Source organism: Leucobacter sp. OH1287 (genome assembly GCF_003859945.1).
In the GTDB taxonomy this organism is placed as follows: Bacteria; Actinomycetota; Actinomycetes; order Actinomycetales; family Microbacteriaceae; genus Canibacter.
In genome coordinates this window covers 1-48073 of sequence record NZ_RQYM01000013.1, presented here as the reverse complement: position 1 = coordinate 48073, position 48073 = coordinate 1, and the positions used below count along the sequence as shown (strand labels likewise).

At 57.8% G+C, this 48073-nt stretch carries 44 protein-coding genes; 11 read left to right on the top strand and 33 right to left on the bottom strand.

Features of this window, described 5'->3' with window-relative positions:
- The first annotated feature begins 450 nt into the window (after positions 1 to 450).
- Entirely contained in the window at positions 451 to 1767 is a 1317-nt protein-coding gene (gene tgt / locus EII30_RS07625; RefSeq protein ID WP_233569445.1) for a tRNA guanosine(34) transglycosylase Tgt, read from the top strand.
- Between the two features lie 84 nt (positions 1768 to 1851).
- On the opposite strand, the gene EII30_RS07620 is transcribed toward tgt, so the two are convergent.
- The 6 genes from EII30_RS07620 to EII30_RS07595 all read right to left on the bottom strand — a co-directional run bounded on the left by EII30_RS07620 (position 1852) and on the right by EII30_RS07595 (position 11169).
- Positions 1852 to 4425 (bottom strand): fibronectin type III domain-containing protein, encoded by a 2574-nt coding sequence (locus EII30_RS07620; RefSeq protein WP_124886740.1) that lies wholly within the window; start codon positions 4423 to 4425, stop codon positions 1852 to 1854.
- A gap of 102 nt (positions 4426 to 4527) precedes the next feature.
- Positions 4528 to 5493, bottom strand: coding sequence for an NAD(P)/FAD-dependent oxidoreductase (locus tag EII30_RS07615; protein WP_233569444.1), 966 nt, complete (start codon positions 5491 to 5493; stop codon positions 4528 to 4530).
- A gap of 7 nt (positions 5494 to 5500) precedes the next feature.
- Positions 5501 to 7015: a glutamate--tRNA ligase gene (gene gltX, locus EII30_RS07610; RefSeq protein ID WP_124886739.1), complete on the bottom strand. Its 1515-nt coding sequence runs from the start codon at positions 7013 to 7015 to the stop codon at positions 5501 to 5503.
- Between the two features lie 44 nt (positions 7016 to 7059).
- Entirely contained in the window at positions 7060 to 8013 is a 954-nt protein-coding gene (locus EII30_RS07605; protein WP_124886738.1) for a LysR family transcriptional regulator, read from the bottom strand.
- On the bottom strand, positions 8014 to 9489 hold the full coding sequence (gene rlmN, locus EII30_RS07600; protein ID WP_124886737.1) for a 23S rRNA (adenine(2503)-C(2))-methyltransferase RlmN: 1476 nt from the start codon (positions 9487 to 9489) through the stop codon (positions 8014 to 8016).
- Positions 9490 to 9552: 63 nt separating this feature from the next.
- A complete protein-coding gene (locus tag EII30_RS07595; protein WP_124886736.1) occupies positions 9553 to 11169 on the bottom strand; it encodes an anthranilate synthase component I family protein in 1617 nt (538 codons plus the stop codon).
- 67 nt (positions 11170 to 11236) lie between these two features.
- Between EII30_RS07595 and EII30_RS07590 the strand changes: the two genes are divergently transcribed.
- Positions 11237 to 12109 (top strand): aminotransferase class IV, encoded by an 873-nt coding sequence (locus tag EII30_RS07590; protein WP_124886735.1) that lies wholly within the window; start codon positions 11237 to 11239, stop codon positions 12107 to 12109.
- Between the two features lie 72 nt (positions 12110 to 12181).
- Here EII30_RS07590 and EII30_RS07585 read toward each other — a convergent pair whose 3' ends face one another.
- Together EII30_RS07585 and EII30_RS07580 are read right to left on the bottom strand one after the other, a co-directional pair.
- A complete protein-coding gene (locus tag EII30_RS07585; RefSeq protein ID WP_124886734.1) occupies positions 12182 to 12991 on the bottom strand; it encodes a fumarylacetoacetate hydrolase family protein in 810 nt (269 codons plus the stop codon).
- The gene (locus EII30_RS07580) at positions 12991 to 14079 is read right to left on the bottom strand and encodes a branched-chain amino acid aminotransferase (RefSeq protein WP_124886733.1); all 1089 of its coding nucleotides are present in this window, start codon (positions 14077 to 14079) and stop codon (positions 12991 to 12993) included. Before EII30_RS07580 ends, EII30_RS07585 begins: the two co-directional genes overlap by 1 nt.
- 121 nt (positions 14080 to 14200) lie before the next feature.
- Here EII30_RS07580 and argF point away from each other — a divergent pair, with 121 nt between their 5' ends.
- Both argF and argH read left to right on the top strand, forming a co-directional pair.
- A complete protein-coding gene (gene argF, locus EII30_RS07575) occupies positions 14201 to 15133 on the top strand; it encodes an ornithine carbamoyltransferase (RefSeq protein ID WP_124886732.1) in 933 nt (310 codons plus the stop codon).
- Between the two features lie 106 nt (positions 15134 to 15239).
- Complete coding sequence (gene argH, locus EII30_RS07570) at positions 15240 to 16691, top strand: argininosuccinate lyase (protein WP_124886731.1); 1452 nt, start codon at positions 15240 to 15242, stop codon at positions 16689 to 16691.
- Between the two features lie 40 nt (positions 16692 to 16731).
- Here argH and EII30_RS07565 read toward each other — a convergent pair whose 3' ends face one another.
- Positions 16732 to 17262, bottom strand: coding sequence for a MetQ/NlpA family ABC transporter substrate-binding protein (locus EII30_RS07565; RefSeq protein ID WP_124886730.1), 531 nt, complete (start codon positions 17260 to 17262; stop codon positions 16732 to 16734).
- A 365-nt stretch (positions 17263 to 17627) separates the two neighbouring features.
- On the opposite strand from EII30_RS07565, the gene EII30_RS07560 reads away from it, so the two are divergent.
- The 7 genes from EII30_RS07560 to EII30_RS07530 all read left to right on the top strand — a co-directional run bounded on the left by EII30_RS07560 (position 17628) and on the right by EII30_RS07530 (position 25905).
- On the top strand, positions 17628 to 19157 hold the full coding sequence (locus tag EII30_RS07560; protein ID WP_124886729.1) for an FAD-binding oxidoreductase: 1530 nt from the start codon (positions 17628 to 17630) through the stop codon (positions 19155 to 19157).
- On the top strand, positions 19154 to 19660 hold the full coding sequence (locus tag EII30_RS07555; protein WP_233569443.1) for a cupin domain-containing protein: 507 nt from the start codon (positions 19154 to 19156) through the stop codon (positions 19658 to 19660). The genes EII30_RS07560 and EII30_RS07555 overlap by 4 nt, the downstream gene beginning before the upstream one ends.
- A 288-nt stretch (positions 19661 to 19948) precedes the next feature.
- The gene (locus tag EII30_RS07550; RefSeq protein ID WP_124886728.1) at positions 19949 to 21766 is read left to right on the top strand and encodes a sulfite reductase flavoprotein subunit alpha; all 1818 of its coding nucleotides are present in this window, start codon (positions 19949 to 19951) and stop codon (positions 21764 to 21766) included.
- 124 nt (positions 21767 to 21890) lie between these two features.
- Complete coding sequence (locus tag EII30_RS07545; RefSeq protein ID WP_124886727.1) at positions 21891 to 23264, top strand: MmgE/PrpD family protein; 1374 nt, start codon at positions 21891 to 21893, stop codon at positions 23262 to 23264.
- A gap of 117 nt (positions 23265 to 23381) precedes the next feature.
- Complete coding sequence (locus EII30_RS07540) at positions 23382 to 24218, top strand: phosphosulfolactate synthase (RefSeq protein ID WP_124886726.1); 837 nt, start codon at positions 23382 to 23384, stop codon at positions 24216 to 24218.
- 77 nt (positions 24219 to 24295) lie between these two features.
- Complete coding sequence (locus EII30_RS07535; RefSeq protein ID WP_124886725.1) at positions 24296 to 25417, top strand: MFS transporter; 1122 nt, start codon at positions 24296 to 24298, stop codon at positions 25415 to 25417.
- A 2-nt stretch (positions 25418 to 25419) separates the two neighbouring features.
- Positions 25420 to 25905 carry a DUF2087 domain-containing protein gene (locus EII30_RS07530; RefSeq protein WP_124886724.1) on the top strand — a complete coding sequence of 162 codons (486 nt, stop codon included), beginning with the start codon at positions 25420 to 25422 and terminating at the stop codon, positions 25903 to 25905.
- A gap of 298 nt (positions 25906 to 26203) precedes the next feature.
- Here EII30_RS07530 and EII30_RS07525 read toward each other — a convergent pair whose 3' ends face one another.
- The 24 genes from EII30_RS07525 to EII30_RS07410 all read right to left on the bottom strand — a co-directional run bounded on the left by EII30_RS07525 (position 26204) and on the right by EII30_RS07410 (position 47521).
- Entirely contained in the window at positions 26204 to 26923 is a 720-nt protein-coding gene (locus tag EII30_RS07525) for a CHAP domain-containing protein (protein ID WP_124886723.1), read from the bottom strand.
- Positions 26916 to 27194 (bottom strand): hypothetical protein, encoded by a 279-nt coding sequence (locus EII30_RS07520; protein ID WP_124886722.1) that lies wholly within the window; start codon positions 27192 to 27194, stop codon positions 26916 to 26918. Before EII30_RS07520 ends, EII30_RS07525 begins: the two co-directional genes overlap by 8 nt.
- 6 nt (positions 27195 to 27200) lie before the next feature.
- Positions 27201 to 27536 carry a hypothetical protein gene (locus tag EII30_RS07515; RefSeq protein ID WP_124886721.1) on the bottom strand — a complete coding sequence of 112 codons (336 nt, stop codon included), beginning with the start codon at positions 27534 to 27536 and terminating at the stop codon, positions 27201 to 27203.
- Positions 27533 to 27973: a hypothetical protein gene (locus EII30_RS07510; RefSeq protein ID WP_124886720.1), complete on the bottom strand. Its 441-nt coding sequence runs from the start codon at positions 27971 to 27973 to the stop codon at positions 27533 to 27535. Before EII30_RS07510 ends, EII30_RS07515 begins: the two co-directional genes overlap by 4 nt.
- On the bottom strand, positions 27957 to 28232 hold the full coding sequence (locus tag EII30_RS07505; RefSeq protein WP_124886719.1) for a hypothetical protein: 276 nt from the start codon (positions 28230 to 28232) through the stop codon (positions 27957 to 27959). Before EII30_RS07505 ends, EII30_RS07510 begins: the two co-directional genes overlap by 17 nt.
- 16 nt (positions 28233 to 28248) lie before the next feature.
- The gene (locus EII30_RS07500; protein ID WP_124886718.1) at positions 28249 to 28848 is read right to left on the bottom strand and encodes a hypothetical protein; all 600 of its coding nucleotides are present in this window, start codon (positions 28846 to 28848) and stop codon (positions 28249 to 28251) included.
- Position 28849: 1 nt separating this feature from the next.
- Positions 28850 to 29878, bottom strand: coding sequence for a hypothetical protein (locus EII30_RS07495; RefSeq protein WP_124886717.1), 1029 nt, complete (start codon positions 29876 to 29878; stop codon positions 28850 to 28852).
- A 31-nt stretch (positions 29879 to 29909) separates the two neighbouring features.
- Entirely contained in the window at positions 29910 to 32102 is a 2193-nt protein-coding gene (locus EII30_RS07490) for a fibronectin type III domain-containing protein (RefSeq protein WP_124886716.1), read from the bottom strand.
- Positions 32103 to 32104: 2 nt separating this feature from the next.
- On the bottom strand, positions 32105 to 36391 hold the full coding sequence (locus EII30_RS07485; protein ID WP_124886715.1) for a hypothetical protein: 4287 nt from the start codon (positions 36389 to 36391) through the stop codon (positions 32105 to 32107).
- Positions 36392 to 36404: 13 nt separating this feature from the next.
- Positions 36405 to 36737, bottom strand: a complete 333-nt coding sequence (locus EII30_RS07480) for a hypothetical protein (RefSeq protein ID WP_148090565.1) — start codon at positions 36735 to 36737, stop codon at positions 36405 to 36407.
- Between the two features lie 74 nt (positions 36738 to 36811).
- The gene (locus tag EII30_RS07475) at positions 36812 to 37216 is read right to left on the bottom strand and encodes a hypothetical protein (protein WP_124886713.1); all 405 of its coding nucleotides are present in this window, start codon (positions 37214 to 37216) and stop codon (positions 36812 to 36814) included.
- A 115-nt stretch (positions 37217 to 37331) separates the two neighbouring features.
- Positions 37332 to 37922, bottom strand: coding sequence for a hypothetical protein (locus tag EII30_RS07470; RefSeq protein ID WP_124886712.1), 591 nt, complete (start codon positions 37920 to 37922; stop codon positions 37332 to 37334).
- A gap of 78 nt (positions 37923 to 38000) precedes the next feature.
- Positions 38001 to 38411 carry a hypothetical protein gene (locus tag EII30_RS07465; protein WP_124886711.1) on the bottom strand — a complete coding sequence of 137 codons (411 nt, stop codon included), beginning with the start codon at positions 38409 to 38411 and terminating at the stop codon, positions 38001 to 38003.
- On the bottom strand, positions 38408 to 38728 hold the full coding sequence (locus EII30_RS07460) for an HK97 gp10 family phage protein (protein WP_124886710.1): 321 nt from the start codon (positions 38726 to 38728) through the stop codon (positions 38408 to 38410). The genes EII30_RS07465 and EII30_RS07460 overlap by 4 nt, the downstream gene beginning before the upstream one ends.
- Before the next feature lie 16 nt (positions 38729 to 38744).
- Entirely contained in the window at positions 38745 to 39110 is a 366-nt protein-coding gene (locus tag EII30_RS07455) for a hypothetical protein (protein WP_148090564.1), read from the bottom strand.
- The gene (locus EII30_RS07450) at positions 39107 to 39484 is read right to left on the bottom strand and encodes a hypothetical protein (RefSeq protein ID WP_124886708.1); all 378 of its coding nucleotides are present in this window, start codon (positions 39482 to 39484) and stop codon (positions 39107 to 39109) included. The genes EII30_RS07455 and EII30_RS07450 overlap by 4 nt, the downstream gene beginning before the upstream one ends.
- Before the next feature lie 28 nt (positions 39485 to 39512).
- Entirely contained in the window at positions 39513 to 39881 is a 369-nt protein-coding gene (locus tag EII30_RS07445; protein WP_124886707.1) for a hypothetical protein, read from the bottom strand.
- Positions 39882 to 39975: 94 nt separating this feature from the next.
- Positions 39976 to 40992 (bottom strand): major capsid protein, encoded by a 1017-nt coding sequence (locus tag EII30_RS07440; protein ID WP_124886706.1) that lies wholly within the window; start codon positions 40990 to 40992, stop codon positions 39976 to 39978.
- 38 nt (positions 40993 to 41030) lie between these two features.
- On the bottom strand, positions 41031 to 41357 hold the full coding sequence (locus EII30_RS07435) for a hypothetical protein (RefSeq protein ID WP_124886705.1): 327 nt from the start codon (positions 41355 to 41357) through the stop codon (positions 41031 to 41033).
- Positions 41358 to 41482: 125 nt separating this feature from the next.
- The gene (locus tag EII30_RS07430; RefSeq protein ID WP_124886704.1) at positions 41483 to 42136 is read right to left on the bottom strand and encodes a transposase; all 654 of its coding nucleotides are present in this window, start codon (positions 42134 to 42136) and stop codon (positions 41483 to 41485) included.
- A 90-nt stretch (positions 42137 to 42226) separates the two neighbouring features.
- A complete protein-coding gene (locus EII30_RS07425; RefSeq protein ID WP_124886703.1) occupies positions 42227 to 43789 on the bottom strand; it encodes a hypothetical protein in 1563 nt (520 codons plus the stop codon).
- Complete coding sequence (locus EII30_RS07420) at positions 43752 to 45233, bottom strand: hypothetical protein (protein ID WP_124886702.1); 1482 nt, start codon at positions 45231 to 45233, stop codon at positions 43752 to 43754. The genes EII30_RS07425 and EII30_RS07420 overlap by 38 nt, the downstream gene beginning before the upstream one ends.
- A gap of 25 nt (positions 45234 to 45258) precedes the next feature.
- The gene (locus EII30_RS07415) at positions 45259 to 46797 is read right to left on the bottom strand and encodes a hypothetical protein (RefSeq protein ID WP_199731596.1); all 1539 of its coding nucleotides are present in this window, start codon (positions 46795 to 46797) and stop codon (positions 45259 to 45261) included.
- A gap of 229 nt (positions 46798 to 47026) precedes the next feature.
- Positions 47027 to 47521: a hypothetical protein gene (locus EII30_RS07410; protein ID WP_148090563.1), complete on the bottom strand. Its 495-nt coding sequence runs from the start codon at positions 47519 to 47521 to the stop codon at positions 47027 to 47029.
- Positions 47522 to 48073 lie beyond the last annotated feature (552 nt).

Below are 48073 nucleotides of genomic sequence, written 5' to 3'. Positions count from 1 at the left end.
TGACAATCAAGTGCACACTATTGAGTTCTCAAAGACCAGACACCACCCGTAACAACAAACCCAAAAACAAGGCCCGCCGCACCCGAACAGCACTAGCACAAACAACACAAAACCATATCGCCTGCAAACAACAACCCTAACACAAACACTAGAGCAAAAGCAAACAAGCAAACAATGCGTTGCATGAAAGAAAAGAAGAAATAAACTAGAAGGAATAAGAACTTGAAAAAACCAAACAGTTTCTATCTGGTCTTAAACCCCCGCCAACAACCCACCATCCCGAACCCTTATTCTTGGTCCGATCGGCGCGCTGCCAACAGATGAAAACATTACACGAGTTCCAAAGCGTTACGCAAATCCCACACACCCACACGGCGTGTCGCACCGGAATCACGCGGTTTCTGCCCGCACGGTCTAACAGCACACACAACACCTGCTTGAATAGAAACCATGACTGAAACAACAGCACAGGCGGGGAGCAGCTTCGGCTTCGAGATCGAACAGAGCTTGCGCAGCGGATCCACCCGGGGCAAAAACACGGGCAGGAACCTTGGCAGGATGGGGATTATTACAACCCCGCACGGCGAGATTAGGACTCCTGCGTTTATTCCGGTCGGCACGAAAGCGGTCGTGAAGGGTCTACTGCCCGCGAAGGTGCGGGAGCTTGGTGGCCAGGCCGTGCTCGCCAACGCCTATCACCTGTTTCTGCAGCCGGGCAGCGAGATCCTTGACCGCGCGGGCGGGCTCGCCAAGTTTATGAACTGGCACGGACCAACGTTCACGGACTCCGGCGGATTTCAGGTTATGTCGCTCGGCGTTGGGCACAAAAAGACGCTGTCGATGACGGAGGCGAAGCACTCGGAGGCGGAGGTTATAGCCACCAAGAAGGAGCGGCTCGCTAAAGTCGATGAAGACGGCGTGACGTTTAAGTCGTTCCTGAACGGTGACACTCACCGCTTCACGCCCGAGGTTTCGATGCGGGTGCAGCACGAAATCGGCGCTGACATTATCTTCGCGTTTGATGAGCTGACAACGCTGATGAACTCTCGCGAGTATCAGGAGGCGTCCGTGCAGCGCACCGCTCGCTGGGCGAAACGCTGTCTCGACGAGCACGCAAGACAGACAATAGCGCGGGCGGATCGCCCCTACCAGGCGCTGTTCGGGGTGATTCAGGGTGCTCAGCACGAGGATCTGCGCCGCTTCGCCGCCTCCGATCTCGCGCAGATGCGCGGCGAGGAACACCCGGAACAACAGTTTGACGGGTTCGGGCTCGGGGGCGCAATTGAGAAGCAGCGTCTCGGCGAGATTGTCAGCTGGATGACCGACGAGCTGCCAGACAACAAGCCACGGCACCTGCTCGGCATCTCCGAACCGGACGACCTGTTCCTCGGGATCGCCGCGGGTGCCGACACCTTCGACTGTGTTGCCCCGTCTCGGCAGGCGCGCGGCGGCACCATGTACAGCCGCGACGGACGAGTGAACGCGAAGAACGCGATCCACAAAACCAGATTTGAGCCGTTGGAGATCGGGTGCGATTGTTACACCTGTGAGAACTACGATGCCGCCTACCTGCACCACCTGTTCAAGTCAAAGGAAATGAGTGCGTCAACGCTCGCGACGATCCACAATGAGCGGTTTGTTGTGCGGCTGGTTGATGAGATTCGCGAGTCGATCTTAAATGACACCTTTGTGGAGCTCCGCGAGGAGACGCTGCACCGCTACTACGGCAGGGAGTACGCGCGGGAGGTGATTGCGCGGGCGGGTTAGCCAGCCTACCTTCCCCCCCTAGATAAACCAGTGTGGACCCGCCAGAGTAATCTGGCGGGCCCACACTTTAAACGGCGGGAAGAATTAGTTCGTTTGCTTCTTCCTCATCGCTCCGGCCAACAGCAGTCCTGCGGCAACAGCTAGGATCGCAGCTCCAAGCGGTGCTGCACCCTCAGATGCAGAACCTGTGCGTGCTAGCGTCTGCTGCTTTGCTGAGCCGGTATCGTCGCTCACAGCAGGTGCTGTAGTCTGATTAGGTTTAACCGGCACGGTCGGTTTCGGATCCTGCGGTTTCGGCGCTGCCGGAAGCTTCACTGTGAAGGTTGCAGCAGCGTTCACAACCTTGTCTGTTGGCGTCTTTGCAGTCACCTCCGCGGTGTTAACAACCTCACCGGGCTGATCGGTCAGCGTTACCGGAGAGGTTGCAACCGCAACCAGTTGCTGTCCTGGCTGTAGCTGATTTGGTGAACCAGGCCAGGTGTAATTAATCGCGCTCAATCCCGGCAGCTGATCGACAATAACAACGTCTGTCAGCGGGTCACTGCCCTGAGCGGTTGCGGTGATAGTCCAGGTAATCTCTGTCCCTTGCGCGTTAAGCTCACCGGTTTTCTGCAGGGTTATCGAAGCGTCACTGGTTTTGTTGCTAACAACAACAGTAAAGCTTGTCTCGTGCGGCGCAACGCAGGCGGGCTTCACCCCTCCAGGCTCAGCAACGACATAGTTCACCTTGCTGCTGCCAAGGAAACCGGGATCTGCATCAAACTTGATCTCGTTGTTAACAACCCTGTATTTACCCTGGCCAGCAATGGTTAGCTGGTCTACGTACTGCTTTGTGCCGTCCGGTGCTGTGCTCACCAGATAAACATTTTTACCGGTTATAGCTACACCTGCAGCTGTTGTATCGTTTGCTAGCACAGCAGCGGTTACGCTAACAGCATTCGGGTCAGCAACCGGCTGATCGGTGCCGTTAACTGTCAGCTTTTTCACCTTACCCTCAACCTGTTCAATGGTTGCGGTGTCAGCGGTTAGTTTATCCTGAGCGGCAACACTAACACTCTTCCAGTCGCCGTTTCCGGCCTCGTTCCATGCAGCAACCCGGTACTGGTAGGCGACTGTCGGATCCAAACCGGTGACGGTGTAGGTTTTCTCAGCACTCTTTGGTTTCTGTACGAGCTGCCAACTCTGTCCACCGTCACTTGACATCTCGATCGTGTAATCAATCACATCAGATACGGCACCTGGTGCTGCAGGAGACTGTTCACACTCCCAGCTAAGCTTCACCTCATCACCGGCTGCGCTGCGATCCGCGCAGACGGAGGTGACCGGCTGCGGGGTTTGTCCAAGGATCAAAACTCGTTGATCAGCGGCTCGGCCAGTTTGCCCACCGACTGAAATATACATGTAGCCGCGCTCATCAAAGGAGATGCCGCGAGGCTCAACGAGTCCCGGAACCGCAACAGTTTTGTCATTTCCATCTTGCGCGTTTGCCGCAGCGGTGTTTCCGTTTGTCCACTGTCTAACAAATTCACCGTTCTCATCAAACTCCTGCACCGCACTTTGGAACTGCGACCAGGCGAAAACGTGACGGTAAGTCGGTGAGCCAGCAATATGATTCACGAAAGGACCATACATTACCTCCTGCTTAGGGAAGCGACCCTCGCCAATAAACTTGGTCACGGTTCTGCCGTCGGCGCTACGCTTCTCCAGGAATGGGGTAACGGGTTTCTGATCGTTACGGAAGTTAGTCAGTGACAGATAGAGTGAACCATCAACCGGGTCAGCTGCAACACCGTAAGGGTCGGTGTAAATATTTCCTCGCACTGGCTTGAAGCGGTGAACACCGCCCGCATCAGGTGCAACTGCAGGATTGTCGAGCGGAATGCTGGGAAGCGGATTTCCCGCGTCATCCCATCTGACGAGCATATCAGCGACCTCAGCCGGGGACAGCATTGTGCCATCAGCCCCACGTGTCACAGACACGGAGTAGCCTCCACGGTAATTTCCTGGAATATCTCGGTTCTGCCAGTTACCTGACACGCCAACGCCACCGATCCTCGTGGCATCTGGAGCAAAACGCTTCACGCGCTCTGTTGGTTCACCCTCCTGGTTAGAGAACTCAGAGTCAACAATCCAGCTATTACCTGAACTGTCAAAGCTGATTCCGCGTGGCCCGTGCTGTTTACCGTCGCCGTCAAATGGCTCAGCAATTACCTTGCGATTGGCGGTGTCTTGATAGAACTTGCCAAAGCCCTGGTTGCTGTCCGCACTCCAATCCTCATAGGAGCCGTTGCCGGTGTAGCTGCTTGCCTCACTCTCAGGAACCTGCCCCTGATCATAGACAAATACACGCGGATTACCGAGCTGCCAGCGACTGAGCATTTTCCCGCTGTCAGACACCCAAAGTTTACCATCCTGCGGGTTAACGCCGACACCGTAGGGGTAGGTAGAATTACCACCGAAAGTCTCGACATCACCGATAAGACCCCACTTACCGGTTCCCTGCGCTTTGCCGGGGGTGTAGGCAACTGAGGTTACAGAGCCGGTGTCTGTTGCTTGCGCCGCGATCGGCACCTGTAAGCCTGCCAGCGCTAAGCCAGCACTCAATGCAGTTAGCGCTGCAGCGCCAACGCGGAAGTGTTTAGTTTTTTGTTGTGTCATACATAATATCGTATCAGACGGGGGGCAAAGCCCAGTTTTTTAGGGGAGTGAGATAAAACCTCAACTTTGATAAGCCTACAATAAAATGCTTCACATAGGAGGTTAAATGCTTAGCGACAGCAGCAACTGAGGCACAATCGCTGCCCCGCTACCAGCAGCAACGAGTAGCTGCTCGGGCCGTCCCGTGGCCACCTCCCCCACCGCATAAAGCCCTCTGATCGGGGTTTCTCCCGAGTGGGCGGGATGTGAATCCGCAAGCGCACCGCCTGGAAGCTTCGCCACCGTCAGCCCCAGCGGCGCTAAAAAATCAAGCTGGGCTTCGCTTTTGGGCAAAACAAAGCCCGCGCTCGCCGCTATGAACTCGCCGCTTTTCAAGCGGACACCCCGCATCTCGGCTCGCTCCCCCACTATCTCAGTAACAGATCCTGCATCGATAACGGTCAAATCGCTGCTGAAACGACGAACGAGGGTTTCAGTGCGTCGCATTGCCTCCCGGTCAGTCTCAGTGTGTGTGATGAGAACGAGAGGTTTATCGGTTTTTTCGTAGCCGTCACAGACAACACAGCTGTGCAGCGCCGTGCCATAGAAGGCTCGCAGGTTGGTGATCTCGGGCAGCTGCTCGGAGAGGCCGGTTGCGACAACCACTAGTTTGGCGTTGACGCTGCTCACCTCGCCGCCGCGCACCGCTCGCAGGCTGAGCTGAAAACCGTCATCTACGCCTGAGGTCACCGCTGTCACCCGTGCGAGCTGGTAGCTTGCGCCCGGGTAGCGAAGGAATTCTTCGCGGCCTAGCTTTCGTAGCTCCAGTGGGGAGGCGCCATCGCGGGTGATAAAGCCGTGCGATTTTAAGGTCGCTGCGTGGCGTGGCCGGTTTGAGTCGACAAGCAGCACGCGCGCGTGCCCGCGCACCAGGTTTAACGCACACGCGAGCCCCGCAGGTCCGGCACCAATCACCGCAACATCGAAGCTGCGCTCGCCAGTCTCAACGGCTGCACGAGGACCAACGTCCTCAACAACCTCCACTCCGCTAGCGGCAACAGCAGCACCGGTGGCAGCACTCGTCGACACGGCGCTCCTAAAGCTGGTCTGCGAGTTGCAGCAAACGGGTCAGCGATTCCTCTTTGCCGAGCAGCTCAAGCGACTCAAACAGCGGCGGTGAAACCCTACGCCCCGACACAGCAACGCGCAACGGGGTGTATGCAAAGCGTGGTTTCAGACCGAGCTCGTCAACCAGCTTCTGCTGCAGCGCCGTCTGGATCTCTGCCGCCTGCCACTGCTCGTCACTAAGCTCACGCAGCGCTGCACTGCTAGCCGCCAAAACCTCTGCGGCGTTATCGGCGAGCGCTTTCTTCGCGTCCTCCTCGTAAACAATTTGATCAGCGCTAACAAACAGGAACCCGAGCATCCCAACGGCCTCGCCGAGCACTGTCACGCGGCTCTGCACAAGCGGCACCGCCTCGCTCAGCACACGCGCCTGCTCCTCGGTGGGTTCTGATGGGTATGCCCCCGAAGCCACCAGGTATGGCTTGATCCGCGCCTCAAAATCTGCTGGCTCTAGCATTCGAATGTGGTCGGCGTTAATCGCGTCCGCTTTCTTCTGATCGAAGCGTGCCGGGTTGGCGTTAACGTTTACAACATCGAACGCGGCAACCATTTCGTCGCGGGTGAACACGTCACGGTCTGGCGCGAGTGACCAGCCGAGCAGCGACAGGTAATTAATCAGCCCCTCGGGGATAAATCCACGGTCACGGTGGTGCAGCAGGTTCGATTGGGGATCCCGCTTCGACAGTTTCTTGTTGCCCTCACCCATAACATACGGCAGGTGGCCAAACTGCGGGATCGCTTCAGCAACCCCGATCTCCACCAGCGCGTGATAGAGCGCGATCTGTCGCGGTGTTGAGGACAGCAGATCCTCACCGCGCAGCACGTGGGTGATTCCCATTAGTGCGTCATCAACCGGGTTAACGAGGGTGTAGAGCGGCGCGCCGTTCGGTCGTACAACCGCGAAGTCGATGGTGGATCCTGCCGGGAAGCTAATGTCGCCACGCACCAGGTCGGTGAATGACAGATCCACATCGGGAACCCGGAAACGCAGGGCAGGCTGCCTGCCCTCGTCGCGGAATGCCTGCCGCTGCTCCGGGGTGAGGTCGCGGTCGTAGTTGTCGTAGCCGAGCTGTTTGGGGCGGCCGTTTGCGATGTTGCGCGCCTCAATCTCTTCGTTGGTTGAGAAACTCTCGTAGAGGTAGCCGGCAGCAAGCAGCTTGTCGATTACCTCCTGGTAGATTTCACCGCGCTGCGATTGGCGGTATGGGCCGTGCGGGCCGCCAACGTCAATACCCTCGTCCCAATCGAGCCCCAGCCAGCGCAGCGAGTCGATGATTTGGCCGTAGCTTTCTTCACTGTCGCGCTCTGCGTCAGTGTCTTCGATTCTGAAAACGAAAGTTCCGCCCGTGTGCTTGGCGTAAGCCCAGTTGAACAGGGCTGTGCGCACCATGCCAACGTGCGGGGTACCGGTTGGAGACGGACAAAAACGCACCCGCACATCGCTGCCGGTTGCGTCAGAGAACTTAGCTACGGTTGTTTCAGTCATCACCGTAAATTTTAGACGATACCGCTTAAATCTGCTTGAAACTCTCAGATCTGTTCCAAATTCCACTTGCCCGCGGGAACCTGCCTAAGCAGCTTCTCTGCGAGCTTCACCTGCGGGCTCTGGGTCGCGGTGCGCATGGCGGCAAATCCGACGGTGCGTACCCTGCTCGGGGACAGTTGCACCGCGCGGGCCCCGTCCGGCAGTCCCCGCATCTGGGCGAGCGCCAGGTCTGGCACGAGAGCGACCGCGTCTCCGGCGGCGACCATCGCCACCATCGCCGGAATATTGTCTGTCTCCTGCACAATATCGGGGGTAAATCCCTGCTCTGCGGCGGCGGCCAAGAGGTTGCCGCGGCATTTTTCGCAGCCTGCAATCCAGTGGTCGTCACTAAAATCAGCGAGGTTAGCGGTGCCGGATCGCAAAAGCCGCGGATCATCTTCGCAAACAACCAGCTGCAGCTGCTCACGCCACAGCGGTGTGTAGTCTGCTCCCGCGGGCAGTTTCGTTGTCTCCGCGTAGTCAAAAATAATCGCGCAGTCAACCTCACCCTCGCGCAGCATCTCTAGCGCGCCGGGAGGCTCCGCCTCGCGATACTGCAGCACAACACCGGGCGCGATCTTGCGTAGCAGCCGCATCATCTCCGGCACAACCGTCGCCGATGCTGACGGGAAACCGACCAGTCTCAGCTCCCCGCCGCGCTCCCCGCGCAGCGCATCAATTTTGTCAAGCGCGCTGTCAATCTCGGCGGCAACCTTGGCTCCGTGGGCGGCGAGGATCTTACCGGCCGGGGTGAGCCGGATCCCCCGCCCCGAGCGCTCAATCACCGGCACTTCAATGCGTGATTCGAGGCGTTTGATCCGCTGGCTGATCGCCGGTTGGCTCATCTCGAGGTCGTCCGCGATGCTGGTCAGGGATCCACCAACCGAGAGCGCGTGCAGAATACGCAGCTCGACCGTATCAACCGAGTGCCAGTCAGCGGATCCACCCTGTCCGAGCACTTATACCCCCTCTGTGATGCTCTGCCCCGCCGCCTCAGCAACCAGCTGCGCGGAGGTGTCAGCCGTTCTTGCGGTTTTTTCTCCCGCTTTATCAGACACTCTATCAGCAGCGGCGTTGGTCTCGGCAAACAGGCGGTTTGCTTCGGCGCGATCCTTCTCGGTTGCAACCAGCTGCCCGCAGGCGCCGTCAATCTCTTTACCGCGGGTGTCACGCAGCGTTGTTGGGATGCCCGCGTCATTCAGTCGGCGCACAAACTCGGCAGCAACCTCCGGTTCAGAGCTGGTCCAGATGGATCCGGGGGTTGGGTTTAGCGGGATCGGGTTAACGTGCACCCATCCCCGGCCGCGCGCGTTTAGTTTCTCGGCGAGCAGGTCGGCGCGCCAGGCGTGGTCGTTCATGTCTTTAATCAGAGCATACTCAATTGAGACACGTCTGCCCGTTGCCTCAAAATATCCTCTCGCGGCGTCGAGCACCTCGTCCACTTTCCACCGGTCATTAACCGGAATCAGGTCGTCACGCAGCTCATCGTCGGGGGCGTGCAGGCTGAGCGCGAAGGTGAACGGCACATGCTCGTCAGCGAGTTTGCGGATCGCGGGCGCAAGGCCTACCGTCGAAACGGTGATACCGCGGGCACTCATTCCGAGGCCCTCCGGCTGCGGCCGCACCATCGTGTGCACCGCCTTCATAACCCGCTTATAGTTTGCGAGCGGCTCACCCATTCCCATAAACACAATGTTGGTGACACGCTCCGGTTCTGCGCCGTTACCGGCCTGCCTGCCGCGGCCAAGCCCGCCCTCGGCGATAACGCGGTTTGCCTGCACAACCTGGTCAATAATCTCCGCGGTTGACATGTTGCGTGTCAGACCGGACTGTCCGGTTGCGCAGAATGGGCAGTTCATGCCGCAACCGCACTGGCTTGAGACACAGAGCGTGATCCGCCCCGGGTAGCGCATCAGCACCGACTCAACCAGCGCGCCGTCAAACAGGCGCCAGAGGAACTTGATGGTTGCGCCGTCATCTGTCACCAGCCGTTTCACCTCGGTGAGCAGCGGCGGCAAAAACTCGGCGACAAACTCGGCGCGGTTAGCTTTCGGGAGGTCGGTCATCGCCTCCGGGTCGCTTGTGTAGTGGCCGTAGTAGTGTTTTGCGAGCTGTTTGGCGCGGAACTTAGGAATGTTCGCGTCGACAGCTTTCTGCGTCAGCTCCTCGGGTGTGAGGTCGGCGAGGTGCTGCGGCGGCTGTTTCACTCGCGGCTGCGCAAACTGCAGCGTCGGCCTGCCGTCAGGGCCAAGCGCCTGCTTCCACCCCTCCGCTTTGGGGCGCACCTGCGGTCTTGCAGGCCGCCCGGCACGCTCACGCGCCTGGCCTCGCCCGCCGCTTTTATCGCCGGGGCCGGTGAAACGCAGTTTGCCGGGAATCTGTCTGACGGTGGTTTGTTCGCCGGGGGTGTCGTGGTTAAGCTTTGATGGATCCATACTGCGTTAATTCTCTCATAACGAGTCGTTATAGCTTGCGTAAGGGTCACCTTACCTTAGCGTTTACGCGGCGTTTAGGGCGCGCAAAAGCGGTGCGGCTTTGAGGTGCATCTCGGCGAGCTCCCTCTCGGGGACCGAATCGCTGGTGATACCCCCGCCCGCCCCCAGTTCGGCGAGGGTGAAGGGGCGTGCGCCGCCCTCCCCACCGGGTGTCTCCCGGGCTGCCCTGCCAGCTGAGCCGCTGCGCTCACTAATATCCCCGGTCAGCACAACACTGCGGATTGTCATGGCGAGCTCCAATGAGCCGCGGTCATCGATCCACCCGAAGCACCCCGAGTAGATACCGCGTGGAACCCCCTCAAGCGAGGCGAGGATTTCGACGGCGCTCAATTTTGGGGCGCCGGTCATGGATCCGCCCGGGAAAACCGCCGCGATAAGCTCGGCAAGCCCAACCTGCTGACGCAGCACACCCCTGACGGTGCTCACCATCGCGTGCACGTGCGGGTGGGTTTCGACGCGCAAAAAATCGGCGACGGTGACGCTGCCCGGCACAGAGACGGTCGCAATATCGTTGCGCAGCAGGTCCACAATCATCGTGTTTTCGGTGCGCTCCTTCGGGTTTTGGGCGAGCTCGCGGGCGTGACGGCGATCGGTTTCGGGGTGTGGATCGCGCGGCGCTGTGCCCTTCATCGGTTTCGTCGCAATCACCCGCCCGACCGGGGTTGCCCGCACGCTAATAAAACTCTCGGGGCTGGCGCTGACGAGCGCGAGCTCCGGCGTGACAATCACCGCTCCCCGGTGTGCGGCGCGGATCCGCCTGAGCGCCAAGAAGCAGCCCAGCGGATCAAACTCCCCCCGCACCCGCGCCTGGTTGGTGAGGCAGAGCACATAGGCGTCGCCGTTCGCGATTGCGCGCTGCGCTGACCGGATATTTTCGAGGTACTCACCGTCGCTCTGCGACCACTCGGGGGCGGCGAGCGGATCCGGAGCCACTGCGGTTTCGGTGGTTTCGGCGGCGGTTGCGGGTTCTGCTGCGGCAGACTGCCGAGCCTCCGCGAGCAGCGCTGTGAGCAGTTCTCGCGCCCGGGGGTCGTCACCTGAAACGACCACGGTGCCGTCACCAGCGAGCTCCACCAGAGCAGCTGGGCGCAGCGCAAAACTCGGGTGGCGTTGCGGGCGCGGGGTTTTTGGAAGCCCGAGGTTTTCACGCTGTAGCACGGTGCCAAACTCGTAGCTGAGGCAGACCAGCCAGCCGCTCTGCCATGATCCGCCGCCGACTGGTTCGCGGGCGTCTGGCTGGGCAGCATCTTGCTGGGTTGAATTTGAGTGGGTGGGTTTTTGCCGGTTGATTTTTTGCTGTAGCCGCTCTAAAAACCGGCGCGGATCGCTCGCGTCAGTGGTTAGCACCTCTCCGCCAAAGCCGAGGTAGCTGCTGCCGTCTCCGTCCGGGGAATCGAGCCAGAACCAGGAGGTTTGCCCCTCTGCGCAGTGCCGGGCGAGCCGCCGGGCGAGCCGCGCGGCAAGATCGCCTCCGGGAATCTCCGCGAGATCAACGCCAGAACGCTCGGCGAGGTCGCCGCCGAACCGCTCCGCCGGTGAGCCTGCCCTCCCAGCGGGTAGGCCGGAGTGCGCGGTCGCGTCCGCGGTGTCTGCTCCTGCCTCAGGTGTCTGCTCTGTCATCGGTATAAGTTTAGTGTCGCTGCTGGTTTTCAGCTGCCCACCCGCGACTGGCGCTAAGATTTTTGGCATGGCTGAAAAACTGCTCGTCGCAGATTCCTTCCGCGTTCGCGCCACGGAGGCGCAGCCCGCGCTCGTGCGCGGATGGGACAGGCACCGCGCCCGATTCAGCAGCGCCGTTAAAGAAACGGTTGGTCAGCTTTCGCGCACGGGCACGGTCCCGGCCAACGATGCCGCACAGTTTAGCTCCGAGCGGATCGAGCGTTTCCTCACCGAGTCTGCCGCCGCAATCTCCGGTTACGGCGAGGGAATGCCGCGGCTGGAGCTGCTACTCACAACCGCTGAGAGCGTCTCCTCGCACAGCGAAGCAGAGCCGGGCGAGGCCGCACAGGACAAGGCAGCTCCTGGCGAAACCACTGCCCCGGGGAAAACAGTCCGGGCAAAGCTTTCCCTCAACTGCAATCTGCGGCCGCTACCCCCGCTGCAAGGCACACAGGCGATTACTGCCACACGCGCGTTAACCGCGGGCGAGTACCGGGCCGATCCACACACAAAAGGCCCGAACATCGCACTGTTTAAGGAGCTGACCGAGGAGGCGGGCGGCGAAGTGCTGCTGCTTGACAGCGAGGGTGATGTGCTTGAAACAACGACCGCCGCGGTGCTCTGGTGGAGCGGCGAGACGCTCTGCCGGGTCGATAATTCCCGGCGGGTTCCCTCGGTGACAGAGCAGCTTGTTATCGAGTGTGTTAGCGAGCTCGGCTACAAAACCGCGCGCGCCACAGTCACGCCCGCAGCGCTTGCCGCGCACGAGGTCTGGGTTGTTAACGCCCTGCACGGGATTCGCCCAGTCACACAGCTGGGCGGGGTAGCGGCGGTGCCGGTTAAAGAGGCGCGGCTTGAGCGGATCCGCCAGGCCCTCGACACAACCTGGCAACCGCTCTAATCTCCCGCCGCAACCGCTCTAGTCTCCCGCCGTCGCAGGCAGCTAGCGGACTGCGGGTGCGGGCTGCGTGAGTTAGCGGGCTGCGGGCGCGGCCGCAACCGGGTTGCTCAGCTCCCCGATGCCGGAGATGGCGACCGTAACGCGATCCCCCGCGGTTAAAACACCAACACCCGCGGGCGTGCCGGTCAGAATCACATCGCCGGGCAGCAGCGTGAAGGCGGCTGAGGCGTAGGCAACCAGCTCGGCGACGCCGTGCAGCATGTCACTAACGGCGGCTCGCTGCCGCTCCTCACCGTTTACGGCGGTGGTTAGCGTTGCGGCGGCAAGGTCAAGATCCGTCTCAATTACTGGCCCGATCGGGCAGAAAGTGTCGAAGCTTTTTGCCCTCGTCCACTGTTTGTCGGCGATCTGCAGGTCACGCGCGGTGACATCGTTGGCGCAGGTGAACCCGTAAACAACCTCCAGCGCGCGCGAGGCCGGCACCGCTTTTGCAACAGCGCCGATAACAACCGCGAGCTCACCCTCAAACTCAACCCGCTCCGACTGCTCGGGCAACACAATCGGGTCGTTTGGACCGATCACGCTGGTGTTTGGTTTCAGGAACAGCACCGGATTATCCGCGGGCGCATCCCCGCCGGTGAGCTCCCGCATCTCCTCGCGGTGGTCAGCATAGTTTTTGCCAACACCGACAACCTTGGAGCGCGGAATCACCGGGGAAAGCAGGGTCACCTCCGAAAATGGGAAGCGTCTGCCGGTTGTTTCATAGCCGGCGACCATCGGATCCGCCACCAACTCAACCAGCTCAGCCGCTCCCGAGTCTGGGTCTTTATCGACGATGCCGAAGGTTATGGCGTCGCTTGTGCGAAACCTCGCAACCTGCATTACGCTGCCTCAACCGGGGTTGTCCAGCCGTGTGGATCTGGGCGGGTTCCGAACTGGATACCGGTCAGCTCCTCACGCAGGCTCATTGTCACCTCACCCGACGGCTGTGGCAGTGTGATCACGAAATCGTTAGCGCCGCGCAGCTCAGCGATTGGTACAACAACGGCCGCGGTGCCGCAGGCGAATGCCTCCTGGATGCTGCCGTCGGCCGCGCCCTGCTGCCACTCGGACACTGTGACAGGGCGTTCTTCAACGCGCAGACCCCTGGCGCGGGCGAGCTCGATAATGCTCGCGCGGGTTACACCCTCGAGGATGTTACCGTTCAACTCCGGGGTGATAAGTGTGCCGTCGTGACGCACCAGGAACAGGTTCATGCCGCCGAGCTCGTCGATCCGGTCAGAATCGTTGGCGTCGGTGAACAGCACCTGCTGGCAGCCCTGCGCAAACGCCTCATCGGTTGGGTTGAGGGATGCAGCGTAGTTGCCGCCGCACTTGGCGGATCCGGTGCCGCCCTTGCCAGCGCGGTTGTAGTGGCCTGAGAGCCACAGGCTGATCGGTTTCACACCGTTCGGGAAGTACGCGCCCGCGGGGCTTGCGATCACGAAGAAGCGCGCACGGTGAGCGCTTCTAACACCGAGGAACACCTCGTCGGCGATCATAAACGGCCGCAGGTAGAGGGACTGATCCTCACCGGTTGGCACCCAGTCAATATCGGTTTTCACGAGTTCGTGGCAGGCCGCAATAAACAGCTCGATCGGAATTTCCGGCAGCGCCAAGCGATTCGCGCTGTGGTTCAGCCGCGCCGCGTTACGCTCCGCCCGGAAGGTGACAACCCGCCCGTCCGGGTGACGGTAGGCTTTCAGGCCCTCAAAAATCTCCTGGCCGTAGTGCAGAACCGCTGACGCCGGATCAATCGCGATCGGCGCGTAAGGAAGCACCTCCGGCTGCTGCCAACCGGTTTCCTTCTCCCACACAATCGAGACCATGTGGTCGGTAAAAGCGGTGCCAAACCCGGGGTTTTTGAGCTTCTCTAGTCGCTCACTCTCAGGTGTTGGGGTTGCCGCTGTGTGTTTAAACTCGTAAGCCATTCTTGCACCCTCTCGGATAATCTACCCTTGCATTGTACCCCGAGAGCGCGGGCGATAGTAACACCTGCTCCCGCCCAACTAACTCGCCCGGATCCCTTTTAACCGGGTAGAATTGTTCATTATGAGACATTTCCTGCGTGATGACGATCTGACCCCCAAAGAGCAGCACGAGGTGCTCGATTTAGCTCTGCGGCTGAAGCAGGATCGCTTCGCTGAGCGTCCGCTCGCGGGCCCCAAAACCGCGCTGGTGATGTTTGACAAAACCTCAACCCGCACCCGCGTGAGCTTCGCCGTTGGCATCAGCGATCTTGGTGGATCCGCCCTCATCGTCAATCCCGGTGAGGCGCAGCTGGGTGAAAAAGAATCAATCTCCGATACCGCGATTATTTTCTCCCGCATGACAGAGCTGATTGTTTGGCGCACAGGCGCTCACAAGAACATTGAGCTGATGGCGAAGCACGCGAGCGTGCCGGTGATTAATTCGCTCACCGATGACTTTCATCCGTGTCAGGTGTTGGCGGATCTGCTCACCGTCCGTGAGCACAAGGACGAGCTTCAAGGGCTCACCGCCGCCTATGTTGGTGACGCGGCAAACAACATGGCGCACTCATACCTCCTCGGGTTTGCAACCGCCGGCATCAACCTGCGGCTGGCTGGCCCCGAGGGGTACCTGCCGCGGGAGGATATTCTCGCGAAGGCTGAGCAGATTGCTGAGCAGACCGGATCCACAATCACCGTGTCAAATGACCCGCGTGAGGCGGTGACCGGCGCCGATATTGTGATAACCGACACCTGGATCTCAATGGGCCAGGAGGCGGAAGAAGCTGCTCGCTTGCAGCACTTCAATGGCTACTGTGTTGATGAGGAGCTGTTCGGGCTTGCGAAGGATGACGCAATCTTCCTGCACTGTCTGCCCGCCTACCGCGGTTTTGAGGTGAGCGCCGAGGTTATTGACGGGCCACGCTCGGTTGTCTGGGATGAGGCGGAGAACCGCGTACACGCTCAAAAGGCGCTGATGGTTTGGCTGCTGCGGCAGGCAAAACAGTCGGAGTAGGCCGGGCGGCCGGACTGGCGGGCGGGCTCGTGACTGGGTCGGGCGGGTTAGCCCGCGCGAGTGAACCGCGGTATAACGGATTTGACGAGTTTTAAGGAGTTCCAAGTTGTCTGAAAACACTGCAGCAAACGGCACCAACCTTCCAAAGCAGCGCGCCGGTGAGGCGGGAGCGCTCTGGGGTGGCCGGTTTGCGAGCGGCCCCTCACCGGAGCTGACCGCGTTAAGCGTCTCAACCCACTTCGACTGGCAGCTCGCGCAGTATGACATTCGCGGCTCGAAAGCGCACGCAATCGCGCTCAACGCCGCTGGCTACCTCAGCGACAGTGAGCTCGCCGAGATGCACAGCGCCCTCGACAAACTCTCCGGGAACGTTGCGAGCGGTGCTTTTGTGCCGCAGCCGAGCGACGAGGACGTGCACTCTGCGCTGGAGCGCGGCCTGGTTGAGATCGCCGGCACACAGCTCGGCGGAAAACTCCGCGCCGGCCGCAGCCGCAACGACCAGATCGCAACGCTTGTGCGCATCTACATGCTCGACCACGCGGCCATTATTCAGCGACAGATTTTAACGCTGATCGAGGCAATTATCGATCAGGCTGAGTCCCACCCGGACGCGATCCTACCGGGACGCACCCATCTGCAGTCCGCTCAGCCGGTGCTGCTCGCTCACCAGCTAGCAGCTCACGCCTGGCCGCTGCTGCGTGATCTTGAGCGGATCCGCGACTGGCGCCGCAGGGCACGCCGCTCCCCCTACGGCGGCGGGGCGCTGGCGGGATCCTCGCTCGGACTGGATCCGCGCCTGGTAGCTGCCGAGCTGGGGATCGGGGATCCGCTCGACAACTCGATTGATGGCACCGCCGCGCGTGACGTGGTTGCTGAGTTCCTCTACATTCTGGCGCAGATCGGCATCGACCTGTCGCGGTTTGCCGAGGAAATTATCGTCTGGAACACCGCCGAGTTCAACTTTGTTCGGTTGCATGACGGCTACTCGACGGGCTCCTCGATTATGCCGCAGAAGAAGAACCCTGACATTGCTGAGCTGGCGCGCGGCAAATCCGGCAGACTGATCGGTAATCTCACCGGCCTGCTGGCGACGCTGAAGGCGCTGCCGCTCGCCTACAACCGTGACCTGCAGGAGGACAAGGAGCCGCTGTTTGACTCGGTGACGCAGCTGGAGATTCTGCTGCCCGCGTTCAGCGGCATGGTTGCGACCGCGACCTTCAACACCGAGCGGATGGCGGAGGTTGCCCCGCGCGGCTTCTCCCTCGCAACCGACGTTGCCGAGTGGCTTGTGAAACAGGGGGTGCCGTTCCGTGACGCGCACGAGATCTCTGGCGAGCTGGTTGCGCACTGTGAACAGCGCGGCATCGAGCTTGACGAGCCAAGCGACGAGGACTATCTGGCGATCAGTGAGCACCTCCTACCACAGGTGCGCAGTGTTCTAACAATTAGTGGATCTGTCAGCAGCCGTGTTGGGCACGGCGGCACCGCAAAAGTTCGAGTCTCCGAACAAATTGCGACACTCCGAGAGGCGCTAAAAGAACTTTCTCAAGAGGGGTAGATTTTTCCCGGAAATATTAGGGAAAATTACCGGCCAGAGCCTATTTACGCGAATGAACTGTATTCAATCTAATACTTCGTGCTGTATAGTAGGTTACGCGGGTGTGAGTCGTCTTGACCAACCCAGCTGACTGCAGAACCAACAGGCCACGGCCGCGGTTGGATCCGTCATTAGGGATACCAACGGTTGCGCCCTCTGGAATATCCTCAACCGACTTGTGCTTCTTTGAGTAGAGGCCGAGCGGGAAGATCGCGGTTGAACCGATTGTTGTCAGGTCGTCGCCGGACTCCGCGTTGTGGTTAGCGAGGAAGAGGATGTGCTGGAACTGGTTGACGTCAATCTCACCAGCTGCGAGCGCCGGGTTTGGCAGTGAGTACTCACCGAAGTCAACGATCTCCAAGTCGATGCCCTCAGCCTCAACAGCCTTCTCGTAGTCTGCCCAGAACGGATCCGATGCCCCAACAACTCCGAGCTTCACGGTCTTATCAGCGCTGTCGCTGCTGCAAGCCGCAAGCCCCGCCGTTAAAACGACCGCGCTAGCCGCTGCCAGTAGTTTCTTCAAATGCGCCATGTTTTTAACCCTTCAGCTAGTTTGGTAGATGATCCGCCAGGCAGAGCCGGTTAGCGCAATCGAGCGTCTCAGTGTTTTACAGTGTTTCGTGTTTTTTGCTTTGCGCTTTAGCTTTTAGCGTTCTATCGCTTTTAGGACTGCCGTGCTTTTGTTGGCGGTAACTAGCCTAAAAAAGAAGCGAGCCAGACAACAACTCTGTTTTTAACAATCTGTAATAAACGCCGTTCGGCGCTGCGGTCCCGCCGGGATTTAACACCGCCTGACCATGCAGCCGCGCCGGTAATAAACGCCGTCAAACCCTAAAATCTCCGCTGAATATCCTGACCGTCCCGGTTAATCACAAACAACCATACTAGGCTGAGTTCATGGCGCTTAAAATATTTCCCGCAAAGGCAAACCCGAAAGCTCAGACAGTATTTGAAGCACACCCACCCACGGCTGCGATTGTTGACGACTCGCTGAGGGGCAGCAAGCTGGAGTGCTTCTGGCTCAGCGATGCACGCGATCAGGCCCCCAAGTTTAAGCCGCTTCGTGGCAACGTCTACGCCGACTACGCGGTTGTTGGCGGCGGCTACGCTGGCCTCTGGACCGCGATCAAACTGAAAACTGAAAACCCGAAAGCTCGGGTTGTGCTGCTTGAGGCGAAACGGATCGGCTGGGCCGCGTCCGGCCGCAACGGCGGTTTCTGCGAGGCGAGCATAACCCACGGTGAACCAAACGCTGAGGCCCGCTGGCCGGACGAGCTCGCCGAACTGCACCGGCTCGGCGTCGAAAACCTGGACGCGATTGAGCGTTTCATAACCGAAAACAACATCGACTGCGACTTCGAGCGCACCGGCGCAATCGAGGTTGCCAACGAGCCATACCAGCTCGACTATCTCGGTGAGGGCGATGGCGGATCCGACGCAGCAGGCGATGCGAGCGGATCCGACGAAGCACGCGGGGCTGGCGGATCCACCGCCTCAACAACCCGGGTGCTTGACGAGGCAGCAACCCGCGCCCGCATCAACTCCCCGACCTTCCTGGGATCCGCCTACACCCCCGATGAGAACGCGATTTTGCACCCTGCGAAACTCGCTTACGGGCTCGCGAAGCACGCCGCAAAAATCGGGGTGGAGATTTATGAAGAGACACGGGTTTTGAGCCTCTCGGCGACCGGGAAGGAGCACGCGCCGTTTGAGTTGCAGCTGCCGCACAGCCAGGTGACGGCGGATCGGGTGGCGCTGTGCACAAACGTTTTCCCGTCGCTTTTGAAACGCTACCGGCTGCACACAATCCCCGTCTACGATTACGCGCTGATGACGGAGCCGCTCACCCCGGAGCAGCTGAAGTTGATTGGTTGGGAGGGTCGCGAGGGCTTAAGCGATCTCGCAAACCAGTTCCACTATTCGAGGCTGACCGCCGATAATCGGATTCTTTGGGGCGGCTACGACGCGGTCTATTTCTCGGGCGGCAAGATTCGCGCAGAGTATGAGAACCGCGATGAGACCTATCGCAAGCTCGCAAGCCACTTCTTCACAACCTTCCCGCAGCTCGCCGGTATTCGATTCACTCACCGCTGGGCTGGTGTTATCGACTCAAGCACCCGGTTCTGCGCGTTCTTCGGCAGCGCGCACGGCGGCCGGGTGCAGTATGTTGCCGGTTTTACGGGGCTCGGCGTTGGCGCAACACACTTTGCCGCCGATGTGATTGCGGACCGGTTCGCGGGTCGTGAAACAGACCGCACAGCGCTCAAGATGGTGAATGAGATTCCGCTGCCGTTCCCGCCGGAGCCGCTCGCAACCGCCGGGGTTAACCTGTTCCGCTGGTCGTTCGATCAGGCAGACCACAGGGGCGGCAACCGCAACCTGTTCTTAAAAACTATGGACGCTATCGGAATGGGGTTTGACTCGTGAGTGATCCGCTGCCAGTTGACAAAAACGCCGTGGTTTCGGCGACGACGTTTAACGTTGAGCTTGAGCCGGTTAGCGCGAGCGATACCCTGAGCGGATCCCCCTCGCAGGGGTTTGTGCGGCTCGGCGCACTCGTCCCCTCCCCCGCGGAGGGCGCTGCCGAGGGTGCTGCAGCCGCTGCTGCCGCTGCCGCCGCTGATTTCGGTGTGGAGGACCAGGCCAGCGCCGCCGAACTAGCCTCCTCCAGGGATTCAGCCGCCGAGGAGCTTGCCGAGGTTGGAATCTGGGAGCTGACCGCTGGAACCGTCACCGACACCGAGGTTGCCGAGGTGTTTGTTGTGATCTCCGGCAGTGCCACAATTGAGCTGCTGGAGGTCCCCGGTGACCCCGCCGCCTCGGGGCAGCAACTCTTGGTTAGCGCCGGTGACGTGGTGCGGCTGGTTGCTGGCACGAAAACCCGCTGGACGGTTGCTGAGCGGATCCGCAAAATCTATATCGCGGGCTAGCCCGCGCCAGTATCCACCCTGGTGCGATGACCTGCCTGGGTAGCCCGCGCCGGTGCCCCACACCCACACCCCCGCGTCGACTGCCTGCGGCAGGAAGCGCCCTGGCGTGGTGACTCGCCTGGGCCGCCCGCCCCCAGATCCACCCACCAGCTTAAAATTACCGCCTAAATTTGCCCGCCGCTCTGGCACAGCCCGCGAAAGCAAAATAGACTTGATGAGGTCAGTTTGCTGACGCAGCAGCTAGAGAGTGGTTTAAGAGACGGCAGGTTAGTTAGGTTGAATACCAGGGTGACGGGTGATAATGCTCCCCGAGTGCGGGTGCTTTACGGCAGCGAGATGGGCAACAGCGAGTTCGTTGCCGAGGATCTGGTTGATGATCTGGGCAAGGCCGGGATTTCGGCGACCCTCAGCGAGCTGAACCGGCAGTCCGTTGAGGAACTGGCTGACGAAGCGGACGAGACAATCCTCTTGGTGGTTGTGTCCACCTATGGCGAGGGTGAGATGCCCTACGGCGCCGACCTGTTTTGGGAGGAGCTTGACGATCCGGACGCACCCGATCTGACCGGGCTGCGCTTCGCCGTGCTCGCCCTCGGCGACAGCACCTACACCTACTTTTGTGAGGCGGGCAGGCAGATTGATGAGCGCCTAGAGGAGCTTGACGCAACCCGCATCGCCGAGCGCGTTGACTGCGACTCCAACTATCGTCGTGACGCCGAGCGCTGGGTGCGGGCGCGGGTCTCGCAGCTCGCCGCGGTTTTCGGGGTGGCGGATCCGACAGCAACCGCCCCGGCGGGTACAGCCCCATCGGCTACGGCCTCAGCGGGTACAGCCTCAGCGGCTACGGCCTCAGCGGGTAGCGGCGTGGCGTCGTTCGGCGGCGATTTTGGGAGCTTCGGTGGGCAGGCCGGATCCACCGGCGGTTTCGGCGCGGGAGCAACAGGCTTCGGCGCGGGCGCGGGCGCTGCCGAACCGGTTGAGTACTCGCGCGAGCATCCGTTTATGGCGGAGCTGACCGCTGCAAAGCTGCTGACGCGCGACGCCGCCGGGCGGGAGGTCTGGCACTATGAGCTCGATATTTCTGGCAGCGGGATTGCGTACCGTCCCGGTGACTCGCTCGCGGTGATTCCAGAGAACGACCCCGACGCGGTGACCGCGTTTCTTGCCGCGGCCGGACTAACCGGCGACGAGATTTACACGCCGAAAGACAGCGCGCTTGGCGACCCGGTCAGGCAGCTCGCAACCGAGCACTGGGAGCTGCGCTATCCATCTCTCGAACTGCTTGAGCGCGTCGCCGAGGCCACCCCCGACAGCCGCATCGCGGGGGCGGTGAGGGCTCGCGACCGCGCAGGCATTGACGGGTGGATCGCAACACACAGCGTCCCCGACACGCTGCGGGAGCTAACCAGCCTGGGTGCGGATCCGCTGGGGCTGGAGGTGCTCGCTGCGGCGATGCGCCCGATCCGCCAGCGCGCGTACTCGATTGCTTCAACCCCGAAAACGCACCCCAGCACGGTGCATTTAACGGTTGCGACCGCGCCCAACAGTTCCGGGGCGGCGCTGCCGGGCGGTGTTGCGAGCTCGTATCTGGCGAAGCGCGTCAGCGTTGGCGACAGGGTTCCGTGCTATCTGCTGCCGAATCCGAGCTTCCGGGTTCCGGCGAGACCGGATGTGCCGATTATTATGGTCGGGCCGGGAGTTGGTTTGGCGCCGTTCCGTGGTTTTTTGTGGGATCGCGCGCAGACTCGCACTCCAGGTCCGGCGTGGCTGTTTACCGGCACCCGGAACCGCAGCGACGGCGTCGCGTATCGCGCCGAGTTTGAGCAGCTGCTCGCAACGGGGACGCTCACCAGACTGGATGTTGCCTACTCTCGCGACCAGGAGTATCGCGTCTATGTGCAGCACCTGATGCGCGCCAACGCCGAGGAGCTTGTGCGGTGGCTGCAGCGGGGTGCGTGTTTCTATATTTGCGGGGATGCTCACGCGATGGCGCCCGATGTGCGGGATGAACTTGAGAGTATTGTCTGCCAGGTTTTGGGTGACGATGAGGGCACCGATTTGCTCGAAAAAATCCGCCACGAGAGACGCTATTTCGAGGACGTTTATTAGCCGGCAACCCCGGAACTTTCCCTGAAAATCAGCTGAGCACAAGTAAAATTTATCTTGACATCAAGATAAATTGGGAGTTTGCTAGAGGTGTAACTTACTCACATCTGATGTTTGGAGGAACACCGTGACAGAAGTCCAAAAACTAGCAGATTTTGTTGCAGCTGCAGAGTTTAATCAGCTCAGCGAGAAAGCGCTTGAGCAGCTAAAGATCAGAGTGCTTGACACCCTCGGTGTTGCAATCGGCGCGCTCGATGCGGAGCCGATTGTCGCGATCCGCGGCCTGCTCGACGACCTCGGGGGAAGCCCGGAAGCAACCCTGATCGGCGGCGGTAAAACCAGCCCCGACCGCGCAGCGTTCTTTAACAGCGCGCTCAGCCGCTACCTCGATTTCATGGATTCGTACCTCGCGAAGGGTGAAACCAACCACCCCTCCGACAACCTCGGTGCGGTGCTCGCCGCGGCCGAGAGCGTAGATGCGAGCGGCGCAGAGTTCCTGACCGCGTTCGCCGTCGCCTACCAGGTTCACACCCGCCTCTCCGATGTTGCGCCGGTGCGCGCTAAGGGATTCGATCACACAACCCAGGGCGCTTTCGCCGCAGCCGCCGCAGCCGCTAAGGCGCTGAGGCTCGACGCCGCACAGATCGCCAACGCAATCGCGATCGCCGGCACCGCAAACGTGGCGCTGCGCGTCACCCGCACAGGCAACCTCAGCCACTGGAAGGGCCTCGCCTACCCGCATGTGTCAAAGGAGGGCACCTTCGCTGCGCTGCTCGCCTCCCGCGGCATTACCGGCCCCGAGGAGGTGTTTGAGGGCAACAAGGGATTCAAAGACTCAATCGCCGGCGACTACGAGATCGACTGGTCGAAAGAGGACCTGGAGAGTGTGCTGCGCACCATCATTAAGAAGCACAATGCCGAGATCCACTCACAGTCTGCGCTCGACGCCGCACAGGATGTGCGCGCGCAGGACGGCTTCAACGTCAGCGCCATCGAGAGCGTGAAACTGACGACCTTCGATGTTGCCTACTCGATTATCGGCGGCGGCGAAGAGGGTGACAAACGAACCATTCGCACCAAAGAGGAGGCGGACCACTCGCTGCCGTGGATGCTCGCGGCGGTGCTGCTCGACGGCCAGTTGAACCCTGAGCAGTATGATCCCGAGCGGATCATCGCCGACGATGTGCAGGATCTGATGACAAAAATCGAGATCACCCCGTCACAGGAGTTCTCAGACCGCTTCCCCGCCCACATGCCAGCCGACCTGGAGGTGACGCTCGCAAACGGGCTCGTGTTCCGTTCGTCGCAGGACAGCTACCTCGGCTTCCACGACAACCCGCTGGACTGGGCAAGCGCCAGGCAGAAATTTGACGCGCTCGTCACCCCGTTCACCGGCGAGGAGCTGCGCGAGGAGATTGCGGAGCTTGTGCACAATCTCGAAAACCACCGGGTCAGCGAGCTAACCGCGGCGCTCGCCCGCGTACAAACCCAGCGCAGCTAGGCCCTGCGCAGCTTGGCCTGGCACGGCTCGGCCTGAGCAGCTAACCCCGCGAGACGGCGCGAACCAGCGCGATCCGCCCCCCCAAAAAAAACAAAGAATTATTGAAAGGAAATCACCATGTCTAACGCAGTGCCACACGATGTGTCATTCAACTTTGTCCCCCGCGCCTACCGGCCCGCTAAACCTCGCAGCTTCGGTGTTACCGAGATCCGCGCCCCCTACTATGCAACCTTCGGCACCCGCCACCTTGAGGACGTTTTCGAGGCGGCTGGCCAGTGGGTTGACGGCATTAAATGGGCGGGCGGATCCTTCGCGCTGATGCCGACCGAGGTTGTGCGCAAGTTCAGCGAGATCACCCACGCCAACGACGCCTACGTGTCATCGGGCGGGTGGATCGAGACCGTGCTGCGCTACGGCGATGAGGCGGTCGATCACTATCTGCAGCAGGCGAAAGAGGTCGGGTTCGATGTTATCGAGATTTCAACCGGCTTTATTATGCTCAACACCTCGGGTCTGCAGCGACTCGTTGAGAAGGTTGTGAAGGCGGGCTTGAAGGCGAAACCGGAGCTTGGCCTGCAGATCGGATCCGGCGGTGATTCTAGCGAGGCAGAGCTTGCTGCCGAGGCGAAGAAAGACATCGGCGACCTGGTGGATCGCGGCAAGAAAGCTCTCGATGCGGGCGCCTCGATCATCATGATCGAGTCCGAGGGAATCACCGAGAACGTTGCCGAGTGGGACACCGGCGCCGCCGCCTCGATTATTAACGGGTTGGGGCTAGAGAACGTTATGTTTGAGGCCGCTGACGGCCCCGTTTTCGAGTGGTATGTGAAGAACTACGGCAACGAGGTTAACCTGTTTGTGGATCACAGTCAGGTGCTGCAGCTGGAGGGTCTGCGCCAGAACATCTGGGGTAACAAGAGCACCTGGGGTCGGGTGATTAACCCGGCGCCGTAGTGTTTGCGCAGGCGTTTTTGAGGTTGTGGCTGGGCATGTTTGCCCGGCCACAATCATTTTGTTATGATCGTGAAGTTTTGAAAAGAGCCTATCTGTTTATTATGCTCTCAGCGGCAGGGGTTGCCTCGTTCTCTGCCGTCGATGTGCTGTTCTATCAGAGCGTTGGCGTTTCGGTCGCGTTTGTTGGTGTGCTTGTTGCGGCGTTCAACTTCGCGGTTACCGCAGCCGAGCTACCGTTTGCGATCCTGTTTGACCGCTACTCCAACAAACTCGCCCTGCAGCTGGGTAACTTTATTAGGATTTGCGCCTTCGTGCTGTTCTTCTTCAGCGTCTCCGAGGGTGGGCTGCTCCTCGCTCAAATCCTCGCCGGTATTGCGGTTGCGGCGATGAGCGGCACCTCAAACGCGCTCGTGATTAACCAGATTCAAAGCTCTAAATTGAACGCTGACAGTATCGCGAGCACCTTCGGTAAGATTTCCTACCTCAGCGCTATCGCCGCGATTGTTGGCGGGTTGGCGGGTATTTTCCTGTTCACTAAATCCCCGCAGGCGATCTGGCTGTTGGCGATCGTGTTCTTTATCGCCGCCGGGATTGTTGCGGCAACCTTCAAAGACACCCGCGCTGAGATCACGCAGGAACCGCTTACGCAGTTCCTCAAAAAAGCCGTTAAAACCTTGAACAGCAGGACCGCGGTATCTTTGATCCTCGCGAACGCCGCCGCGGTTGCGCCGTTTATTCTCTGGCAGATCAAGTTCAACCAGGTTTCGATCCTGTTTCTCGCTGTCGGCTATCTTGGCCTGAATCTTGCCGGGCTGCTTGGCCCGCTTGTTATGCGCTGGCTCAACATCCGGGTAAAACACATCATCTGGGTTGCGTTAATCAACGTTGTTCCGGTGCTGATTTTTGCCGCCGCAACCGATCCGACAGCGATCTGGATCTCGTTCGTCACCCACGTCGCCTGCCAGGGGATTTTGCAGATCCTGGTGTCCGCCAGATACCATGAGGGCGTGAGCAGCAGTATGCGCGCAACCGCCGGATCCGCTGTCTCACTCGTGGATTCGCTGGTTGTCGCTGTCACCGCCCCGATTGTCACCGTCGCCACTCAGCAGCTCGGCCTGGTGTTCGGTGCCGCGGTTTCCGCGCTGCTCTATCTCGCGGTTGCAGCGGTTAGTATTGGTATCAGCAAACAGAGAGGTTAAGAATGCACACCTGGAAGAACGTTTTAGCGCTGCTTTTAAACGACACAACCCGCGAGGTTTTTGCAAACCTGCTCCTCGGCAAGAACCTAGACGAGGCGCTCGCCGGGCTTGCCGCATCGAAGCAGCAGCGGATCCGCGAGGCACTCTCGAAAGCGCAGGTTGTGGATCCTCTAACCGGCGAGTTCTCCCCGCAGCATATTCAGCAGCTTTTAGCGGCCGCGAAGGAGGAGCGGGAGCCGTTCTACCCGTTTATGAACGGTGGTAAACTCGTCAGATACCCGGTCACGCACGAGCGCAGAGCCCAGTTGCTGCGTCACCTCGCGGAGCGCGTTTTGAAACCCGGTGAGATTGTTGCAGAGAGTGAATTAAACACTCGCCTCGCCGATTTCACTTCCGCGTTCGCCGAAATGCGCCGCTACATGATCGACTACGGTGTGCTGCTGCGCCACCGCGACGGCACCGGATACTGGCTAAACCCTGATTTCTAGGATCCGATAGCGAAACTGCGGAAAATCAACGAAGTTTAGGCTGTTTTGGTCGGGATGACCGGATTTGAACCGACGACCCCCTGGCATGAAGACACCCCAGCGAGCGCCTCAAAACCCGCATAAAATCAACGAAAAACAGTCAGCCTAAAAACGGTGGTCACAATTCGGTCACAATGACGACCTCAGACACCCCCGTTTTGGGCATAAAAAAATAGCCCCCGCCGAACCTGCCCCATGATAGGGAGCAAGCCCGGCGAGGGCGTTAGCGTTTACCCGCGATAGGTAAACCTGGTAGCGGCTACTTGGCGCGTGTGCGTGCCTTGAGAGCGTCCAGCTCCAGCTTGCGCGCGTGCGACTCGCTGATCTTCGCGAAGCTAGCTGTACCGAACGCGGCAGCTACGGGGCTGTTGTATGCGCCGTCATTCGCCTCATACTCGTGGAAAAACCCGCTCACGGGGTTAACGATCACGTTGATAGTTTTGCCGTCCTTAACGTAATAGAAACCGGCTGTCCTCATATGTTCAATCTCCTCGATAGTTGTTTGTGTTTGTGCTTTCGCTGGTGCAGGTGCAGTGTATGCGGGGTTGAACTGTTTCGGGCGTAGATACCCGATCAGTCCCCGTTTCGTGAGCGCCGCCGTCTGTGTCCTACCCGGGTTTTGAGTCAAACACACAAGCTGCCCGCCCGTGTCGCGTTCAACGATAGCGACATGACTCCACGGATAAGCGGGCGTGCCATAATCCCAAAACGCGACATCTCCAGGGCGTGCAGGAACGTTCGCGGGCAGAATGTCAAACCATTTGGTGAGACCCGCCGCAGCCGCGTGGTGGTAAACGTTACAAGCATACCCTTGGTGTGCACCATAGCCGCCAAAGTTCGTGTAGGTTTGAGCAACCGGCACACCGATCACATTCACGGCATAGTGGCTCCACAGATCCCAGCACTGAGCACCATACACCGCGTCCATGTCAATGAAATAGCCGCGAGCCTGGTTAATATAGTGCTGAAGTTTAGACATGCGACCCCTCAGTGTCTTTCACGCGGCGGGCACGATACCCGCTGCTGTCAGTGTTCACACGCGCGAGCGCACCAAAAAACGGGGCAACCGCGACAAGTACAGCATTCGCTACCGCCGCCGCTGGGTGAGCACCCAAACCAAGCACGGCGAGCGCCGCGTTAACGGCAGTCATTAGCACGGTTACGACAATGAACACCGCGTATAGGGTTTCCCTGATGATAGGGTTCTTGATTACGCGCCCGAACTCGTCAACATTAATATCATTGGTCATTAGGGGTTATCCTTTCAAATAGTTGGGGCGCGGCGGCGGTGCATGCCGCTGCCCTGTTTCGATCCATTCGTACACTTTCCGGAGGTCATGCAGCAGCTGCTGTTCACGCTTCTCAGCTTCCGAAATGCGAGATCCCATAGCGTCCAGCTTCGCCTCTAGCTCATTCACCCGCTCGTCCAGCTTGTCACTGTAGCGCTGCCAAGCGTCCGCGATAGTGACCTCGTTAGCGGCAGACGCTTTATACTGCTCGGCTTTACGGGAAATAGCCGCAACAATGATAGTGCCGAACGCAGTCACAAGCGCAGTCAAAATACCGCCGAAAATAACCCACGTTTCGCTCATACGGTCACCACCTCACACGATCCAGTCTTGTCTGGTAAATCGACAATGCCCGCAGCGAGCGCTGTTATACCCGCAGCGGCGAGCATAGGCATAGCGTTGTTTATGGCGTAACTATTTACGCCAAGCACAGCCGCGCCGAGGAAAATAAACCCATACACGGCGAAAACGAAGAACGCTGACGCGAACGCGATCTGGGTTAACAGTTTTCGCTTCACGACAGCGGCGATGATAGCGAGCACGCCAACGGCGGCGCACGCTACCCCGAACTGTTCCGGATCCACAAACATCCACGAGAAACTGGCGCGTCTACCCGGTGAAATGCGTGCCGGTTCCCACAACACTAACCCCTGTCCGAGCTGCCAAACCCCGATCAGGAATAGGAAATAGGAGCGTTTAATGTTTGATCTTTTCAACGACGTATTACCCAGCAGATTCATCACTGCCCCTAACCTGTGTAACTGCAGCTAGAATATCGTCATCACTGATAGCTACCGTAGGATCATAATCCGGGTCGCCGTCATGCGCCGCCCAATCCTGATCATACTTCTCAGCCCAGCCCGGCATAGCCGCGAACTTCCAACGGTGAACATAAACCCAGCTTTCAGGGTCTGGGATCCCCACAGACGCAGCACATGCGGTTAAACGCGCCCGCAACCGTGCCGCCTCCGACAAATAATAGCAAGTCAAATACGACATAGCCCCCCTTGTGTATCTAATAATCCGCAGACACGGTGAACGTTAACGGCACAACCCAGCCCGCATACTGGTCAATCGTCGTGTAATCGCCAGTGCCGATAGTGCCTGATGTGGTGGTCAAATACAATTCCCCATGCGCGTGTGCCCCGCTCGTATGCAATGCCGAAAACGCGCCCACAAACGTGTCCTTGTTAGCGCCAGTAAGCTGCTGCCGCAACACCGGCGGCAGTGACGCTATATGAGTAAGAGCGCCACCGGCTCCACGCCGGGCAGCGCCCTCCACCAGCAACAAACCGCCACGGATCCTACCCCGCACCGTATGCCCCGGCACCGCTAGCCAACCAGACGCGAGCGCGAGATTCACCCACCCAGTGTCCATAGCACGCCGTCCAATGATAGTGGCACGGCGCGCCTGAACCTCACAACGGACACGATCACCAACCAACAGTCCCTCGACGGTGTTTGACACGTTCGGAATATCAACCGTTTCACCGTCAAACCGTACCGTGAGCGGGTTAAGTGACCTGACCGTCCCCCAAGTGAAATAAGGCACACCACGTAGTCGATCCTCAATACTCAACAAACGATCCACGAGCGGTTTTAACAGGTTAGCCACCTTATCTCACCTCCCGCCAACTGGCTTGGCATAGTGAATCGTCCGTGAAGCTGAACTTCATGCGCTGCACGGTCGCACGAACACTAATCCCGGTATCCACAAACAACACCAGTTCACGCAGTGAGATAGGCACGATAGCGTGAGACACGGTGAGTTTCGCTACAACCGACTGTGCCGCGATCAAGCGTTTCGCCGCCAACCGGTTAAATACCGCCTGGTCTGCACCCTCCACGCCGGTGTCAGCTTTCGTTATCACCCTGCCGCGTGCCTGAACACTGTAGGGACTGTTAGGGTTCTCGTCCGTAGCAATACCAACAAGCGGGGGTTTCTCGTCTGTACCATGCCCGACCACAATATATTTGTTCGGGACGGAAGCTATATCGTGTTCGCGTTCCCACTTCGCGGCATGAATACTGTGTTTGCCGCGCACAAACTCGAACTGTACGGCACGTTCCCCCGGCAACCGGTACGGCTCCAGCCGGAACTGCCCGAGAGCGTCCACCCACAACCCCCAATATCCGGCAGCGTCCAGCAGGGTGTTAATCACCGTCAAATAGGAATCGCCGGGCTTGAACGTTATCGTGTCCGTGAGTGTTTTCGCCGACGGGGTAACTGCAATATCCGTTACCGAACATTCCCGCAGCAGCTGCTCCACTAGGCGGATAATGTTCGCGCCCTTAGACGCGACCAGTCGCCGCTCCAGCGAATACCCGTCAACAATGGTTGTGAGCGGCAGCAGATCCACTTCAAAAAACTGTTTCCCGTCATCAACCTTTAACGTTGGTGACGCAAACATGAATGTTGCTACTGCCCACCCGGTAACCCCTGGAATGCCCGGGTCGTAGAAAATGCGTACCCGGTCGCTCAACCAGTTCACTGTTTCCGTATCACTGATAGTGATCTTCCCGGATCCACCCAACCGTGAATCAGCGGACAGTTCCATATCACCCTCACGGACACTCGTGAGCAGATTACGCTCCCGTAAATTAGCGTCCAACAGTGTGAAACGCCAGCGAGGGGATCTAGGCATACCCCAAATAGACATGACACTCCCCTCGCTGCTAGTTTCCTACACCGGAATCGGTTTCCGTGAGTGTGAACTCGATCACCCACTCTGCACCACCCGCTACGCGGCGGCGGCGATCCACCGTGATGTTCGATACCGTGCCAAATATCTTTCGACCGTCCGGGTCACGATACAAATGCACTGGGTTAGCCACCTGGAACAGGTCAGTGAGCTGCTCCACAGTCACGTCCTCCAACCCCTGATAGATAACACCCGTATATTCCACGGTGCGGGCGATATTCCCGCCCGCATACGCTACCGGTAATGGTCTACCCGAGAATGTGTAGTTGGTGCGTTTCCGTCCTGCTTCCACTTTCGTGCGCGGGCTATAAGTGAGCCTGACCGCGCTAGTAAACCCGTCACCGCCAGACAACAACACATAATCCGCGGCAGTGTTTAACGTAACCTCCCGCACCGTGGCAGCACCCCGCGCCGAAAACGTGGTCACACGGTAAGTGACATCCACGCCGAGCGCAGCGAGCCGGTCAATAAACAAACCGCTACGACCGCTCGCATGAGGCACAAGCACAGTCCACGTTTTCCCGCCGTCCTCAGTACGCTCAACCTGGTAAGCAACCGCGGCGGGGCTACCGTTAGGTGCAGACCAATGAACACCCACCGCAGCGTCAGACTCGTTAAAAGTGACATCCACAGTAGCCGCCACCGGCGGATCATATTTAGTTACGAACTGCACAAACGAGGACACGGTAAGGTCAGTTCCGGGCACAACACCAGACGCTTTAATCTGATAGGTACGGTCGCTGCGTAACTCATGCGCATACTGGGCATACTGGCGATACACGCTGTCAGCACGTTCAAACCCGTAAGCCCACTCCTGCCCCGTCTCCACATCAACAAGCGTCACAGTCCAGTTCACAGGCGCGAACAGAGTGTTATCCCACGCAACCCAAACCCGCTGCAACGGCTGCCCCATATCCGTTGCCGGAATCGAGTGTTTATCCTGATCCAAAATCCGAATGCTAGGCGGGTTCACCAACTGGGCGGTAGCAACCGGCGACTCGTTACTGTACGCTGAATGTGCGCCCCTGGTTTGAACAACCCACTCGATACGGTTAGCCGTACCAAACGTTGAAGCAGGAGACGGGAACTCCACAAACTCGTTACTGGTTGTGCCGCTGCTAGTATTCCACGATGTAGCGCCGGGTACACGCCATTTGAACGCGTACGCTGTCTGTGCCGACTCATCAGTTGGGTTGTGCCGCCAACTAAACCGTGCCGGTTGAATACGCACAAGCGCGTTACCGTTCGGGCTAAGGTTAGCGGGCGGGTTCGGTTTCTTCGCCGCCTGCAACACGTCAGACGGGTCAGACCATGCAGAAACACGCCCGCCAACCTTAGCACGCACCTTATACTGGTGGGTTATGTCGATGCTCGCGTTCGCGTGCACCCACGGCAGTTTAACGTTAGACGCAACAACCGTTGTGCCGTCCATAACATCATACGAATCAACCCAGCGGGGTTTCACTCGCGCGTCCACCGTCACCCTAACACCGTTACGGGCAGCATGCACCGACTCGGGCACAATCGGGGTGGTGTAAACCCACGATGTAGCACCATTATCGGGACGTGACCCGGCAGCGTTATAGGCGTGCACACCGTACCTGTAACGGTGACCCGGCAGCACGCCCCGATCTGTGAAGCTAGTATCCGACCCCGACAGGGTAGCTACCGCGTCCCAGCTCGTGCTATCGTCCACCTGCCGATACACGGTAAGACTGGTCTGCCCACCACCGCTAGACCAACTGAAATTGATCTGCTGATCAGACACATACGCTGCCGATAACCCATACGGTGCGCCCGGCAGTTGGGCGAGCCGTGCCGGGATCGTGAACGACCTCGACACGCTCGTGTGCCCAAAAAAATGCTGCAACCCAGCCCCGAACGTTACCGTGCGAGCGGATCCCGTCAACGGGTAATCAATATAGGCGATATGGAGCCGGGTCATAGCACCCGACCCCAAGTTAACCGGTACACGGTTACCACCCGACCAGTTGCCCGTATATGACAACTGCCAATTACCATACAGCGACGCACCCGGCGCGGTCTGCGCATACAAACCCACCGTGAGCGTCACCTGCGCAGTAGAGGCAGTCAACGGCTCCGGCGACATAATAATGTCCACACCCAACCGTAGATTGTTTTGGTAAGCACCCCAAACAATAGCCATATTTAGACTCCTAACTCAGTATTCAACCCGCGAGCTGAAACATCAGCGACACCCTCCTGGACACGCGCGTCCATAGTGCCAATCAGCCGATTATCCACATCGTAAATATGCACCACAACGGGGTTAGACCCAGCAAACCCGCCACCATGTGACCGGCTGCCCCGATCCACAGTGCCCCCGCGCGCATACCCGAACGCTGCGTCAAGCCCAGGACTGCCACCAGCGTTAATACGCTTCAACAAACCCCGATACTTCGACGCATATGGCTCCTGGATCACTTCCTCACCACGCGACAAACGAACCAGAATACTATCCGACTTAGCCGTACCCGCACCATACACAGTGCCGTTACGTACACCACCCCGGATCCCCGGAATCGTGCCACCAGACGCGAACCCAAGCAAACCAGCGCCCACAGTGCCACCAAACGCGCGCGCCTCCACAGACCGGTGAACAGTCGTGATCGTAACCGTTTTCGACTGCAAACTAGCAATCTGCCACGCAATCCGACTCAACGCCCCCGAAGCAGCACCCGTATTAGCATGAACACTAACAGTCCGATCATGCAACGCAGCGAGCGCTCCACGAACAGCAACAGTACCGGCGAGCGCATGAGCCACGTTACCGTTAATGTTCACGGTCTTGTCCTTGATAGCGTTCACGGCAGCGTTCACACCAACCGCGCCCGCAACCGCTGAAGTTGTCGCAGCGCTGATACTGAACTGCTTGTCCGGTATCTTCATGTTAGCGAGGTTAGATAACGCTGTCGCCGCTACACCAGACTGGACGGTGACGCTTGCCGTGTACGGTGCTTTAGTGAGAGCACCCAACGACCCCGACAAGGTGCTAACGGCAGTAGACGCTACACCATGCTCCAGCAAGAACTCAGCCGAATAGGTGCTTGCGGCGTTAGTTGCTTTAGTTTTAACTAAATCCGCTGCGTCAGCTGCTTCCTTGAAGTTGTTGTTAATCAACGTGTTAACGTCACCCGGGATAAGCCCAAGTGTTGTAACCAACTGCGCCAGCTCCTCATCACTCAACCCTGCAGCGGCTGCGAGCGCGATAATCTCGTCACGTTGTGCCGCATACTTGGTCGCTACGTCTTCGACCGCTACGCCAGAGTTAATGTTAGCTTCCGCGTGTGCGTTAGCCGCTGTCGCAAGGTCATACAACATGCGCATGTTATCGCGCCCCTGCTGCGTGTTCGTGTCCAAGGTTAGACCGGTAGCTTCGATCTGTGCGCGGGCGGCTTCCAGACTGTCCTGGAACGCATACCCCGACAAAGCAGCGTCACGCTGCCTGTTGCCGAGATTACCCCACTCGGTAGCAAGCTGAGCAAACGCGCCAACCGCTGGCGCGGCATGCCCAAGCACACCCTCCAGCGTTTTCCCGTACGCTTCCAAAGCGTCCTTAGCTTCCTGCGTATTAACCTTAGCTTTCAAATACGCGGCAGCGTTAGAATCCGTCGCATACTTCAACAGTGCCGAATCGTCCGCAGCAACACCCGCATAATTAGCAAGGTCACGCAACGCGTCCTTAAACCCAGACGCGCTAGTGAGCGCCTGGTTAAAGTTCTCCGGCAGTACACGCTGCGTTTCAAGCATACGCGAGAACGCTTTCTGAGCTTGGGTAACATCATCTCGTGCGACCTTACCCAACGCTGTGCCGAACTCTTCAAGGTCAGTCATCGCTTGTGCCGTGTCAGCACCCCAAATTTTGATACCTGCGGCGCTGTTAGACAACCCAATATTGAGCGCTGTCACACCCTCAACCGCGCCGAATGACTCTTTGCCTATCTTCGTGAACTGTGACACGATAACACCAGCATAATCAGGCATAGCGAGCACACTCAACGACAACGCACCAAACTTAGCGGTTGTACGATCCAGCATACTGTTAGCGATCTCCAAGTCGCTTCCGGCGGCGAGACCAAACGCGCGCCAACCATCCACACCTCTACGGATCGCATGCTCCCACGCGGCAGCCGCCACAGTAGCCTTTTCAGTACCCGAATAGACCATATCGAAACCGATAGCGACCGCTGTCACACCAGCGGCGATACCAAGCGCGGCAGGGTTAAACCCGGCAGTGAGCGCACCACCAGCACGCGACAGCAGCCCGACCTTACCCGCAGCCGTGCCCGCCTGAGCACCAGCACGGTTAGCAGCCTGACCAAACGCAGTCACCACACCAACCTGGCTAGCAGAAGTGATAAACCCGCTAATAGCGGTAGTTAACGCCTGAATCTTAGCAACCACGGCAGCGGCAGCGAGAACAGCACCAAGCACCGCAATCGCCGGCCCAAGCTGGCTAGTTATCACACCAGCCATATCAGCGAGCATACCCACAACGGGGGTGATCGCCTCACTAACCGCAGCGATAATATCCAGCAAAGGTATCAGCACCGGCTCAATCGCAGTAATCAACTTCGCAATCACCGGCGCGATAGACCCAGCCAACCGTCCAACCGTCTCTAACACCTTACCGAGGATCCGTGTAAACGGTGCCGCAGCTGGCGCCAACTCCTTAAACGCTTTCACCAGCCCGGTCGTGAACGCTCCAAAACTACGCTGGAACTCACCCTGACGGAACCCCCTAAACATGGCAGACATCAGATCCGCAACACCACGACTAACACGAACAACGAAATCGTTAAACACGCCACGGTTACGGTACAGTGTTTCACCAAGCTCCCGGAAAGCGTCACCAAAATGGCTCATAGCTTCCCGCGAAGCACGGAAACCCTCAACCATCGTTGTCTGCCACTTCTGCCCGTTCACGGTTTTATCCCACCGGCTAAGCGTCAACGTCAACCCCTCCAAGCCAGTGAAACCTGACTTAGAAGCGGCTTTATGGATCCCCGCGAGAATCCCGCCCGTATGCAGCGCGGCACGACCAAGCAGTTTAACCTGAGTGATTCCCCGCTCAATCTGATCGAAAATACGCCCCGACTTGATTCCCACATCCAACCAACGATTAAACCGTGTAGTTAAATCAGAGATCCAACGCCCCAAGCGTGGCAGATAGAGAGTACCCACCAAACCAAGATTCACGATAGCGGAAGCGAAATCGTCAGCACCAACCGTCAACTCGCCCCAGAACCCGATCGTGCGGTTAAACATCGTCTCCAGTTCACCATTAGCGAGCGCCTCCTGGAACGCGCGAGCAAACACGCTAGAGTGGACACCCATAGCGGTAGCAAGCTCACCCATCCGGTCATCAAGCCGTGGGATCAGATCATCAGCAAGCGCGCTAATATCTTCCCGCGCCTGATCCCAATATTTAGCGGAGATCGTTTCACCGACCTTTTCCAGCCCCGTCTTAATGTTCGGGAGTTGTTCGTTAAGGTCTTTCCACGCGCGAACCAGCACAGTAGCTGACAATGCGGCGGCGGTGAGGATACCCGGCAACGGTAGCAGTGCAGCAGTCATCAGCACCACACTGTTACCGACCGCAACCAAACCACCCACAGTCGCAGTGATAGCCGCAAACCCGGCAGCGACACTACCAGCAGCGAGCGCGGCTTTAGGTAGCTTCTCGTCGATGTCTTTCAACCATTTAGAGAAATCAACCAGGTATTTACTACCCAAGCGTGCGCCCGACAGGCGCGCCAGCGCGGCTTCGGCAGCGTGGGCGGCTGTTCGGGATACGACCGGGATAATCTCGGCTACACGGGGTCGTGACAGGTAAGCGAGACGTGCGCTAGCCCAAGTGGTGAACGGGTTAATGTCGAGGCGGACGGTACGGTTTTTAGCTGTTTCCTCCAGCTCGTCCCGAACCTCACGCAGTCGATGTTTCACCCGCTGTAGCTCTTCCTCCGGCAGCAACTCAACCTTATTGTGTCGCTTCAACGCACTCAACAGCTGCCCATGCTCCCGTGTGAGCCTAGCAAACGCAGCCCGCGTGTGCCGGTCACTCAGGTTAATATCCACATCCTTAGTGAGCCGTTTAACAACCCGGTCAATGTCACGGTTAATTTTCGCGACACTTTCCTCATCAAGACCGACACCCAACTTAACCTGAGCGTGTTTCCCAACCCTCGCCAGTGTAGCGTCCAGCTTATCCAAGCCCCGCAGTGAAGCGTTAACATCGAGCACACGCTCAATCCGTGCCCGAGCCGCCGCGAGCGCTTTCTCATCCACGTCAATGTCTTTAACCCGGACGCTCGTTTTAGGGCGGTAAAGCTTCGGCTCCACCTTACGCAGCTTCTTACGCGCCTCCTCAGCAAAATCATTAACCACAGGACGGACACGCACACCAACCGAACCAACAACAGCAATTCCAGCCATTCACACCCCCGATCTAAAGTAGTTGATTCCAAGCATCCACATCAAAATCAGCAATTGTCTTAGCAAACAAACGTGGATCCCTACCGTCCCCGTCACGATCACGCACAAGTGACACACCCGGGCGAGGATACTTAACCGGTTTCTTATCCTTAGTCTCCGCCTGATTCACGGCAGCAACCAGATCAAAAATATCGGCAAGCATAGTCTGGGTTTGATCCCACCTGACAGGCGTAACCCCGTCATCAAGAGCCAACTGATAAACCCTGGAGCGCGGATTAACCTCCAAGTGATGAATCAAATCAATCAGCCAACTAACCCGGATCCTGCCCACCCAAACATCAGGCAAACACAAGTGATAAAACTCGGCAAGGTCAGCCGTCAAACAGCCCGGCTGACCCTCCCGGCGATCATATTTATCAATTAATCCGCTGAGGTGAATAAATTTGAGCGCTCTTTCATGTAGTAAGCGAGCAGGTGAGACCACATCTCAATATCGTTACGGTGCTGAATCGACCACTCCAGATATGCTTCGGGATCCTCAGCGACACTCGCCAAGAAATCGTCAAGATCACCCATGCAGTCGATGATGATCAGCTGCTTGTCAGTCTCGGTCATGCCAGAGTGTTTCTTCTGGGTGAGCATGAACGTGTTCATGATACCGGTGATAACGTTCAGCTCTTTCAGCCGGAGAGACGCGAACGGTTTCACCCGTGGCATACTGTCGAGGATCCGCTGTGTTTCTTTCTCAAAGTCAGCGTCAATGACCGCAGGAGATGTCTCAGGTGCGGTCTCTTTTGCCTTAACGTTTGTAGCTTTCGTAGCCATAATCTTGTTTGTCCTATCGCGATAAAGTTGTGAAAATATTTGATAAGGTGCGGGCACACGCATAACGTTGGTGTGCCCGCACCCGGTTAATGCCAGACTCTAACCCGGCGAATGCTTACTTGCCCTGAAGCCCGGTCTTGTAAACAGCCATAATGCCCGGCTCAGAACCGGTACCACCAAACGCGGTCATCGGTGCAGCCAACAGCGCAGCTTTCAGCTTCAAACCAAAGAACTCATCAGCAGCGAAACTCGGCGCGTCATCCATACCAAACGACGCAGACGGAATATGGAAACCGAGCTTACCCGTATTATCCTCCGCATAGATGAAAATCGCCATCTCCACCGCTTTAGGAGTAGCCGGAACAACATAGCCTTTCTTGTTAGTGGTGAAACCACCATTAAAAGCAAGGTTAAGGTTCTGCTCGTTAACCTGAAGCGCCGACACGGTCATGCTCCACTTCGCAGCGGAATATATCACGCGCGCCGAATCAGACAACCAAGTCTCTTTAGTTTCCGCTTCGCCACCCTCTTTAGAGAATGACACCATGTCATTTTTAGACGTGTGCCCGATGTTCTTCCAAGTGCCGCCAACAGTGTCAGCGGTGAGGCTGAAATCGTCCAGTTCGCCGTCAGGTAGCGGAGTGTTCTTCGGTGCAATGAACACTGTGCCCCTACCAGGGATAATCGTTTCTGTAATGTTAGGCATGTTTGCCCCCCCTCTCAAAAGTAAAACCACCCCAAACTATGGAGTGGCAAAATATAGAAATATAGACCCGCTGAAGCGTTAACCGCCCCAGTCCTGCACCAGCAGGTTAAACGCTGCCGCATACTGGACACGTTCCTTACCCTGCACAAGCGTCACATCATGCACACGGTTAAACACGTTCACATCCTCCACAGAATGAACACCAACCGTGCCCACAACGCCCCGCCCCGGCGTAGCCCACGAATGCACCAGCTCATATAAGCCACTACACACGCGATGAGAATCAGCCGGATCACACACAGTCGTAAGCTGCAGCGTGAGCGACCAAACACCCAGCTCCCGCTGCCCGTTATTGAAAACCGTGAACATCACAGCCGGAGACTCCGACCAAGTCTCCCCGTTCACATCAGACAACAACGCAGCAACATGTTCAATATCAGCTAAGATAGTCGCAACAAACACCTCAAAATCAGGCAGATGTGGTTTCATTTACCGATACTCCTCGCGAAATAACGGTGACCACCACCAGGACGATGTTTACTGCCGTTCTCGATAACATACGCACCCGGATCATCCGAATACACGTAAACGTCATCAATCACGCTCTTCAACGCCAACCCGCCGTCACTCTCATGTGGCAAATGCCCAACCTTGATACTGTCGTGAAAATCACCCGTCACCTTATCCGGGTACGCGAGCGCTTTCACTTTCGTCTGCAACCGTTTACCGGCTTTCTCCAACTGCCCGCTAGACGCACACAACACCGCCGCAGCGATAGCCGCTTCACGTCCGTTAATGTAAACCACCGTCCACCCCCTTTCGTTAAGGCACAACCGGTTGAGGTTCACGCCCCAACCGTCTAAGCGTGATCCGGTAGTGAGCAGTACGTGGCGACCGTAGATTAGCTTGTGGGGATCCGTTCACGTCATGCCAGTAACCGTCCCACCACACAAGCGCGTTCTCGTCCGCAGTCCACTCGCGTGTGTACATGACAAACAGTGTGAGATAGCGGACACCGTACCGGTGGTCTTCTTCCTCACTCGCCCAGTCACGCACACCCTGAACATCAACCCGGCGCAGCCAGTAAGGGTCACCGTCTTTCACAAGCACGGTACGTTTCGCGCTATCACGCCCAACCTTACGAGGCTGCACGATAACATCACACACCCCGCGACCTCGGATACTCACCAGCCCAACCCCACAAAACTCGTGCCAATGAAACCACCCTCGCTACCGAGAAGCGCCCGCATGTTCATATCCGTGAACATGATATAGCCAGACGCTACCGCAGCACGGACAGTGTAACTGTAGTTACCCTGTTCCTCGGACGTGTACCCCTCCGGGTTACGGCACACCCGCAGCGCAGCTTCAGCAACAATCATCTGGTACAGCTCCTCCGGCAGTTTCCCCGAATCGAGCCGTTCCCGGATCCGCTGCCCAAACTGTGCCTGTAACAACAGCACGGACTTACGCAGCTGAGCTTCAATCCACTCTTTCCGCCCAAGCACATCAGGGTTACCCTCATACTGGGCGTACAGCACACTAACTGGTACATTAGGCAAAGTGACAGCCATAACGCCCCCCTTTCAGCTAGTCCTGCAACAGCGCCGCCAGTTCGCTATCAGTGAGCGTGTCCTCAACGGTCACACCACGCTGTTTAGCAAGCTCCAGCAGCTCATCCCGGCTCATATCGAACGGGTCTTTACCCTCAGATACGGTTTCAGGGACTGGCTTCTTCTTCGCAGGACGACCACGTTTAGGTTTAACCACCTCAACCGGTTCAGAATCCTCCACCGAAACATCATCAGCCACCCCCGCAGGTACTTCTACCACAACCGGATCCGGTGCGATCAGGTGAGCGCCAACAGTCGCCCACGCGGGCACCTCGTCCCCCGGATACAACACACAGGTTGTGAAATCCGGTGCCAGCAGGTTCACAATCGAATTAACTCTAGGCACACGACCTCCTAAAATATAGCCCCCAACTTGGCGGCTCCCCCGTACCATTACAAAAGACAGAACATAGGGAGCCGCCAAAATCAGGGAAACCAGACTACGCTAGCACCTTCAACGAAGCAGTAGCGTTAGCGTTACGGACAACAGGCACAGCGAGCGCCGACACAAGCACGTTAAACCCGGCAGGGTCATCATGCTCCAACGCGCCAGCAACAATACCCGGCACACCGTTCAGGCGTGGCTCCTTCAACGCTTCAGCGGTAACACCCAACAGAGTGTCACCAAGCGCGCCAGTGCCAAGCGCCTGATCGTAAACAGTGCCACCCTGCTTAGGCAGGAACACAACCTGTTTAGTACCAAACACGACCTGCTCAACACCGTTAGTGTCAAGGAACTTCTCATCACTGGTGATAACGTTGAACCCGTCCCGAGCGAACACACCCTTAACATCCTCAACGCTCACACGAGCTGGCAGGTCACTACCACGCCCATAATGAGCGGTAATGATCGCCTTGTTACCAGTCAGCTGATACAGCACATTCCGAGGAACATGGATCCCGCCAGGCTCACCCTTATAGGTGTTACGCAGCGCGATAAGGTCAGCGATAGGGTCAGCGTCCTGCTCACTCCACAGCTTAGACGCGGTAGAAGTCAGCTCAGGTTTACGCCCATAATCGATCTCGAACTTAAGCCCACGCTCATCAATCGAGGTTTTACCCCCAGCGATAGCCTCACTACCAGCCTGAATCAGACGAGTAGCAACACCCGCAGCGAGCACACGAGCGTACTCCTCAAACTTCGCCCCAATATCGCCGCCGATCTGAGTGAGCTGCGCAAACTCATTAACGTGCAGACGAGTGGACAGAGGCGGCAGCTTACCAGAACGGTTCTCGCTGCCCTTAACGACACCAACATTAGACTCGGTGTCGTAGGTGCGGTAGGAAGCCGCCTGGTGAACACCCGGCTGGTTAACCAGGAAATCAAAACTCAGGCTAGCCTCCTCTTTCGCAGGCAGATACTGCCCAACAATAGAGGCGTTAAACACAGCGTCAAATGTACCCTTAGCGACACCAGTTAACTGTGCCGCGTTACGGTGCTTCTCAGTGAAACCCATAAAACTACTTCCTTTCTACAAAAACCTACCGGCGAGGGTTAGGCTTTAATGAAACTGAAAACGCCCGCGCCCGCAGTAGCAGCGGTAACGCTAGTGCGCTGGTCGGTGATAGGGAGGAAACGCGGATCCACGATACCGTGCACAAGCACAGCCACCGCAACCTGCTTAGAAGTCTCACCCGCAGCGTTACGCAACGCCACACCCTCATCATTGTTCACGAAACCGTCCAGGTTAGTGCCGTCAAACGGTTTATAAGTCTTAGAATCAGAATCCCAAGTCAGAGCAAGCCCAGACGGGACAACGTAGTCTTTACGACCACCCACGTTATAGTGAGTTCCCTCAACCAGATTAGATACAAGGATCATGCCCGGTGTAGCGTTAGCTTCACCATGCTTGCTAGTCCTCCAGCGTGTATCCACCGGCGCGGTACGACGTACAGAAGTACTGAAATCAGTCACGTTCGATACGCTCCTTTCAAAAATAGAATCGGTTATTTAGCCTTATATCGTGCAAGCTCACGCTCACGATACGCAGCGATAGAATCCCCGGCTGACTCTTTCCTCTCCCGGGTTTTAGACATGACATTCCCAAACAAATTAGCGCTCTCAACAGGCTGCTTAAACGGTTTCGCAAACCGGCGAACCCGCTCCACATCCACACCGTCATCAGTCACGAACTTCTCAACCGCGACATTCTCCAGCAGATCGTCAAGCTGCCCCGCCGACAAATGCGGAAGTTCAGCCCTAAGCTCAGCACGAACCAGCGACGGCACGAGCGCTTTACGCCCCTCCGCGAACGCCACCGCTTTCGCTTCCTCCACAGCCCGCTCATTATCCGACATCTGCTGCTTAGCCAACTCGTCAAACTTCTCAGCCTTAGCCACAATCTCGTCAAAGTTCTTAGGGCGTGCCCGATTCTCATGCTTACGCGCCTGATGTTTCCAATAGGCGACCTGTTGCTCCGGAGTCATATCCTTAACCGGGGTATCCACCGGGAACGAGTCAGTCTCGCCAGTCCCCCCGCTTTCATCCCCGCCAGTATCAGACCCAGCGCCAGTGTCAACCGGTTCACCACCGCCGCTAGAACCTGTGTCAGGCTCCACAACAAAACGGATCCAAGCCGGTAACTTTCGTTCAGTTTTCATGTCATTTTCCTTACTCATGTCGATATAAGAAACCCCCAACAACCGCGCCTATGACAGGCACTAATGCCGGGAGCAAAAGATATTCAATTGTTAAGCGACTTTCCGCTTCAGCTCACGCCTACTAGCTTCCAGCCGTAAAATCGTGTCATCATCAGCGCGACGGTTACCCCGCAACACTTTCAACGCGAACTCCACATCCTCAAGCTCCTGTGTGGCACGCAACCGCTCATAGCTACCGTCAGGCGACGAATACACACGCTTACGTGGACTATCAACCCAACCCCGTTTAGGGTTATACGTCAACACCTGCCCAAGCTCACCATGCTCACGGATACTAACCCGCGTATTCAACAAATCCCCCGCACGAGTAGAACCACCCGCAGCACGATACACCCGCTTCAAATCCGCCTCATTCATACCCCGCCCCGGATCAAACACCGCCGTAGCAGGCAACACAACACAATTACAGCGAGCATGGATCGCATTCAAATTCTTACGCGAATACATACGAAACGAAGCCACAAAACACAAACCACAAGTGCCAGTCTTAGACAACTCTGGACGAATCACACGCCGCCACCCCAGAACCTTACGCTTCCCAGACGCGAGCACATCCGCACCCTCAGCAATCAACTTAGCCACACGATCATTCACGCCACCCGCAGCAACACGCTCACGCTCCCGCGTCCGCAACAACTCCGCGAACTCCTTACGCGAAAGCGTGTCATCGCTCGCATACGAAACATTATTACCCCGCAACGCTTTCGGATCCCACACAGTAGGTTTAACCGACCTGACACCACCCTTAACCCGTCTACCACGGCGAGCGCGTTTATCGGCACGCCCCTTAGCTACCGCTGCAAGCTGATCATCAAGATCAGGGTTAACCGCTTTCGCCAACTCGTAATCAAGCTGCAACTCTTCATCCGAACGGTATCGCCCCCGCTCCGTACCCGCAAACACGGCAGGCACGAAATCCTCATACGCCCAAACACCAGAATCAGCCGGAGTTACCGGATCCGGGAAATCTCCGCCGCGACGCTCCAACTCAACAAGCTCACGATACAAATCCTGTTTGTCCCGATCCGTAAGCGTGCCCGTATCCTTAACACGATCGTCTACATCCGCGGCGAGCGCGTCCCAACCATCAGAATCAGCAACAAACGGGTTTTTGTCCGTGTAAGAGTCCTCGAACTCGTCCGCAACATCAACCGCCAACCCCTCAGCGATCATCCGCTCCTGAAACCGTACCGTCTCATCACGCATAGCCGCCTGAACATCAAGGTCAATAATCTGGGTCAACCGTTCCGTAAACGCTCTCACCGGATCCTTACCCGCCGCCGCCGCGTCCGCTGCTGCCGCCGCCGGTCGCATATACACATCAACCGGTGACACCCCAGCGCGAGGATACAATTCCGTGAGCGGCAACTGTGACGGCGGCTGTCCCCCAACCAAATTAACCGCCGCCACATTATGCCTAGTCACCTCCCGGCGTGCCTCACGCAAACCCGCACGCAACACCGGTTGAGCTTCAAGCGCGAACACTCGCGCCCGGTAAGAATCCCGCCAGTCTGTGGATGAACCCCACAACCCCAACAAGACCCTAACCAACTGCTCAATAATCGACTGTCTCCTGCGGGCGTGCTCCGTCACCAACGAATCCGTCTGTGTCTCCACTAACTGGTGCAGCAACTAGACCACCCCCCAACACAGCCGACTCAAACGACTCCTCACGTCGATTAAGCTCCTCCTGAACCATCTCATCAGGAGTAAGCTCAAAAATATGCTCATCAATAAACCGAGACGTTTTACCCGCCTGACGAGCCGCACGCGCAGCTTCCGCACGATCCGCACGAACAATAACCTCCTGCGGCTCCCAAATCGTCTCAATCTCAGCCCGACTAGCACGACCCGTTTCACCATACGCTTCAAACAGTAAGCCCATGAACTCAGCAAACGCGGCACTATCCCTAAGCTGCCGGTCACGCACCTTGGCCTGAATCGACTCACGCGACAGTTTCGCACCCTCAGCCGACTGATTCACATTAGGAGTCAACGAATACAACGGAGTAGCAGTAACCGCCGCCAAATGCTCCAAATCCGTTTTCTCTGCAAGAATGAAACTCTGCAGATCAATACCAGACGACTCCCAAATCTTCGCACCAGGCGGTAAATTCCAAATCGCGGCAGGAGACGCTTTCCACAACTCGTTATAGTCAATCTTCTGACCCGGACTAGTCGGATGATCCTCCGGATAATACAACGGCAACGGCGTATCCTTATCAGGCATAATCGCCCGCTGCTTCAACGCCTGCATAGACGCAATAATAAGCCGCTGCAAAATACTCGTAGTAACCCGATCAATCGAATCAGTGTGAGCCTCAAACTCACCCAACCCGCCCGGATTAGTGAACGGCACAACCGGCACACGATCCGTAAACGCCAACTGTTGACCCGCGCCAGCCCACTCCCACTTAGAAGCGTCAACCGTCCAATCAGTACCATCCCGAGGAATAGACGAAACACCATTCTTGACAGGATACACAGCAACCCGCACATAGCCAGGACGCAACAAAGTGAGCACGTCACGCTGCTCAACCTCATCAAACGACACAATCACCGCCGCCTCACAAAGCCACGGACGCACCGGATCCATACGAACAGCAACACTCCACGGATCCTTCACAACCCCAAACGGGATCCCATCATCATCCAACCCGACAACACCGAACGCCTGCCCATACGTTGCCTTAGCAGTCTCCAAATCCCGGAACTGCACCGTCAAATGATTCTCACGAATAATCCGGGACGCCTCCGCGTCCCCATTCTGGTCATCCTCAACCGCAGTCCTAAACCCCCGCGGCTGAATACGCGAAGCCGTCTGCACCACAATCGTGTCAGCAAACGTCAACCGCGACCGCTCCGCAAAACGCTTATACGCCTCACGCGCAGCCGCGTCACCACCCTCAGGCACAGCAAACGACCCATTCCGGTAAGAATCCAACCGAGACAGCCGCCCAAACCCAGCCCCCAACTGGTCACCCAACAACTTCAACAACCAATCATCAGACCCCGGCACCTTAACATCCGACAACATACACAACACCCCCTAAAAATACAGGTCAAGCCCGCGGATCAAACGGCACATACTCACTACGCCGCCGCTCACGCTTACGCCCAGACGCATGAACCTGCGCCGCAGCCTCCAACGCCAACACCATACCCATAGCCGCGTCCATCTTGTTATCAGAACCCTTACGATCCTTACCAATCAAATAACCAAACGAACGCTTCCACCGGCGAGCATTCATCACATGCCGACGCAAAACAGGATCGTCACCATGTAACATCTCACCACAAGTAATAGCCGTATGCGCACGCGCAATAGCCTCCGCCATAACCGAAGACCGGTTAGTCCAAAACTCAACCGCATGTCCAGCAGACGCACGCACAAGATAATTAGCCCCATACAACAACGCCCAATCATCCACATACGACTGCCAAAACGGCGGATCCGCAAAAAACGCTGCCACATCATACTTCTCATGCGTTTCAGCAACAACAGCAGCAACCTCTTTACGGTCAATAGACCAACCCTTACCCTCAGCACCATCAGGACGCTCCCACACCTTAATCGGGAACACATACCGGTCAGACACGCGACAACCAATCAACACCGTAGCGTCCGACGACTGCCCACCATCAAACCCCAACGTGATCTGATCACCAGGCAAAGGAGGCAACACACGAAAACGTTCACCTGCAGCAACCGCTAGCTCACGACGCTTACGCAACCCAGCAGACTCCCACTCATGCACCTGTAACCAAGAATTAGCAGACGCAACAAGCGCATTCAAATAATAACGGCGCACTTCAGCTTCACTGTTCCGCTGGTCGAACATCTGATCCAGCTTCGTATCCGGCGAATTCCACGCCACCGCGTCCCCGTAAGCGTCCGCAAACGCAGCACGCAACCGCGCCCGATAATCCTCCTCGCTCTCATCATCACCCTTATTAAACGAGCCAGGATCGCCCCAGCGGTGGTCAAACAACAAGCGAGTATTACGAGCCTTACCCTCGTTAATCGCCTGCGCCTGACGATACGTCAACTCAGCCGACGACTCCTCACCCGGAGCATACATCGTAGTGGTCTCCAAAAACCAAGACCCCTCACTACGCCGCTTCTCCAAGTTCCGAGACACAACACCATACATTTTCCGCAACGCATTAGTGTTATACTCGTGTGTTTCATCAAACACAACGAACGTCTCTAGCCCACCATCCTTAGACGCAGCACCAGCCGTAGACGGGCGAATCTCCCCGCCACCATCCGCTTTCGACAACAATATACACGACTTATTAACCTCAACCCCATACAAACGAGCCAAAGCACTCAACGGAGCCGTATCAGTCGACAAATTATAGTAAACCGAATCATACACATTACCCGACTGCAGCTCCTCAGTAGCATTAATACGCACCATAGGAGACACAACCGGTTTACCAATCGGCTCACCCTCCTGATAAACATACGTCTGACCAAGAAACTCGTAAGTCTCCCCGCCCTCAGCCCAACGATCAAAACGACAATTACCGAACGCCTCCCACAAACACAACGCCGCAGCAAGCCCCGACTTATCACACCCCTTAGGACGCGACAAAAACGCCGAATCATACAACCTACGCCCAGACTCATCCACCGCATAACAATCAAGAATGAACCCAGCCATCTCATCGCTATACCGAACAGGCTGACCAATCACACCACCACGCCCGTGAACAACAAACGTCTCAATCCACCACAACGCAGCCCAACCAAGCGACCGATCACGATCATGTCCCTCAGCCGTAATAACCTGCCTAGGCAAACACAATCACCCCCAGCACAAACTAAGAGCGCAACCGTCTACGCCTTTCAGACCCCAAATCAGTAACATTACCCACCGCACCAACAGCGAAATCATTACTAGGAGCCTCAATCTCCCACTTCAAACGCGCCCGATCCGCATAAGTCGCACCAAAACACGCAACCCTCAACCGAATCTCACTCAAACGCTCCGAATTCTTACCACCAGTCATCCACATCTGATGATGAGCCAACGCCGTATCCAACAAATAATCCCAATCAGGATCAGTCACCATACGAGTCGCCTGAGGCGACCGCCGCCAATTCTCCCACCAACGCCGCGTCTGCGGGTGCCACTCCTCACGAATCGGATTCCCATCCACATCAAACTGAGGTTTACCATCCACAACAAGCTGCGGCAACACATCATCAGGCAAATCAAACCCACCCACAGCACCATCAGCACGCACACTCTCCCGAACCGGATTATCACGCTCACGAGACCGATTACCACCCGGCGGAAAACCACGACCAGCCACAAAAAACACCCCCTAATATCGACTAAAACCCCTGAAAAAACAACAAAACAACAAACCTCTATAAAACCCCAGAGTCACGCGCACCGCGAGCGTCAGAACCCGGCGGTGGCGGGTGGAATCAGCCCCGGGTGGGGGTGTCCTCCCCCAATAAACACAACATAAGTAACGCCCGTGCTTGAGCGGCGGCGCGGTGTGACCTGGTAGCGCGGCGGTAGGCTGTGCCGCCGCTACCCCCGGCGCGGCTATCGTGTCTCACGCGGCGCGGTGGCATGGCGTGCCGATGTAGCCCCGGCGGAAGCGGCGATGTGCTCTACCCGTACGGCGCGGCGCGTACCGTACACCGGCGGCGCGGCGGTAGCCTATAAGCATAAGCGCGGGCGTGCCTACACGCGGGCGTGCCTACGCGCGGGCGGTAACATACACCGTACACGGGTAACCGCGTATAACAGGCGGCGGGCATAACGGCGGCGGGCGGGTGCGACACGCCGAGCGCGTGCATGAATTTATTCCCGGGTTTCACCAATGTTTTCTAGGGTAGTAGCGGGTTTCATG

Bases quoted from the DNA above. Each gene is read 5' to 3' on its own strand.
- EII30_RS07525 (WP_124886723.1), bottom strand. From the start codon at position 26,923: ATGTCTAAACTTCAGCACTATATTAACCAGGCTCGCGGCTATTTCATT.
- EII30_RS07435 (WP_124886705.1), bottom strand. From the start codon at position 41,357: ATGATCCTTGTATCTAATCTGGTTGAGGGAACTCACTATAACGTGGGT.
- EII30_RS07475 (WP_124886713.1), bottom strand. From the start codon at position 37,216: ATGGCTACGAAAGCTACAAACGTTAAGGCAAAAGAGACCGCACCTGAG.
- rlmN (WP_124886737.1), bottom strand. From the start codon at position 9,489: ATGGATCCATCAAAGCTTAACCACGACACCCCCGGCGAACAAACCACC.
- gltX (WP_124886739.1), bottom strand. From the start codon at position 7,015: ATGACTGAAACAACCGTAGCTAAGTTCTCTGACGCAACCGGCAGCGAT.
- EII30_RS07590 (WP_124886735.1), top strand. From the start codon at position 11,237: ATGGCTGAAAAACTGCTCGTCGCAGATTCCTTCCGCGTTCGCGCCACG.
- EII30_RS07510 (WP_124886720.1), bottom strand. From the start codon at position 27,973: ATGAATCTGCTGGGTAATACGTCGTTGAAAAGATCAAACATTAAACGC.
- EII30_RS07505 (WP_124886719.1), bottom strand. From the start codon at position 28,232: ATGTCGTATTTGACTTGCTATTATTTGTCGGAGGCGGCACGGTTGCGG.
- argF (WP_124886732.1), top strand. From the start codon at position 14,201: ATGAGACATTTCCTGCGTGATGACGATCTGACCCCCAAAGAGCAGCAC.
- EII30_RS07585 (WP_124886734.1), bottom strand. From the start codon at position 12,991: ATGCAGGTTGCGAGGTTTCGCACAAGCGACGCCATAACCTTCGGCATC.
- EII30_RS07530 (WP_124886724.1), top strand. From the start codon at position 25,420: ATGCACACCTGGAAGAACGTTTTAGCGCTGCTTTTAAACGACACAACC.
- EII30_RS07485 (WP_124886715.1), bottom strand. From the start codon at position 36,391: ATGGCTGGAATTGCTGTTGTTGGTTCGGTTGGTGTGCGTGTCCGTCCT.
- tgt (WP_233569445.1), top strand. From the start codon at position 451: ATGACTGAAACAACAGCACAGGCGGGGAGCAGCTTCGGCTTCGAGATC.
- EII30_RS07520 (WP_124886722.1), bottom strand. From the start codon at position 27,194: ATGACCAATGATATTAATGTTGACGAGTTCGGGCGCGTAATCAAGAAC.
- EII30_RS07430 (WP_124886704.1), bottom strand. From the start codon at position 42,136: ATGAAAACTGAACGAAAGTTACCGGCTTGGATCCGTTTTGTTGTGGAG.
- EII30_RS07540 (WP_124886726.1), top strand. From the start codon at position 23,382: ATGTCTAACGCAGTGCCACACGATGTGTCATTCAACTTTGTCCCCCGC.
- EII30_RS07440 (WP_124886706.1), bottom strand. From the start codon at position 40,992: ATGGGTTTCACTGAGAAGCACCGTAACGCGGCACAGTTAACTGGTGTC.
- EII30_RS07560 (WP_124886729.1), top strand. From the start codon at position 17,628: ATGGCGCTTAAAATATTTCCCGCAAAGGCAAACCCGAAAGCTCAGACA.
- EII30_RS07580 (WP_124886733.1), bottom strand. From the start codon at position 14,079: ATGGCTTACGAGTTTAAACACACAGCGGCAACCCCAACACCTGAGAGT.
- EII30_RS07620 (WP_124886740.1), bottom strand. From the start codon at position 4,425: ATGACACAACAAAAAACTAAACACTTCCGCGTTGGCGCTGCAGCGCTA.
- EII30_RS07495 (WP_124886717.1), bottom strand. From the start codon at position 29,878: ATGCCTAGATCCCCTCGCTGGCGTTTCACACTGTTGGACGCTAATTTA.
- EII30_RS07420 (WP_124886702.1), bottom strand. From the start codon at position 45,233: ATGTTGTCGGATGTTAAGGTGCCGGGGTCTGATGATTGGTTGTTGAAG.
- EII30_RS07565 (WP_124886730.1), bottom strand. From the start codon at position 17,262: ATGGCGCATTTGAAGAAACTACTGGCAGCGGCTAGCGCGGTCGTTTTA.
- EII30_RS07470 (WP_124886712.1), bottom strand. From the start codon at position 37,922: ATGCCTAACATTACAGAAACGATTATCCCTGGTAGGGGCACAGTGTTC.
- EII30_RS07490 (WP_124886716.1), bottom strand. From the start codon at position 32,102: ATGGCTATTGTTTGGGGTGCTTACCAAAACAATCTACGGTTGGGTGTG.
- EII30_RS07515 (WP_124886721.1), bottom strand. From the start codon at position 27,536: ATGAGCGAAACGTGGGTTATTTTCGGCGGTATTTTGACTGCGCTTGTG.
- EII30_RS07465 (WP_124886711.1), bottom strand. From the start codon at position 38,411: ATGAAACCACATCTGCCTGATTTTGAGGTGTTTGTTGCGACTATCTTA.
- EII30_RS07595 (WP_124886736.1), bottom strand. From the start codon at position 11,169: ATGACAGAGCAGACACCTGAGGCAGGAGCAGACACCGCGGACGCGACC.